The organism is Pseudomonas sp. I3-I5, from assembly GCF_022699445.1.
GTDB classification, from domain to species: Bacteria; Pseudomonadota; Gammaproteobacteria; order Pseudomonadales; family Pseudomonadaceae; genus Aquipseudomonas; species Aquipseudomonas fulva.
The window spans coordinates 1,037,501-1,094,574 of record NZ_CP093940.1 but is presented as its reverse complement, the minus strand read 5'-3'; the positions used below and the strand labels follow the sequence as shown (position 1 = coordinate 1,094,574).

At 60.9% G+C, this 57,074-nt stretch carries 50 protein-coding genes, 3 tRNA genes, 2 rRNA genes and 1 pseudogene (2 of these 56 running past the window's edge); 20 read left to right on the top strand and 36 right to left on the bottom strand.

Annotation, left to right across the window (positions count from 1 at the left end):
* The 14 genes from pal to MOP87_RS04825 form a co-directional block, all read right to left on the bottom strand.
* Positions 1 to 178: the beginning of a peptidoglycan-associated lipoprotein Pal gene (pal, locus tag MOP87_RS04890; protein ID WP_023536326.1), read on the bottom strand. 326 nt of this gene lie to the left of the window's left edge; 178 of the gene's 504 nt are visible here — the first part of the coding sequence; it begins with the start codon at positions 176 to 178; its stop codon lies off the left edge, out of view.
* Positions 179 to 232: 54 nt separating this feature from the next.
* Entirely contained in the window at positions 233 to 1,504 is a 1,272-nt protein-coding gene (gene tolB / locus MOP87_RS04885) for a Tol-Pal system beta propeller repeat protein TolB (RefSeq protein WP_023536327.1), read from the bottom strand.
* Positions 1,505 to 1,530: 26 nt separating this feature from the next.
* Entirely contained in the window at positions 1,531 to 2,652 is a 1,122-nt protein-coding gene (tolA, locus tag MOP87_RS04880) for a cell envelope integrity protein TolA (RefSeq protein ID WP_033694990.1), read from the bottom strand.
* Entirely contained in the window at positions 2,652 to 3,104 is a 453-nt protein-coding gene (tolR, locus tag MOP87_RS04875; protein ID WP_003254760.1) for a protein TolR, read from the bottom strand. Before tolR ends, tolA begins: the two co-directional genes overlap by 1 nt.
* A gap of 14 nt (positions 3,105 to 3,118) precedes the next feature.
* Entirely contained in the window at positions 3,119 to 3,814 is a 696-nt protein-coding gene (tolQ, locus tag MOP87_RS04870) for a protein TolQ (RefSeq protein WP_027914217.1), read from the bottom strand.
* A gap of 2 nt (positions 3,815 to 3,816) precedes the next feature.
* Entirely contained in the window at positions 3,817 to 4,269 is a 453-nt protein-coding gene (gene ybgC / locus MOP87_RS04865; RefSeq protein WP_027914216.1) for a tol-pal system-associated acyl-CoA thioesterase, read from the bottom strand.
* 125 nt (positions 4,270 to 4,394) lie between these two features.
* On the bottom strand, positions 4,395 to 5,441 hold the full coding sequence (gene ruvB / locus MOP87_RS04860) for a Holliday junction branch migration DNA helicase RuvB (protein ID WP_023536242.1): 1,047 nt from the start codon (positions 5,439 to 5,441) through the stop codon (positions 4,395 to 4,397).
* On the bottom strand, positions 5,438 to 6,055 hold the full coding sequence (ruvA, locus tag MOP87_RS04855; protein WP_027914215.1) for a Holliday junction branch migration protein RuvA: 618 nt from the start codon (positions 6,053 to 6,055) through the stop codon (positions 5,438 to 5,440). Before ruvA ends, ruvB begins: the two co-directional genes overlap by 4 nt.
* Positions 6,056 to 6,163: 108 nt before the next feature.
* The gene (ruvC, locus tag MOP87_RS04850) at positions 6,164 to 6,688 is read right to left on the bottom strand and encodes a crossover junction endodeoxyribonuclease RuvC (RefSeq protein ID WP_023536229.1); all 525 of its coding nucleotides are present in this window, start codon (positions 6,686 to 6,688) and stop codon (positions 6,164 to 6,166) included.
* A 160-nt stretch (positions 6,689 to 6,848) separates the two neighbouring features.
* Positions 6,849 to 7,595 carry a YebC/PmpR family DNA-binding transcriptional regulator gene (locus tag MOP87_RS04845; protein WP_242810177.1) on the bottom strand — a complete coding sequence of 249 codons (747 nt, stop codon included), beginning with the start codon at positions 7,593 to 7,595 and terminating at the stop codon, positions 6,849 to 6,851.
* A 107-nt stretch (positions 7,596 to 7,702) separates the two neighbouring features.
* A complete protein-coding gene (aspS, locus tag MOP87_RS04840) occupies positions 7,703 to 9,478 on the bottom strand; it encodes an aspartate--tRNA ligase (protein ID WP_027914214.1) in 1,776 nt (591 codons plus the stop codon).
* A 93-nt stretch (positions 9,479 to 9,571) separates the two neighbouring features.
* Positions 9,572 to 9,793, bottom strand: a complete 222-nt coding sequence (locus MOP87_RS04835; protein ID WP_023536249.1) for a zinc ribbon domain-containing protein — start codon at positions 9,791 to 9,793, stop codon at positions 9,572 to 9,574.
* A 92-nt stretch (positions 9,794 to 9,885) separates the two neighbouring features.
* Positions 9,886 to 10,215, bottom strand: coding sequence for a ribbon-helix-helix domain-containing protein (locus tag MOP87_RS04830; RefSeq protein ID WP_027914213.1), 330 nt, complete (start codon positions 10,213 to 10,215; stop codon positions 9,886 to 9,888).
* Between the two features lie 138 nt (positions 10,216 to 10,353).
* Positions 10,354 to 10,827, bottom strand: a complete 474-nt coding sequence (locus MOP87_RS04825) for a Dps family protein (RefSeq protein WP_023536324.1) — start codon at positions 10,825 to 10,827, stop codon at positions 10,354 to 10,356.
* A gap of 273 nt (positions 10,828 to 11,100) precedes the next feature.
* Between MOP87_RS04825 and MOP87_RS21740 the strand changes: the two genes are divergently transcribed.
* The gene (locus MOP87_RS21740; RefSeq protein WP_027914212.1) at positions 11,101 to 11,694 is read left to right on the top strand and encodes a cold-shock protein; all 594 of its coding nucleotides are present in this window, start codon (positions 11,101 to 11,103) and stop codon (positions 11,692 to 11,694) included.
* A gap of 78 nt (positions 11,695 to 11,772) precedes the next feature.
* Here the strand turns inward: MOP87_RS21740 and MOP87_RS04815 are convergent, their stop codons facing one another.
* Together MOP87_RS04815 and MOP87_RS04810 are read right to left on the bottom strand one after the other, a co-directional pair.
* Positions 11,773 to 11,979 carry a SlyX family protein gene (locus MOP87_RS04815; protein ID WP_027914211.1) on the bottom strand — a complete coding sequence of 69 codons (207 nt, stop codon included), beginning with the start codon at positions 11,977 to 11,979 and terminating at the stop codon, positions 11,773 to 11,775.
* On the bottom strand, positions 11,969 to 12,400 hold the full coding sequence (locus MOP87_RS04810; protein WP_028687382.1) for an HIT domain-containing protein: 432 nt from the start codon (positions 12,398 to 12,400) through the stop codon (positions 11,969 to 11,971). Before MOP87_RS04810 ends, MOP87_RS04815 begins: the two co-directional genes overlap by 11 nt.
* Before the next feature lie 586 nt (positions 12,401 to 12,986).
* Here MOP87_RS04810 and MOP87_RS04805 point away from each other — a divergent pair.
* From MOP87_RS04805 to MOP87_RS04795, 3 genes are all read left to right on the top strand, one after another.
* The gene (locus MOP87_RS04805; protein ID WP_027914209.1) at positions 12,987 to 14,258 is read left to right on the top strand and encodes an OprD family porin; all 1,272 of its coding nucleotides are present in this window, start codon (positions 12,987 to 12,989) and stop codon (positions 14,256 to 14,258) included.
* Between the two features lie 159 nt (positions 14,259 to 14,417).
* Positions 14,418 to 16,133 (top strand): proline--tRNA ligase, encoded by a 1,716-nt coding sequence (locus MOP87_RS04800; protein ID WP_027914208.1) that lies wholly within the window; start codon positions 14,418 to 14,420, stop codon positions 16,131 to 16,133.
* Positions 16,134 to 16,153: 20 nt separating this feature from the next.
* Positions 16,154 to 17,104 (top strand): hypothetical protein, encoded by a 951-nt coding sequence (locus MOP87_RS04795; protein ID WP_027914207.1) that lies wholly within the window; start codon positions 16,154 to 16,156, stop codon positions 17,102 to 17,104.
* Positions 17,105 to 17,282: 178 nt separating this feature from the next.
* Here the strand turns inward: MOP87_RS04795 and dinB are convergent, their stop codons facing one another.
* Positions 17,283 to 18,347, bottom strand: coding sequence for a DNA polymerase IV (gene dinB / locus MOP87_RS04790; RefSeq protein WP_027914206.1), 1,065 nt, complete (start codon positions 18,345 to 18,347; stop codon positions 17,283 to 17,285).
* Positions 18,348 to 18,555: 208 nt separating this feature from the next.
* On the opposite strand from dinB, the gene MOP87_RS04785 reads away from it, so the two are divergent.
* The 5 genes from MOP87_RS04785 (at position 18,556) to MOP87_RS04765 (ending at position 23,274) form a co-directional block, all read left to right on the top strand.
* Positions 18,556 to 18,632: transfer RNA gene (locus tag MOP87_RS04785), tRNA-Met, on the top strand.
* Positions 18,633 to 18,767: 135 nt separating this feature from the next.
* Positions 18,768 to 18,844: transfer RNA gene (locus MOP87_RS04780), tRNA-Met, on the top strand.
* 160 nt (positions 18,845 to 19,004) lie between these two features.
* A tRNA-Met gene (locus MOP87_RS04775) sits at positions 19,005 to 19,081 on the top strand.
* 258 nt (positions 19,082 to 19,339) lie between these two features.
* Positions 19,340 to 21,982 carry a bifunctional lysylphosphatidylglycerol flippase/synthetase MprF gene (mprF, locus tag MOP87_RS04770; protein ID WP_027914205.1) on the top strand — a complete coding sequence of 881 codons (2,643 nt, stop codon included), beginning with the start codon at positions 19,340 to 19,342 and terminating at the stop codon, positions 21,980 to 21,982.
* Positions 21,982 to 23,274, top strand: coding sequence for an AcvB/VirJ family lysyl-phosphatidylglycerol hydrolase (locus MOP87_RS04765; protein WP_028687381.1), 1,293 nt, complete (start codon positions 21,982 to 21,984; stop codon positions 23,272 to 23,274). Before mprF ends, MOP87_RS04765 begins: the two co-directional genes overlap by 1 nt.
* A gap of 409 nt (positions 23,275 to 23,683) precedes the next feature.
* On the opposite strand, the gene MOP87_RS04760 is transcribed toward MOP87_RS04765, so the two are convergent.
* Positions 23,684 to 25,594, bottom strand: coding sequence for a potassium transporter Kup (locus tag MOP87_RS04760; protein WP_027914203.1), 1,911 nt, complete (start codon positions 25,592 to 25,594; stop codon positions 23,684 to 23,686).
* 235 nt (positions 25,595 to 25,829) lie between these two features.
* Between MOP87_RS04760 and rimO the strand changes: the two genes are divergently transcribed.
* From rimO to tsaA, 5 genes are all read left to right on the top strand, one after another.
* Entirely contained in the window at positions 25,830 to 27,161 is a 1,332-nt protein-coding gene (gene rimO / locus MOP87_RS04755) for a 30S ribosomal protein S12 methylthiotransferase RimO (protein ID WP_023536322.1), read from the top strand.
* 104 nt (positions 27,162 to 27,265) lie between these two features.
* Entirely contained in the window at positions 27,266 to 27,721 is a 456-nt protein-coding gene (locus tag MOP87_RS04750; protein ID WP_027914202.1) for a GNAT family N-acetyltransferase, read from the top strand.
* Between the two features lie 75 nt (positions 27,722 to 27,796).
* Positions 27,797 to 28,522, top strand: coding sequence for an rRNA pseudouridine synthase (locus MOP87_RS04745; protein ID WP_242810176.1), 726 nt, complete (start codon positions 27,797 to 27,799; stop codon positions 28,520 to 28,522).
* A 49-nt stretch (positions 28,523 to 28,571) separates the two neighbouring features.
* A complete protein-coding gene (locus tag MOP87_RS04740; RefSeq protein ID WP_242810175.1) occupies positions 28,572 to 29,033 on the top strand; it encodes a DUF1456 family protein in 462 nt (153 codons plus the stop codon).
* A gap of 6 nt (positions 29,034 to 29,039) precedes the next feature.
* Complete coding sequence (gene tsaA, locus MOP87_RS04735) at positions 29,040 to 29,732, top strand: tRNA (N6-threonylcarbamoyladenosine(37)-N6)-methyltransferase TrmO (protein WP_027914200.1); 693 nt, start codon at positions 29,040 to 29,042, stop codon at positions 29,730 to 29,732.
* 119 nt (positions 29,733 to 29,851) lie between these two features.
* On the opposite strand, the gene MOP87_RS04730 is transcribed toward tsaA, so the two are convergent.
* The 4 genes from MOP87_RS04730 to MOP87_RS04715 form a co-directional block, all read right to left on the bottom strand.
* Entirely contained in the window at positions 29,852 to 31,174 is a 1,323-nt protein-coding gene (locus tag MOP87_RS04730; RefSeq protein WP_027914199.1) for a dicarboxylate/amino acid:cation symporter, read from the bottom strand.
* Between the two features lie 284 nt (positions 31,175 to 31,458).
* On the bottom strand, positions 31,459 to 32,805 hold the full coding sequence (locus tag MOP87_RS04725) for an ATP-binding protein (RefSeq protein WP_028687377.1): 1,347 nt from the start codon (positions 32,803 to 32,805) through the stop codon (positions 31,459 to 31,461).
* Positions 32,802 to 33,479, bottom strand: a complete 678-nt coding sequence (locus MOP87_RS04720; protein ID WP_023536231.1) for a response regulator — start codon at positions 33,477 to 33,479, stop codon at positions 32,802 to 32,804. Before MOP87_RS04720 ends, MOP87_RS04725 begins: the two co-directional genes overlap by 4 nt.
* 150 nt (positions 33,480 to 33,629) lie before the next feature.
* Positions 33,630 to 34,235: an outer membrane beta-barrel protein gene (locus MOP87_RS04715; RefSeq protein ID WP_023536250.1), complete on the bottom strand. Its 606-nt coding sequence runs from the start codon at positions 34,233 to 34,235 to the stop codon at positions 33,630 to 33,632.
* A gap of 129 nt (positions 34,236 to 34,364) precedes the next feature.
* On the opposite strand from MOP87_RS04715, the gene MOP87_RS04710 reads away from it, so the two are divergent.
* Positions 34,365 to 35,159: a dienelactone hydrolase family protein gene (locus MOP87_RS04710; protein WP_027914197.1), complete on the top strand. Its 795-nt coding sequence runs from the start codon at positions 34,365 to 34,367 to the stop codon at positions 35,157 to 35,159.
* Positions 35,160 to 35,314: 155 nt separating this feature from the next.
* A complete protein-coding gene (locus MOP87_RS04705) occupies positions 35,315 to 36,016 on the top strand; it encodes a 4'-phosphopantetheinyl transferase superfamily protein (RefSeq protein WP_236165738.1) in 702 nt (233 codons plus the stop codon).
* A 3-nt stretch (positions 36,017 to 36,019) separates the two neighbouring features.
* Here the strand turns inward: MOP87_RS04705 and MOP87_RS04700 are convergent, their stop codons facing one another.
* On the bottom strand, positions 36,020 to 37,630 hold the full coding sequence (locus MOP87_RS04700) for an ATP-binding protein (protein ID WP_088523110.1): 1,611 nt from the start codon (positions 37,628 to 37,630) through the stop codon (positions 36,020 to 36,022).
* On the bottom strand, positions 37,621 to 38,319 hold the full coding sequence (locus MOP87_RS04695; RefSeq protein WP_049696439.1) for a response regulator transcription factor: 699 nt from the start codon (positions 38,317 to 38,319) through the stop codon (positions 37,621 to 37,623). The genes MOP87_RS04700 and MOP87_RS04695 overlap by 10 nt, the downstream gene beginning before the upstream one ends.
* A gap of 675 nt (positions 38,320 to 38,994) precedes the next feature.
* Here MOP87_RS04695 and MOP87_RS04690 point away from each other — a divergent pair.
* The 4 genes and pseudogenes from MOP87_RS04690 to MOP87_RS04675 all read left to right on the top strand — a co-directional run bounded on the left by MOP87_RS04690 (position 38,995) and on the right by MOP87_RS04675 (position 45,230).
* Entirely contained in the window at positions 38,995 to 41,874 is a 2,880-nt protein-coding gene (locus tag MOP87_RS04690) for a ribonucleoside-diphosphate reductase subunit alpha (RefSeq protein ID WP_242810174.1), read from the top strand.
* A gap of 215 nt (positions 41,875 to 42,089) precedes the next feature.
* A complete protein-coding gene (locus MOP87_RS04685; RefSeq protein ID WP_023536270.1) occupies positions 42,090 to 43,343 on the top strand; it encodes a ribonucleotide-diphosphate reductase subunit beta in 1,254 nt (417 codons plus the stop codon).
* 157 nt (positions 43,344 to 43,500) lie between these two features.
* Positions 43,501 to 43,742: pseudogene (locus MOP87_RS04680) on the top strand (IS5/IS1182 family transposase); the annotation flags it as partial.
* A 201-nt stretch (positions 43,743 to 43,943) separates the two neighbouring features.
* The gene (locus MOP87_RS04675; RefSeq protein ID WP_027914192.1) at positions 43,944 to 45,230 is read left to right on the top strand and encodes an MFS transporter; all 1,287 of its coding nucleotides are present in this window, start codon (positions 43,944 to 43,946) and stop codon (positions 45,228 to 45,230) included.
* 55 nt (positions 45,231 to 45,285) lie between these two features.
* On the opposite strand, the gene MOP87_RS04670 is transcribed toward MOP87_RS04675, so the two are convergent.
* The 12 genes from MOP87_RS04670 to MOP87_RS04615 all read right to left on the bottom strand — a co-directional run.
* A complete protein-coding gene (locus MOP87_RS04670; protein WP_028687374.1) occupies positions 45,286 to 45,744 on the bottom strand; it encodes a hypothetical protein in 459 nt (152 codons plus the stop codon).
* Positions 45,745 to 45,856: 112 nt separating this feature from the next.
* The gene (locus MOP87_RS04665; RefSeq protein WP_110607151.1) at positions 45,857 to 46,753 is read right to left on the bottom strand and encodes a LysR family transcriptional regulator; all 897 of its coding nucleotides are present in this window, start codon (positions 46,751 to 46,753) and stop codon (positions 45,857 to 45,859) included.
* A 71-nt stretch (positions 46,754 to 46,824) separates the two neighbouring features.
* Positions 46,825 to 48,849, bottom strand: a complete 2,025-nt coding sequence (locus MOP87_RS04660; protein WP_242810173.1) for a pyridoxamine 5'-phosphate oxidase family protein — start codon at positions 48,847 to 48,849, stop codon at positions 46,825 to 46,827.
* 27 nt (positions 48,850 to 48,876) lie between these two features.
* The gene (locus MOP87_RS04655; protein WP_027914188.1) at positions 48,877 to 49,506 is read right to left on the bottom strand and encodes a glutathione S-transferase; all 630 of its coding nucleotides are present in this window, start codon (positions 49,504 to 49,506) and stop codon (positions 48,877 to 48,879) included.
* A gap of 208 nt (positions 49,507 to 49,714) precedes the next feature.
* On the bottom strand, positions 49,715 to 50,215 hold the full coding sequence (locus MOP87_RS04650; protein ID WP_242810172.1) for a UPF0149 family protein: 501 nt from the start codon (positions 50,213 to 50,215) through the stop codon (positions 49,715 to 49,717).
* Positions 50,216 to 50,229: 14 nt separating this feature from the next.
* Positions 50,230 to 50,781: a UPF0149 family protein gene (locus MOP87_RS04645; protein ID WP_110607148.1), complete on the bottom strand. Its 552-nt coding sequence runs from the start codon at positions 50,779 to 50,781 to the stop codon at positions 50,230 to 50,232.
* A 93-nt stretch (positions 50,782 to 50,874) separates the two neighbouring features.
* Positions 50,875 to 51,861 (bottom strand): asparaginase, encoded by a 987-nt coding sequence (locus MOP87_RS04640; protein WP_111475391.1) that lies wholly within the window; start codon positions 51,859 to 51,861, stop codon positions 50,875 to 50,877.
* A complete protein-coding gene (locus MOP87_RS04635) occupies positions 51,858 to 53,009 on the bottom strand; it encodes a hypothetical protein (protein WP_125922063.1) in 1,152 nt (383 codons plus the stop codon). The genes MOP87_RS04640 and MOP87_RS04635 overlap by 4 nt, the downstream gene beginning before the upstream one ends.
* A 9-nt stretch (positions 53,010 to 53,018) precedes the next feature.
* Entirely contained in the window at positions 53,019 to 53,915 is an 897-nt protein-coding gene (locus MOP87_RS04630; RefSeq protein WP_110607146.1) for a nitrilase family protein, read from the bottom strand.
* 145 nt (positions 53,916 to 54,060) lie between these two features.
* Complete coding sequence (locus MOP87_RS04625) at positions 54,061 to 55,998, bottom strand: FAD-dependent oxidoreductase (protein ID WP_242810171.1); 1,938 nt, start codon at positions 55,996 to 55,998, stop codon at positions 54,061 to 54,063.
* Positions 55,999 to 56,256: 258 nt separating this feature from the next.
* Positions 56,257 to 56,372: ribosomal RNA gene (gene rrf / locus MOP87_RS04620) — 5S ribosomal RNA — on the bottom strand.
* A 134-nt stretch (positions 56,373 to 56,506) separates the two neighbouring features.
* Positions 56,507 to 57,074: ribosomal RNA gene (locus MOP87_RS04615) — 23S ribosomal RNA — on the bottom strand; it runs 2,325 nt beyond the window's last position.

Below are 57,074 nucleotides of genomic sequence, written 5' to 3'. Positions count from 1 at the left end.
GAGCGGCTTCTTCGCTCAGGGAACCGTCGACTGCGCCGGTGTTGGCACCGTAGCCAGCGTTCGGATCAACGGCGCCAGCGCCTTCACCTGCGTTGTCACCGCCCTTGGAGGAGCAACCTACAGCCACAGCCATGGCCAGAGCCAGCGCAGCGAATTTACCAAACTTCAGCATTTCCATCGTGAAACTCCTAATGAAACCCCAGTGTGTTAAGCAAAACGTATTACGCCGCAATCAGTTCAGGTAAGGGGACCAGGACGGTTCTCTGACTTCGCCTTGAGCGGTAGGAAGTGGGAGCCTCACGCGGCCATTAAGCGACACGAGCATCAAGACTCCCCGGCCCTGCTGGCGGGTGGCGTAGATTAGCATGGTGCCGTTGGGCGCAACAGTGGGAGACTCATCAAGACTTGTTTCCGAGAGAATCTTTACACTTCCGCGTTGCAAGTCCTGAGCGGCAACTTTGAAGTTGGTGAAACCCTGTTGGCGGTGAATCATCACCAGGGTCTTTTCGTCTGCCGAGAGTTTCGGGTTGGCGTTGTAGTTACCCACGAACGTTACGCGCTCGGCGCTGCCGCCACTGACCGACTGTTTGTAGATCTGCGGTTTGCCGCCACGGTCGGACGTGAAGTACAGGGTGTTGCCGTCCTTACCCCAGAATGGCTCGGTATTGATGCCAGGGCCGGCAGTCACGCGGCTGATCTGACGCGAGGCCACGTTCATCACATAGATGTCCGGGTTCCCATCCTTGGACAGCACGAAGGCCAGGCGCGAACCATCGGGCGACCAGGCAGGTGCGCCATTGAGGCCCTCGAAGTTGGTGACCTGTTCACGGCGACCGGTGTCGATGTGCTGAACGAAGATACGCGGGCGCTTCTGCTCGAACGATACATAGGCGATGCGTTTGCCATCGGGCGCGAAGCGCGGCGACAGGATCGGCTCGCGGGACTGCAGCAGGGTCACGGCGCGGGCGCCGTCATAGTCCGAACGCTGCAGGGTGTAGCGCGTGTTGTTCGTAGAGAAGCGCTCGGCCGTCACGTACAGCATGCGCGTGGAGAAGGCACCCTTGATACCGGTGAGCTTCTCGAACGACTGGTCGGCGATGTAGTGCGACATGTCGCGCAGCTGGTCGGTGGTGCCGGCAACGCTGCCGGTCAGGACCTGCTGCTCGGTGGCAACGTTGAACAGGGCGTATTGCACCTGCAGGCGACCACCGGAGGGCACGATGCTGCCCACCATCACGTACTGGGCACCCAGCGCCTTCCAGTCGCGGAAGATGACTTCGCTGGCCTGGGAGGGCTGGCTGATCATGTTCTGGCGCGGGATGGGCGAGTAGTAGCCGGAGTTGCGCAGGTCGTTGCCGATGATGTCGGCCATGTCTTCAGGCAGCACACTGCCACCCTGAACAGCGAACGGCACCACTGCAATTGGCGTTGCCCGGTCACTGCCACTGGTGACCAGGATGTTCTTTTCCTCTGCTACGGCCATGCCTGCCACGCAGCACAGCATGACCAGCAGTCCTCTCAGACGTTTAATCACAACGCTAGATCCTCAGGTGTAAATGTCATCTTGAACGAGCGATATTGGTTGAAATCGCTCGGCTTCATGCCCTGCATTTCAGTCAGGCGACCGATGTTCTTCACCGCTGCCACCGCCGAGCTGTCATAGGGGCCGTCACCGCTTGACCGGGCCACGCTGACGCTGGTGATAGTGCCATCGGGCAACATGTTGATCTGCAGTACCACCGTCATGCCTTTACGCGCCGATGGCGGGCGAGCCCAGCCTTCTGCCGCGCGCATACGGATCAGGTCGTCGAAGTCGCCGGCCACCTGGTCACCCTGCTCGTCGGCCAGCGCCTGCTGCCGCTCGGTGGTGTCGGACAAGAGCTCGGCCAGGGCCTGTGCCTTCTTGTCTTCAGCCGCCTTGCGAGCTGCTTCCTGTGCCTTTTTCTTCTGGGCATCCGCTGCGGCCTTCTTCTTGGCGTCCTCGGCTGCCTTCTTCTTCGCTTCTTCGGCCGCTGCCGCCTTCTTCTTGGCGTCTTCGGCCGCTTTTTTCTTCGCATCCTCGGCGGCTTTCTTCTTGGCCTCCTCGGCAGCTTGCTTCTTCGCCTCTTCAGCGGCCTGCTTCTTGGCCTCTTCTTCGGCTTTTTTCTTCGCTTCTTCTTCAGCCTTTTTCTTGGCGATGTCAGCTTGCTGTTTCTCGGCAGCCTTCTTCGCCTCATCGGCCTTCTTGGCTTCGGCCGCTTTCTTGGCTTCAGCAGCTTTGGCCGTTTCGGCAGCCTTGGCCGCGTCCTCGGCCTTTTTGGCCTCGGCAGCCTCGCGTGCCTCCTGGGCCTTTTGAGCAGCGTCGGCTTTCTTTTGTTCCGCGGCTTTCACCGCTTCCTGCTCGACCTTCTTCTGCTCAAGCTGCTCGACCTCGGTCTGACGCGAAGCGGTTTTCTTCGCTTCCCCGGCAATCTTCTGGTTGGTCTGGGTAGTCGCCTGGCTCTTGGACTTGAGCTGATAGAGCGTAGCCTGAACGATCGGCTTGGACGGTGGCAGTTCAGGCGTCATGGCAAAGCTTGCGAACAGCATGCCAAACACCAGCACATGCAGGCCGATGGCCCAGACACTGGGCCAGAAGTAGCTTTCCGAGGCAGAGGGCTCTCGCTGTTGCATCAGGGTGCCTCGGTAATCAGGCCGACGTTACCGACACCGGCTTTCTGCAGCCCGCCCATGGCACCCATGACCGCGCCGTAGTCCACCGCCTTGTCGCCACGGATGAATACCTGGGTCTGTTTGCCCTGGTCGCGACCGGCCGCGATGATCTTGGTAACGGCGTCGGTCATGGCCGGCAAGGTCATAGCCTTGTCCATTTGCTTGTCGGTATCGACTTCGCTGCCAAGGTTCCAGTAGTAGGTCTTGTCGGCCTTGATGGAAATGGTGAGGATCTGGACGTTGTTGTCCTGCGGCAAGGCTTCGCTGGAAACCTTGGGCAGATCGACCTTCACGCCCTGATTGAGCATGGGCGCCGTCACCATGAAGATGACCAGCAGCACCAGCATCACGTCGATGTAGGGCACCACGTTCATCTCGGCGACGGGCTTGCGTTTGTGGCGAACTCGGGCCATGGGCTTGTACCTGATTACTCTTCGCTGGTGTGCACTTTGCGGTGCAGGATCGCCTGGAACTCGTCGGCGAAGGTGTAGTAACGGCTGATCAGCGTTTCACTGCGGGCCGCAAAGCGGTTGTATGCGATGACCGCCGGAATGGCTGCGAACAGGCCGATGGCCGTGGCGATCAGCGCTTCGGCGATGCCGGGGGCAACGGTAGCCAGCGTGGCTTGTTGCGCACTTGCCAGGCCGCGGAAGGAGTTCATGATGCCCCACACGGTACCGAACAGGCCGATATAGGGGCTGGTCGAACCCACGGTCGCCAGGAACGGCAAACTCTGCTCGAGCTTTTCTTCTTCGCGGGAGATGGCGACGCGCATGGCACGGCCAACCCCTTCCATCACGGCGTCCGGATCAACGCCAGGTTGCTGGCGCAGACGGGAAAACTCCTTGAAGCCTGCACGGAAGACCTGCTCCACACCCGAGTCCGGGTCCGGGTTGCTGCCTGCCTGACGGTACAGCTTGGACAGGTCGATACCCGACCAGAAGCGCTCCTCGAAAGCATCGAGCGCACGACGACCGGCGCGCAGCATGGTGCTGCGCTGGAAAATCATGATCCACGAGGTGACCGAGGCGGCCACCAGGGTCAGCATCACCAACTGCACCACAACGCTGGCGTTACTGACCAGACTCCACATGGAGGTATGGTCGACGACGTTAGCTTCCACGCTTATTCTCCTGCATTCGATTGATTACCCGAGCCGTCTGCCGCAAAGGCGTCGCGCAGCTGGGGAGGTATGGCTCGGGGTTTGAAAGTGTCGGCGCGCACGGCGGCGATCAGAAACCGCCCTTCACAAAGCAGTGCGTCGTCCTTTTCCCGCCACACTTGCTGCACGAAGCGCAAGCTGGCGCGATTGAGTTCAAGTACTTGCGCGGTCACCCGCAATTCATCGTCCAGCCGCGCCGGCACGTGGTAACGCGCTTCGCTGGAATGGACCACGAACAGCAGGTTGTCTTCAGCCAGTTGCGACTGGGAAAAGCCCAGGTGCCGCAAGCGTTCGGTGCGCGCGCGCTCCATGAATTTCAGGTAATTGACGTAATACACCACACCACCGGCATCGGTATCTTCGTAATAGACGCGACAACGGTGTGCGAACGGTTCCAGGCCTTTTTGCGCGCGCATACTCTAGTGCTTACTCCTTGGCTTGCCAATCCGCTGTGACAACTGTTTTTTCACTATCGATATCCGGGTGCCATGGCCCCCTGGGCATGCCAGCGGTAGGACCACGAAAAGCGTGTTTCGATCTGTCATTCATCACCCGGCTCGGAAAAATCCGCGCCCTCCCCCAATCGCCCGGGAACATTCAGCCCGAAGTGCAGGTAGGCGTGTCGGGTCACCACACGGCCACGGGGCGTACGCATGATGTAGCCCTGCTGGATGAGGTAAGGCTCGAGCACGTCCTCGATGGTGTGACGCTCTTCGCTGATGGCGGCGGCAAGGTTGTCGACGCCGACCGGGCCACCGTCGAACTTCTCGATCATGGTCAGCAGCAGGCGCCTGTCGGAATGGTCGAAGCCGCGCTCATCGACGTCCAGCAGGTTGAGCGCCATGTCGGCCACGGCCTTGGTAATCTGGCCCTTGCCGCGTACCTCGGCGTAATCGCGCACCCGCCGCAGCAAGCGGTTGGCAATGCGCGGTGTGCCGCGGGCACGGCGCGCGATCTCATAGGCACCGAGGTCCTCGATGACCAGGCCCAGGATGTTGGCCGAACGGCTGACGATGGTCGCCAGGTCCTTGTCGCTGTAGAACTCCAGCCGCTGCACGATGCCGAAACGGTCGCGCAGCGGGTTGGTGAGCATGCCGGCGCGCGTCGTGGCACCGACCAGCGTGAAAGGTGGCAGGTCGAGCTTGATCGAGCGGGCCGCCGGGCCTTCGCCGATCATGATGTCGAGCTGAAAGTCTTCCATGGCTGGATAGAGCACTTCTTCGACGACCGGCGACAGCCGGTGGATCTCGTCGATGAAGAGCACGTCATGAGGCTCAAGGTTGGTCAGCATGGCGGCCAGGTCGCCAGGGCGCTCGAGGATCGGCCCCGAGGTGCTTTTGACCGACACCCCCATTTCGTGGGCGATGATGTTGGCCAGGGTGGTCTTGCCCAGGCCTGGCGGGCCGAAGATCAGCGTGTGGTCGAGCGACTCGCTGCGCCCGCGCGCCGCCTGGATGAACAGTGCCATCTGCTCGCGCACCACAGGCTGGCCAATGTACTCCTCCAGCCGCAAGGGCCGGATGGCGCGATCCTGGACTTCTTCGCGGTCGCGGCCACTGGCAGCGATCAGGCGGTCGGCTTCGATCACTTGGTAATCATCCCCTTGAGGCTGCGGCGAATCAGCTCTTCACTGGAAAGCCCCGACTTGTCCTTGATCGCGCCGATGGCCTTGCTCGCTTCCTGGGGTTTGTAGCCCAGGGACACCAGGGCGCTGACCGCATCCGCCTCGGCGCTGGACTCGCTGGCGGCCGGCAATGGCCCATCGGACACCAGCGCGAACATGGCCGGGGACGTTTCCCAAGCCTTGAAGCGGTCCTTGAGCTCGACCAGCAGGCGCTCTGCCGTTTTTTTGCCTACACCGGGTACGCGTACCAATACCGAGGCGTCCTGGGCCTGCACGCAGCGCACCAGCTCATCGATCTCAAGCCCGGACATCAGTGCCAGGGCCAGCTTGGGGCCCACACCGTTGAGCCGAATGAGCTCGCGGAACAATTCGCGCTCGCGCTTTTCGGCAAAGCCATAGAGCAGGTGGGCGTCTTCACGCACCACAAGGTGCGTGTGCACCGTTACCGGCTCGCCGACCTTGGGCAGGCGATAGAGCGTCGTCATGGGGACTTCCAGTTCGTAGCCCACGCCATTGACGTCGATGATGAGGTGCGGCGGCTGCTTTTCCGCCAGGGTGCCGCGCAAACGTCCGATCACGTTTCGATCCTTTTCACGGGGAGCTGCCCGATGGCCGCTCAACCCTATCAGCAAATACGGCAGGCGGACGCTCCGCCTGCACAAAATGTGTATCAGCGCATGAAGCGCTTACAGACGCAAGCGCCCACCGCGCCGACGCGCCGTAGACAGCCCATGGGGCACCAGACTCGAACGGGTGTGGGCATGGCACAAGGCAATGGCCAGCGCGTCGGAAGCATCGATCTGGGGCTTTTGGGTCAGCTTGAGCAGGTGCATTACCATCATCATCACCTGGTCCTTGTTCGCCCCGCCCGTACCAGCCACCGCCTGCTTGACCTGGGTGGCGCTGTACTCGGCGATTTCCAGCCCTGCTTCAGCCGCTGCGACGATGGCCGCGCCTCGGGCCTGCCCCAGCTTGAGGGCCGAATCGGCGTTGCGGGCCATGAAAACTCGCTCGATGCCCATGGTCACCGGGCCATGCTGGCCGATGACTTCGCTGACCCCACGAAACACGATCTGCAAACGCTCGTGCAGTTCACCACTGCCTGTGCGGATGCAGCCTGAGGCCACGTACTCGCAACCACGTGCGGTCTGGCGAACAACGCCATAACCTGTGATGCGCGAGCCGGGGTCGATACCTAGAATCAGAGTCATAGCGCCTGTCGTTGAAGTGAAGCGGTGTGCAAACAGTACAGGCCCTTTCGCAGGTCAACCCCCTGGCCAGGTCGCCAGTGCTGCCACCTGTGCCACGGGCGCCCTGCGAAAGGGCCTGTACAAACGCCCGAAGGCGTCAGTATGGTGCGCCAGAAAGCCCTCAGCCGAGGTTTTCCATGATCTCGTCGGAAATCTGCGCATTGGAGTAGACGTTCTGTACGTCGTCCAGGTCTTCGAGCATGTCGATCAGCTTGAGTACCTTCTCGGCGCCCTCCTGATCGAGTTCGGCGCTGGTGGTCGGGTGCATCACGATTTCGGCGTCGGCCGCCTTGAAGCCGGCCTCTTCCAAGGCATTGCGCACGGCGTAGAAGCTGTTGAACGAGGTGAACACGTCAAACGAGCCATCCTCGTGGGCCACCACGTCGTCGGCGTCGGCCTCCATCGCCGCCTCCATCAAGGCATCCTCCTCCACGCCCGGAGCAAAACTGATCTGCCCCTTGCGCTCGAACAGGTAGGCGACCGAACCATCGGTGCCCAGGTTGCCCCCGCACTTGGTGAAGGCATGGCGCACTGCCGCAGCGGTGCGGTTGCGGTTATCGGTCATGGCCTCGACCATGATCGCCACACCGCCCGGCCCGTAACCTTCATAGCTGAGCTCTTCGACGTTGTCGCTTTCGTTCGTGCCGGCGCCACGGGCCACCGCGCGATCGATGATATCGCGGCTCATGTTGGCACCCAGTGCCTTGTCCAGCGCCAGGCGCAGGCGCGGGTTGGAGGCAGGGTCCGGGCCGCCTTGCTTGGCGGCGACCGTCAGCTCGCGGATCCACTTGGTGAATACCTTGCCCCTCTTGGCATCCTGGCGCTCTTTGCGGTGCTTGATGTTCGCCCACTTGGAATGACCCGCCATAACGACTCCCGATCCTTGTAACAGAAACAGGTTCCGCCCCGAAGGGCGGAACGTGGAAAGACTGCGCCGAAGCGCGTGGGCGCAACCGCCGGCTGCGCCCGGGCCGATTACTCGACCTTGGTCTGCTCGCGCAGACGGATGTGCAGCTCGCGCAATGCCTTGGCGTCGACCATGCCCGGTGCCTGGGTCATGACACACGCAGCGCTCTGGGTTTTCGGGAAGGCAATCACTTCACGAATCGACTGGGCGCCGGTCATCAGCATGACCAGGCGATCCAGGCCGAAGGCCAGGCCACCGTGAGGCGGCGCACCGAACTTCAGGGCATCGAGCAGGAAGCCGAACTTCTCTTCCTGTTCCGCCGCTTCGATACCCAGCAGGCGGAACACGGCCTGCTGCATTTCCTTGCGGTGGATACGGATCGAACCGCCACCGAGTTCGGTGCCATTGAGCACCATGTCATAGGCACGGGACAGGGCCGTGGCCGGGTTGGCCTCCAGTTCCTCGGGCGTGCACTTGGGCGCGGTGAACGGGTGGTGCAGCGCGGTGAAGCTGCCGTCTTCGTTTTCTTCGAACATGGGGAAGTCAACGACCCACATCGGTGCCCACTCGCAGGTGAACAGTTCGAAGTCGTGACCCAGGCGAATACGCAGGGCGCCCAGCGCTTCGCTGACCACCTTGAACTTGTCGGCACCGAAGAACACGATGTCGCCGTCAACGGCGCCCACGCGGTCGAGGATGGTGTTGAGGTTGGCCTCGGGGATGTTCTTGACGATCGGCGACTGCAGGCCTTCAACGCCCTTGGCACGCTCGTTGACCTTGATGTAGGCAAGGCCGCGGGCACCGTAGATGCCAACGAACTTGGTGTACTCGTCGATCTTGCTGCGCGGCATGCTGGCGCCGCCTGGCAGTCGCAGCGCGGTGACGCGGCATTTAGGATCGTTGGCAGGGCCGGCGAACACCTTGAAGTCCACGTCCTTGAGCTGGTCGGCGACGTCGACCAGTTCCAGCGGGATGCGCAGGTCTGGCTTGTCGGAGCCATAGCGACGCATGGCTTCCTCGAAGGTCATGTGCGGGAATTCGCCGAACTCCAGGTCCAGCACTTCCTTGAACAGCTTGCGGATCATGCTCTCGGTCAGGCCCATGATCTCGGACTCGTCCAGGAAGCTGGTCTCGATGTCGATCTGGGTGAATTCTGGCTGGCGATCGGCACGCAGGTCTTCGTCACGGAAGCACTTGGCAATCTGGTAGTAGCGGTCGAAACCGGCGACCATCAGCAACTGCTTGAACAGCTGTGGCGACTGCGGCAGGGCGAAGAAGCTGCCGGCGTGGGTGCGGCTTGGCACCAGGTAATCGCGCGCGCCTTCAGGCGTGGCGCGGGTCAGAATCGGCGTTTCCACATCGAGGAAGCCGTTTTCGTCGAGAAAGCGTCGAATGCTGCTGGTGATGCGCGAGCGCAGGCGCAGCTTGTCGGCCATCTCAGGACGACGCAGGTCGATGAAACGGTAGCGCAGACGCGTTTCCTCACCAACGTCGGAGTATTCGTTGAGCGGGAACGGCGGGGTTTCGGCTTCGTTCAGCACGTTGAGCTGATAGCCGAGGATTTCGATGGCACCGGAGGCCATGTTGCTGTTCACAGCACCTTCCGGGCGACGGCGGACCTTGCCGGTGATCTGCACGACGTACTCGCTGCGCACACGGTCGGCTGCGGCGAAGGTGTCGGCGCGATCCGGATCGAAAACGACCTGGGCCATGCCCTCGCGGTCACGGATGTCGAGGAAGATCACCCCGCCGTGGTCCCGGCGACGATGGACCCAGCCGCAAAGGGTGACTTCCTGGCCGTCCAGGCTCTCGTTCAGTTGGCCGCAATAATGGCTGCGCATCATGATGGTGGTTTCGCTTCTCGTGATTCGTGTATTCGATGGAGGCCTTGGCCGCCCGGAGGGCTAATACTGCAAGACCCGGTCATAGCATTCAACTCAGTCGGCCTTGTCGCCGCCTGCCAGATTCTTTTTCGCACCGGTCTTGAAGTCGGTTTCGTACCAGCCGTTGCCGCTCAGGCGAAAGCCGGGCACCGACAGCAGTTTCTTCATCGCCGGCGCCTGGCAGGCCGGGCAGTCGGTGAGCGGCGCGGCGCTGATTTTCTGCAGCACTTCCATGCGATGCTCGCAGGATGCACATTGATAGTCGTAAAGGGGCATGGATGTCTCTCGTCAACCATAACGCTGGCTGCCTGGGCAGCAAAAGGCGGGATTATATATGGTTAACCAGCGCTGCGCAGCCCGCCGGGCGATCAGTGCGACGTCGGCGGCTGCTGCAACCAGGCCACGCAGATCACCCGTATGAGGCCGCTGAAGTTGCGCACGCCCCCTTGGCGCAGGTGCACCTCACGGTCTACATAGGACAACACCGCACTGACCGAGCATTGGTTGGCAGCGGCAATGCGCTCGAGGATACCCCAATACACGGCCTCGAGGCGCAGGCAGGTGGAAAAACCGTTGAGCCGCACCGAGCGAGACACAGGCTGGGTCTGCAGCATGTCGAAATCTGCCGTGAATGGGTCGACGCATTGCTTGCCGGGCCAGCGCCCCTGACCTGCCGTCCGTTTCCCAGACTGAGCCATCTGCACACCTCCTGATGATTGAACCAAGGGGTGTATCAAGCGCCGAACGGGCCATTGCAGAGCAGCGGCAAACCCTTCCCGCACAGAAAGCGGCAGGCCCGCCCAGTCACCCTGGAAAGGCCTGCCGGCATGGCCCGGTTATTTCTCGTCGAGCAGTACGCGCAGCATCCATGCGGTCTTTTCGTGCACTTGCATGCGCTGGGTGAGCAGGTCGGCGGTTGGCTCATCGCTGACCTTGTCCACCGCTGGGAAGATACTGCGGGCGGTGCGCACCACCGCTTCCTGCCCTTGCACCAGTTGCCGGATCATCTCGTCGGCTGGGGGGACGCCCTCCTCTTCCTTGATGGAAGAGTGCTTGGCGTAGAACGCGTAGGACCCAGGCGCCGGGAAACCCAGGGCGCGGATGCGCTCGGCAATGGCGTCCACCGCCAGCGCCAGCTCGTTGTACTGCTCCTCGAACATCAGGTGCAGGGTACGGAACGAGGGCCCGGTGACGTTCCAATGGAAATTGTGGGTTTTCAGATACAGCACGTAGGTATCTGAAAGCAGGCGGGAAAGCCCATCGACGATGGACTTGCGATCTTCTTCACTGATGCCGATATCGATTGCCATGATGCTCCCCTTCGGAAAACGTGAAACCCAAGCGGGTGCCGACCACTTTAGCAACACTCTGAGCGCCGTGCCTCTGCCAGGTGGCCGCAGGCAGGGCGCCGGGTGGCAGTTTGAGTACCCTGCAGGTTTACGGTTAAATAGGCAGCGTGCCATTCGTGCGGACTGTAATTGCCGAATGCATAGGCAGAAGGCCACGTGTTCGCGCCAACACTTCATGCGCACCGGGCCGTCAGCTCTTCCCGTGATCAGCTTCAATCAATGTGAGCCAATCCCATGTTCAAGATCGTCCACCTGGTGACAGGCGCGGCAGCCTTGCTGCTAGCGTTCATTCCCAGTCTTAAAACCGAGGCAACGCCTTTCCTGCAACAACCCGACGCGGTCTATCTGGCCCTGTTCGGCTTGCTCAACCTGATCCTGGCCCCTGTCGTACCGCTGTACTACCGAGGTGCCAGGCAGCAACTGCAATATCTCGCCTGTGCCCTGCTGGTGGTGGCTGTGGTACTTCAAACCCTTACCGTGCTCGCTCGACCAGAGCTTGGCAACCTGGCGGCGCTGGTGTGCGCCGCACTGGCTGTGGCCCTGCACCTGGGCGCAGGCTTTGCCCAGGGCGCGCGCAAGGTACGCAGCAGCCAACAGCCACTGACCGAGGCCGGCAACCGAGATACGGGCACGGTCAAGTGGTTCAACACGTCCAAGGGGTTCGGGTTCATTTCCCGGGACTCAGGCGATGACATCTTCGTGCACTTTCGCGCCATCCGCGGCGAAGGCCATCGCATCCTGGTAGAAGGTCAACGCGTCGAGTTCTCGGTGATGCACCGCGACAAGGGCCTGCAGGCCGAGGACGTGGTCGCCGTCACGCGCCGCTGACAGGCGAGCAGGCTTAAACACGTTCAAACCAGGCCTGTCGCTCAGCCCAAGGCTGCGACAGGCCTGACGACCCGATGATCAATAGTGAGGCGGCGGCGCCTCTTCACCCTCGCTGCCATACTGACCCGCCATCTCCTCGTAACGCTTGATCAGCTCGGCCATCTGCAACTGCAGCCGCTCGATCACGCGCCCTTGCTCGACCACCACATCGTTGAGCGCCTGCAGGGTGTCGTCCTGGAATGCCTGGCGCGTTTCCAGCTCGACCATTCTTGGCTCAAGCGACATGGGCGGCCTCCTGGAAACCTTCAAGGTGCAGATTTCGCACGCGGGCGCGTACCGCCTGTACTTGTGCGTCGGTATAGGCCACGGCCGGGCATTTGCCCCAGACCGGTGCAGGCCAGGCCACATCATCGTGCTGGCGAACGATCACATGCATGTGCATCTGGCTGACCACATTGCCCAGCGTCGCCACGTTCATCTTGTCGGCCCCGTAGCTGCGCTTGAGTGCCTCGGCAAGCTGTGTGGTTTCCTGCCAGAGCAGGTGCTGCTCAGCCAGGCTGAGGTCAAACAATTCGCTGACCTCGGCACGCCTGGGCACCAGGATGAACCAGGGGTAGTTGGCATCTCGGCTCAGCAGCAACTGGCACAGGGCGAAATCGCCCAGCACCCAAGTGTCCTGCTGCAAGCGTGGATCAAGAACGAACACGGCGTACCTCCTTCAGGCAAAGCGACCCGCACGGTGGCGGTAGAGACGGCGGCAAGGATACCTTGCGCGATTGCGGTAACACAGCGCTACTTTTCGCACCAATAAGGTGCTTCGCCACGCTGACTGGCGCCTTGGCCCACCACAATTGACACCGCCTTAACATGTTGCGGTAACACATTGACTTTGATAGCAAGCTAGCCAACTGAATGGACGCGATGAGCGGGCCGGACGCCCAGTCCGACCAACCCCCGTATTTACGGCGGTTAAAACGGTTTCCTGAAAATTTCGTGAAAAATTCATCAATGCAAGCCCAGGTTGAGCACGCTTGTTGCATTGCCTTCACGCCAAGTCGGCATGCTCTCTGCAACACCTGCACACCGGGCGTTACCACCCTCGGATGCGACGCTGAAGTGCCCGACAGCGACACGGCCAAAAAGTTCCATTCAGAGTGCTTTGCGCCATATCGCCAACGTCCCTCAGCGTGCTATACATTTTCGCCGACATAACAAGAAAGAGCTGCACCCTATAACTAGAACACCTGGATGCAGCGGTACTCTTCCTAAAAAAACCAAAGGAGCAAGTCACGATGCGCGTGATGAAGTGGAGCATGATCGCCCTGGCCGTTTCGGCGGGGTCCTCGCAGATGGCACTGGCCTCTTCGCAGGATGAGTCCAAAGGTTTCATTGAAGACAGCAAGCTGAGCGTCAAAACTCGCATGCTGTATTTCAGCCGTGATTTCCGCAACAACGAAGGCGGCCAGAGCCGCCGTGAAGAAACCGGTCTCGGCTTCGTGGGCACTTACGAGTCGGGCTACACCCAGGGCACCGTCGGCGTGGGCATCGACGCCATCGGCATGCTCGGGCTGAAACTGGACAGCGGCAAGGGCCGTGCTGGCACCGGCCTGTTCCCGAACGGCTCGGACGGCCGTGCGCAGGATGACTACTCCAAGGGTGGCGGCGCGGTCAAATTCCGTATCTCCGACACCGTGCTGAAAGTCGGCGACCAGTTCACCGCCCTGCCGGTATTCGCCACCGACGACAGCCGCCTGCTGCCGGAAATCGCCCAGGGCGCATTGCTGACCAGCAACGACATCAAGGGCCTGACCCTGCACGCCGGTCGCTTCACCAGCCTGACCGGTCAGGAGCAGACCAACCGCGACAGCCTGCGCCTGAAGGAAGCCGACGTATTCGGCGGCACCTATGCCTTCACCGACAGCCTGTCCACCAGCCTGTACTACTCCAAGGTGGAAGACTACTGGCGCAAATACTACGCCAACGTCAACTGGGCGCTGCCGCTGTCGGACAAGCAAGGCCTGGTGTTCGACTTCAACTTCTATGACACCAAGAGCGACGGCCAAGGCCTGCAGCGCGCCGAAAAAGACGGCGTGACCAAGCTCGACAACCGTGCGTTCAGCCTGTCCGGTGCGTACAACATCGGCGCTCACACCTTCACCCTGGCCTACCAGAAAGTCACCGGCGACGGCGACTATGGCTACGGCGTCGACGGTGGCGGTACCGTGTTCCTGGCCAACTCCGTGGCCCGTTCCGACTTCAACGCCGAGGGCGAGAAGTCCTGGCAGGCTCGCTACGACCTGAACTTCGCCGAGTATGGCATTCCAGGCCTGAGCTTCATGACCCGCTACGTGCGTGGCAGCGGCGCCGACACCGGCACCACCAGCAACGGCAAAGAATGGGAACGCGACATCGACATCAAGTACGTGATGCAAGAAGGCCCGGCCAAGGACCTGAGCTTCCGCGTTCGTCAAGCCACCTACCGTTCCTCCGATGGCGTCTACTACGGCTCCCCATCCCTGGACGAGCTGCGCCTGATCGTGGAGTACCCGCTGAGCATCCTGTAAGCCTGGCTTGCAACGCTTCGCACCTGAAAAGCCCGGCGACCGCGCCGGGCTTTTTCTTGGCTGACAAGCAGGACGCCCTGGGGCATCCTGTACGCCTTGGCTTCACCCCCGTACAATGCGGGGCTATTTCAACGTCTTAGGCAATCGACACGGCTAACCATGCGCACCAGTCAATATTTGCTCGCCACCCAAAAAGAAACCCCTGCCGACGCAGTGGTCATCAGCCATCAGCTCATGCTGCGTGCCGGCATGATCCGCAAACTGGCTTCCGGCCTGTACACCTGGCTGCCAATGGGCCTGCGGGTAATGCGCAAGGTCGAGAACGTGGTGCGCGAGGAAATGAACGCCGCCGGCGCTCTTGAAGTGCTCATGCCCAGCATCCAGCCTGCCGAACTGTGGCAGGAGTCCGGCCGCTGGGAGCAGTACGGCCCCGAGCTGCTGCGGGTCAAGGACCGGCATCAGCGCGATTTCTGCGTGGGTCCGACCCACGAAGAGGTCATCACCGACCTGGCACGCAACGAGCTGTCGAGCTACAAGCAGCTGCCTTTGAACATGTACCAGATCCAGACCAAATTCCGCGATGAAATCCGTCCGCGCTTCGGCCTGATGCGTGGCCGCGAGTTCATCATGAAGGACGCCTACTCCTTCCATGCCGACCAGGCTTCCCTCCAGGAAACCTACGACCGCATGCACCAGGCGTACACCAATGTGTTCACCCGTCTGGGGCTGGATTTCCGCCCAGTGCAGGCCGACACCGGTTCCATTGGTGGTAGCTATTCCCATGAATTCCACGTCCTTGCCCAGTCCGGTGAAGACGATGTGATCTTCAGCGACAGCTCCGACTACGCCGCCAACATCGAAAAGGCCGAGGCCGTGCCGCGCGAAACCGTGCGCCCTGCCCCTACCGAAGAACTGCGCCTGGTCGACACGCCCGATGCCAAGACCATCGCCCAACTGGTCGAAAACTTCGGTCTGCCAATCGAAAAGACCGTCAAGACCCTGATCGTACGCGGCGCCGAGGAAGGCAAGCTGGTCGCCCTGATCGTGCGCGGCGATCACGAGCTCAACGAAATCAAGGCCGCGAAGCTGGAACAAGTGGCTGACCCCCTGGTCATGGCCACCGATGCCGAACTGCGCGAGGCCATTGGTGCTGGCGCAGGCTCGCTGGGCCCGCTGAACCTGCCGCTCGAATGCGTGATCGACCGTTCGGTCGCCTTGATGAGCGACTTCGGTATCGGTGCCAACATCGACGACAAGCACTATTTCGGCGTGAACTGGGAGCGTGACTTGCCAGTGCCACAGGTGGCCGACCTGCGCAATGTGGTCGAGGGCGACCCAAGCCCGGATGGCCAGGGCACGCTGGTGATCAAGCGTGGCATCGAAGTGGGTCACATCTTCCAGCTGGGTACCAAGTACAGCGAGGCACTCAAGTGCCAGGTCCTGGGCGAAAATGGCAAGCCGGTCATGCTGTCCATGGGCTGCTATGGCATCGGCGTGTCCCGCGTGGTGGCCGCTGCCATCGAGCAGAACCACGATGAGAAAGGCATTATCTGGAACGACGCCCTGGCGCCCTTCCAGATTGCCCTGGTACCCCTGCGCTATGAAACCGAAGTGGTTCGCGAAGCCACCGACAAGCTGTATGCCGAGCTGACTGCGGCAGGTTACGAAGTGCTGCTCGACGACCGCGACAAGAAGACCAGCCCCGGCATCAAATTTGCCGACATGGAGCTGATCGGCATTCCGCACCGTATCGTCGTCAGCGATCGCAGCCTGGCCGATGGCAACCTGGAATACAAACACCGTACCGAGCAGGATGCCCAGGTGTTGCCACTCGAAGAAGTGCTGACCTTCCTGCAGGCCCGCGTTCGCCGCTGATAATCAATGCACGAGTGATCATGTCCAAGCGAAGTACCTATAAGCTCAAGGGCGCCGCACTGTGCGGCGTCCTGCTCGTCAGCGGCTGCGCCAACCAGATGCCCCAGCGCAGCGACCACGAGGAGCGCGTCGAGCGCAAACTGCTCGAACACACCCTGCAGATCGACGTTGGCGAGCCGAAGGTGATGGAGCTGCCGCAACGACGTGTACGCGTGCATGAGCAGAAGCGTTTCGAGGTCACCGAGTTCGAGGTGACGCGCCATTACGACCGCTACACCCCTTACCAACCTTGGCGGGAAATCTACGAGATTCCGCTGGGCGCCGTGGCGGTGGTAGCGGGCGTGGGTGCCAACGTGGTCAACGTCTTCGCCCTGGGCAACCTGCCCCAGAGCATTACCCACGATTGGCTCAGTTATGGCGTGGACGGCCTTAATCCGTTCATGAACGTGCCCTCCAATGGCCGCGCCCAGCAGAACCTCGCAGGCATCAGCGAAGTGCAGAAAGCCAAGCGCGAAGAGGCCACGAGCATGCCGTGGAGCGAGCGCCTGGTGGAGGTCAAGGCCGGCAAGAACACCTATGAGCTGACCACTGACCGCGCGGGCATTCTGCGCCTGAACCTGCTCGACAGCCCCTTCTCGGAGCAGAACCTCAACCACGTCGGCACCTTGCACCTGCAAGTGGTCGATGAGGACAATGCCGTGCGCGGTGATGCCAGTTTGTTGATCAGCGCCACGCTGCGCAACAAGCTGCGTGAAGCTCACGAGCTGATTTTCGACGACCTCGAAGATGATGAGGTGAGCCAGTGGGTGCACCGGGTCAAGCGGCTGTCCGAGCTGGGCCTTGAAGAGGAAGCCAGTGAGTTGGAGCAGAGCCTGATCGAGCTGACGCGCAACGATCCTGAGTTGCAACAGGAGTTCTTGCAGTCCTTGACCAAAGCCACTGGCCGACTGGTTGCCGACCCCGGGCATTGATGGCCGCCTGTGGTTGACCTGCGTTGAACCCGTGGTGGGTTCAACGCCGGCAACTGCTTTTAAAAGGCCTTACGCGCTGCCTGGCCCCATAATGGAAGCCTACATGTCGGCGATAAACCTGAAGTACGCCATGACAGCGGCACTTTCGCGTCTCTCAACACCTTCCTTCAACTGCACGCTATGCCGGCGGGAAAAGCTCCAGCTGTTCATGCGCGCTGCGCAAGTCCCGTAATCTCACCCCTACACCGAGCAATCGCACAGGTTTACCACCGCGCGCGAACGCCTGCGTCACCAGCTGCCGGTAACTGTCCAAGTCCCTGCCGGCGCCTGCCTGCTCAAGGGTGGTCTGGGTGAAGTCATGGAACTTGACCTTGACGAAAGGCTTTTCCGGCCGGTAGGTGCTGTCCATTCGCTCGATGCGCTCGTTCAGGCTCTGCAGCAACTCCGGCAACCGTGCCAGGCAACTGGGCAGGTCCGGCAGGTCGGTGTCGTAGGTATTCTCGACGCTGACCGACTGCCGTCTACTGTCGTTTTGAACCACGCGATCATCGATGCCACGCGCCAGCCCCCACAACCGCTCGCCAAAGGTGCCGAACTCACGCACCAGCGCCAGGCGAGACCAGTCGCGCAACTGCGAGCAGGTCTCGATCCCCAGGCGGGTCAGCTTGTCTGCAGTGACCTTGCCCACACCGTGCAGACGGGTGACCGGCAGCGCCGCCACGAACGCTTCTATTTCATCAGGCTTGATCACGAACAGGCCATTGGGCTTGCGCCAGTCGCTGGCGATCTTGGCCAGAAACTTGTTGGGCGCCACCCCGGCCGAGACGGTGATGTGCAGGGTACGAGCCACGCGCCGACGGATGTCTTCGGCGATGCGTGTAGCGCTGCCGGCATACCATTGGCTTTCGCTGACATCCAGGTAGGCCTCGTCCAACGACAGCGGCTCGATCAGGTCGGTGTAGTCACGAAAGATGGCATGTATCTCTCGAGAAGCCTCACGGTAAGCCTCGAAGCGAGGTTTGACGATCAGCAGGTCCGGGCACAACTTGAGGGCGTGACGGGACGACATTGCAGAACGCACCCCGTAGGCACGCGCTTCATAGTTGCACGTGGCGATGACCCCACGCCTTTCGGCCGACCCGCCCACTGCCATGGGACGACCTGCAAGACGAGGGTCGTCGCGCATTTCGATGGCGGCATAAAAGCAGTCGCAGTCGACGTGGATGATCTTGCGCAGGGACATGTATGACCATAAGCACTGTAAATTCATACAGATAATAGCGCATGGTTTCAGGTTCAAACAGCATGGGCATGGTTGGGCAGCGCCGGCATTCACTGCATGAGCGCTACCCAAGCCCGCGCTTTACACACCTAAAGGATTGAACAAAAAGGGCTTTTCACACTATTTGCTTGACACTGCATGATAAATCCGTAGAATTCGATTTCACAGGCGCGGGATGGAGCAGCCTGGTAGCTCGTCGGGCTCATAACCCGAAGGTCGTCGGTTCAAATCCGGCTCCCGCAACCAGATTCGAGAAAAGGCCACTGTTCACGCAGTGGCCTTTTTCTTTGCGCGCGCAAAAAGCAATTTGTAAAAAACCTCGCTAAATCAATGAGTAGCACTTGACACCACCGGCTGAAGCTGTAGAATCCGCCCCACAGACGCGGGATGGAGCAGTCTGGTAGCTCGTCGGGCTCATAACCCGAAGGTCGTCGGTTCAAATCCGGCTCCCGCAACCAAGTTCAAGAAAAGGCCACTGTTAACGCAGTGGCCTTTTTCTTTGCCTGTCAAACGGCAACAGGGTAAGCATGGATGCGCCCTGCTCTGTTCAAGCGTTGGCCTCGCGCTTCATTAAACGCTTGACACCAATGCGCTTCGCTGTAGAATGCGCACCTCTGACGCGGGATGGAGCAGTCTGGTAGCTCGTCGGGCTCATAACCCGAAGGTCGTCGGTTCAAATCCGGCTCCCGCAACCATATTCGTCAGAACAAACCCCGTGCGTAGCGATACGCGCGGGGTTTTTCGTTTCTACCCCCTTACTTGCAAGCGACGCTTGCATGCCTTGGCGCATACCCGATTAGCGGCGGGCGCTACCCTTGCGTGGATGAACTATCTTTAACCCCTGCCGGGCTGTTAAGCGCCCATGGCCGGAGTAATATTGGATACGTTTTCCAAAGGGACTTTCACTTGGCCGCGCCTCTTCTTCACCTCGTGCCTGACGCCCGAGGTAATCCATGACCGCTCAGAACCCTGAACCTTCGGTGCCGCTGGCCACAGCGCTGCCCGGAGCCGTGCAGCGCCTGCCTTTGCTTGAACGGATAAGCCGCTATCGTCAGCCGATTGGGCTGGCGGTGACGCTGGTGCTGTTCACCATGGCCTTGATCGCCTGCCGCCACCTGCTGAGCGAGCTGGACATCTATGCCTTGCACGATGCCATGCTCGAAGTGCCAGTGCAGTCACTGCTTGGCGCGCTGCTGGCGACCGTGATCGGTTTCGTGATCCTGCTGGGCTACGAGTGGTCGGCCAGCCGCTACGCTGGGGTCAAGCTGCCTGCGCGAACGTTGGTACTGGGTGGTTTCAGCGCCTTTGCCATCGGCAATGCCATCGGCCTGTCCATGCTATCCGGCGGTTCGGTGCGCTACCGCCTGTATGCACGCCAAGGCGTGGGCGCGGGCGAAGTCGCACGCATGACGGTCTTCGCCAGCCTTTCACTCGGTTGTGCTTTGCCACCGCTTGCGGCATTGGCCACCCTGAGCAATCTGCCTGCCGCCTCGACTGCCCTGCGGTTGCCGCAGGGCTTGCTGGCTGGCGTTGCGGTTGCCGTCCTGGCCGCCTGCGCCTTATTGGCAGTTGGCCTGTATCGCAAGCGGTTGGCCGAGCAGCCAGTGCCTGACAACCTGTTGGTGCAACTGGGCCGGCGCACGCTGCGATTGCCCGGCGCACGGCTGACTGGCCTGCAACTGCTGATCACGGCCCTGGACGTGGCCGCCGCGGCCACCGTGCTCTACCTGCTGCTGCCCGAAGCGCCCCCCTTCGGCGCCTTCGTACTGGTCTACCTACTGGCGCTGGCCGCGGGTGTGCTCAGCCATGTGCCCGGTGGTGTTGGGGTGTTCGAGGCCATTCTGCTGGCCGCGTTCGCCAACCAATTGGGCGCTGCGCCGCTGGCAGCCGCATTGCTGTTGTACCGCATCATCTATGTGGTGCTGCCGCTTCTGCTGGCGTGCGTCCTGCTATTGGCCAACGAAGCCCGGCGTCTGCTGTTCGCGCGGCAGGCCATGAAGGCTGCCTCTGGGCTGGCAGCGCCTATCCTGGCCATCATGGTCTTCCTCTCGGGGGTGGTATTGCTGTTTTCCGGCGCCACGCCCGAGATCGATACCCGCCTTGAGCACATGGGCTTTCTGATCCCCCATCGGCTGATCGATGCCTCCCACTTCGGCGCCAGCCTGATCGGCGTGCTGTGCCTGTTGCTGGCCCAAGGCCTGCGCCGGCGCCTGTCGGCCGCGTGGCTGCTGACCACGGTGCTGCTGCTGGTGGGGGCATTGCTTTCGCTGCTCAAGGGCTTCGACTGGGAAGAGGCCTGCCTGCTGACGTTCACGGCCGCGCTCCTGGCTTTGTTCCGCCGCTCGTTCTACCGGCCCAGCCGCTTGATGGAACTGCCGTTCTCGCCGGTGTATCTGGTGGCCAGTGCCTGCGCGGTGGGCGCCTCGGTGTGGCTGCTGTTGTTCGCCTACCAGGATGTGCCCTACAGCCATCAGCTGTGGTGGCAGTTCACCCTGGACGCCGATGCCCCCCGTGGCCTGCGTGCGGCGATGGGCAGTGCCTTGCTGCTGGCAGCGCTGGCCTTGACCTGGTTGCTGCGCACCGCACCGCCGGTGATCCACCTGCCCGATGAAGCCGAACTGCAACGGGCTCACCGTATTCTGCAGGCGTCCGACCAGCCTGATGGCGGCCTGGCCCTGACCGGCGACAAGGCGCTGCTGTTCCATCCCCGGGACAACGCGTTTCTGATGTATGCCCGCCGTGGTCGTAGTCTGGTTGCGCTGTACGATCCGATCGGGCCGGCCCAGGAGCGTGCCGAGATGATCTGGCAGTTCCGCGACCTGTGCGACCTGCACCATGCTCGACCAGTGTTTTACCAGGTGCGCGCGGAGAACCTGCCGTTCTACATGGACATCGGCCTGACTGCCCTGAAGCTGGGCGAGGAAGCCCGTGTCGACCTGCGCCGCTTCGACCTCGATGCCAAAGGCAAGGAAATGAAGGACCTGCGCTACACGTGGAACCGGGGCGGCCGTGACGGGCTGAGCCTGGAAATCCATGAGCCAGGCCATGCGCCGCTGGCTGAGCTCAAGGAAATTTCCGATGCATGGCTCAGTGGCAAGAACGTTCGCGAAAAGGGCTTTTCGCTGGGCCGTTTCAGCCCGGATTACCTGCAGCACTTCCGTATCGCCCTGATTCGCTTCCAAGGCCGCCCCGTGGCCTTTGCCAACCTGCTCGAGACCCACAGCAACGAGCTGGCCAGCCTCGACCTGATGCGTGCACACCCGGAGGCCCCCAAGCTGACCATGGAGTTCATGATGATTGGCTTGATCCTGCATTACAAAAGCCATGACTACGGCCGGTTCAGCCTGGGCATGGTGCCGCTGTCGGGGCTGCAACCACGGCGCGGTGCGCCCTTGACCCAGCGTCTGGGCTCGATGGTGTTCCGCCGTGGCGAGCAACTCTACAACTTCCAGGGGCTGCGCCGGTTCAAGGACAAGTTCCAGCCTGACTGGGAACCTCGCTACATGGCCGTGCCTGCCGGGCTCGACCCGCTGGTGGCACTGGCCGACACTGCCGCCCTGATTGCCGGCGGCTTGACTGGATTGGTGAAACGCTGATGACCCGACGCTTTTGGCTTTACCCGTTGATCACCCTGCTGCTGGCCGCCCTGGCCGGCGCCACGGCGTTCTGGTTCTGGACGCGGCCGGCGCCTGAGGCACAGCTTGAGCAACTTCAAATCAACGATGCCAGCATCACCCTCGTTACCCCAGGGGTGCACCCCACCGCCTGGGTGGCGATCGGCGTGCCACAGGACCAGGCCCTGACCCACAAGCAGTTGCTGGACCTTGGCCAGGCGGCCGAAGCGCAATTGGTGCAAGTGGTGCTGCCTGCCGGTGATTGCGCCAAGCAGCAGCAAGCCATGGACACGGCCCTGGCGCAGTTGCCGAGCAAACCGACCCTGGTCGCCGGCATTGGCCCGGGTGCCACCCAAGCCTGGCGCTGGCTGGCGAGCCAGAACGACGACAAGGCCCGGGCAATTTCCGTGGGCTTTACGGTCGAGCAGCCAGGGTGTCAGGTACCGCTGCCAAAGACCGCGCCCCACGGCCACTGGAGCGTGGCGTGGAACGATAATCCGGACGATGCCAGTGCGGCCTTCGTGCGTGACCAGAACAATGCCGAAACCAGCATCAGCGACTATGACATCCACCTGCCGCAAGTGCTCAAGGCACAGCTGACCCAGGCCTTGGTGGGCCAGGATGGCAACGCACTGGCGATTCCCGTGGTCGAGGTCCCTGCCGGTCAAACCACCGATACCGTCACGCTGTTCTTGTCCGGCGACGGCGGCTGGCGCGACCTGGACCGCGATGTGGCCGGGGAGATGGCCAAGCTGGGCTATCCGGTGGTGGGCATCGATACCCTGCGCTACTACTGGCAACACAAGACACCGGAGCAAAGTGCTGCCGACCTGTCCGAACTGATGCACCACTATCGGCAGAAGTGGGGGACCAAGCGTTTCGTCCTGACGGGGTACTCGTTCGGTGCTGACGTACTGCCTGCCATCTACAACCGCCTGCCGGCTGAAGACCAGCAACGGGTGGACGCTGTCATGCTGCTGGCCTTTGCCCGCAGCGGCAGCTTCGAGATCGAAGTCGAAGGCTGGCTGGGCAAGGAAGGTCAAGAGGCGCCCACTGGACCTGAGATGGCCAAGCTGCCGGCTGCGAAAGTGGTGTGCGTATACGGGGTGGAAGAAAGCGACGAAAGCGGTTGCACCGACAAGACCGCCGTGGGCGAGCGTCTGAAACTGCCGGGCGGGCACCACTTCGATGAAAACTACCCGGCCCTGGCCAAGCGGCTGATCGATGAGATCGAGACCCGTCAGGGCAAGTCGAGTGTGGCCGAGCAGAATTGAGGGTTGGGTAAGGACAGCAGGCACTGGGGCCAGGTCGAGCGGGTGGCTCTGATAGCGCGAATCAGGGGTTACCCTGCCCCCCTGCATGACCTCATGCCGCGATAAGCTGCGCAGCAGCCCTTAGATTTCAGCTTCGCAGCGCATATTGCCGGGGCCGCGCTGCGGCCCATCGCGGCACAAGGGCCGCTCCTACCCGGAAATCTGCTAGCTGTCAGGGGCCGTGCCAGACAGTTGCTCCTGCAAAGCCCTGTGAAGCTACTGACTCAGGCGTTACGCGGTCAGTGTCAGAGCGGCCTCGCCGGGGCGCCGGACCGGCCGCGATGGGCTGCGCACCAGCCCCAGTATCTGCGCATCGCCGCAAACATCACTAGGCCCCAGGGGAATGCCCTCAGCGCCTCCCCTGCCCTTTTCAGATCTCGACCTGAGTACCCAGCTCGATTACCCGATTGAGCGGCAGGTTGAAGAACCTCAAATTGCCGTTGGCATTCTTCAGCAAGAACGCGAACAGGTTGCCTCGCCAGCGTGACATGCCTTCGAGCCTGGACGCGATCACGGTTTCGCGGCTCAGGAAATAGGTGGTGCGCATGGGCGTGAAGTCCAGCTCGTCCAGGTGGCAGAGTTTCAGCGCGGCCGGCACGTCCGGCTCATCCATGAAGCCGAAATGCAGGACCACCCTGAAGAAGCCATCGCCATAGGCCTCGACCTCGAATCGCTCCTGCTCTGGCACGCGAGGTCGATCTTCGCTGAGCACCGTCAGCAACACGACCTGGCTGTGCAGCACCTGGTTGTGCAGCATGTTGTGCAGCAACGCATGGGGCACGGCGTCAGAGCGCGCGGTGAGAAACACGGCCGTGCCCTCCACCCGGTGCGGCGGCTGGATGCGGATACTGCTGATGAACAGCGGCAGTGGCAGCGCCCCTTCGTCTATACGTTCGACGAGAATTTGCTTGCCACGTTTCCAGGTGCTCATCAGCAGGAACAGCACACCGCCTGCCAGCACAGGGAAGGCCCCGCCCTGGACGATCTTCGGAACGTTGGCGGCAAAAAACAGCCCGTCAACGAACAGAAAGCCCAGCAAGAGGGGCACGGCCAGGATCGGCGGCCACTTCCACAGCAACAACATCACTGCCGCCACCAGAATGGTCGTCATCAACATGGTCCCGGTGACGGCCACGCCATAGGCTGCGGCCAAAGCGCCCGAGGACTCGAAGCCAATTACCAGCAGCACCACGCCCACCATCAACGTCCAGTTGACTGCCGCCACGTAGATTTGCCCTTGCTCGTCACTGGAGGTGTGCTGGATGTGCATGCGCGGGATGTAGCCCAGCTGGATGGCCTGTCGGGTGAGCGAGAAGGCGCCGGATATCACTGCTTGCGACGCAATCACGGTGGCCAGGGTGGCAAGGCCGACCAGCGGCAGCAGGGCCCAGCTGGGGGCCAGCAGGTAGAACGGGTTGCGCGCAGCCTCGGGGTTTTGCAGCAGCATGGCGCCCTGGCCAAAGTAGTTGAGCACCAGTGCCGGCAGCACCAGGGCGAACCAGGCCCGTGCGATCGGCTTGCGGCCAAAGTGCCCCATGTCGGCATAGAGCGCCTCGGCACCGGTCAGCGCCAGCACCACCGCGCCGAGAATAGCCACGCCCATGCCGGGATGGACGATGAAGAAGTTGACCGCCCAACCGGGGTTGAAGGCGCGGAGCACTTCGGGCGTCTGTGCGATGCCATGGACCCCCAGCGCGGCCAGCACCACGAACCATAGAACCATGACCGGGCCGAACAGCTTGCCGATTTTCTCGGTGCCGTGGCGCTGCACCAGAAACAGTGCCACCAACACCACCAGCGACACCGGCACCACCCAATGGTCGATACCATCGAAGGCCAGGCCCAGGCCCTCGACGGCCGAGAGCACCGAGACTGCCGGGGTGATCATGCTGTCGCCATAGAACAGCGAGGCGCCGATCAAACCGCAGATCACCATCAGGGTGCGCAGGCGCGGATACGCAGCCGTGGCACGCCGCGCCAGCGCGGTCAGGGCCATGGTACCGCCCTCCCCCTGGTTGTCGGCACGCAGGATGAACACCACGTACTTGAATGACACCACCCACAGCAGCGACCAGAGGATCAACGACAGGATTCCCAGCACACCGTCGTGGTTGACCTGCACCCCATAACCGCCCGTGAACACTTCCTTCAGGGTATACAGCGGGCTGGTGCCGATATCGCCATAAACCACCCCGACCGCCGCCACCAGCAGGCCCAGCGACCGGGTCGCCCCCTGCTTCGCTGCGTGCCCGCCCTCGGCGTGACTGCTTGCCTGAACCATCGACCACTCCCGCAAAAGGCCCTCAGGGCCACTGTTGTCAGCGTGCATGCCAGTTCGCCCATCCGGGCCTGGCGTAACGGCGCGAAGCATAGCGCAGCGTTCGTCGTATTTCTGCTGGTCAATCGATCCATCGCTCGCTAGAATTGCGCACTTTTTGATCAGAGGCGCCAAAAGCGCCCGTCAAGGTCGCCCCCGATCAACGCTGGGCGACCTGTATTCAACGCCGAGGTTAGTCATGTCCACCACGCCCGCCACCCCCAAGGTCGGTTTCGTCAGCCTGGGTTGTCCCAAAGCCCTGGTCGATTCCGAGCGCATCCTCACCCAGTTGCGCATGGAAGGCTATGAAGTCGTGCCAACGTACGAGGATGCCGACGTGGTGGTGGTCAACACCTGCGGTTTCATTGACAGCGCCAAGGCCGAATCGCTTGAAGTGATCGGTGAAGCCATCAAGGAAAACGGCAAGGTGATCGTCACCGGCTGCATGGGTGTCGAGGAAGGCAGCATTCGCGATGTGCACCCAAGCGTGCTTTCGGTGACCGGCCCGCAGCAGTACGAGCAGGTGGTCAACGCCGTGCACGAAGTGGTGCCGCCGCGTCAGGACCACAACCCGCTGATCGACCTGGTGCCGCCGCAAGGGGTCAAGCTGACGCCGCGCCACTATGCCTACCTGAAGATTTCCGAAGGCTGTAACCACAGCTGCAGCTTCTGCATCATTCCGTCGATGCGTGGCAAGCTGGTCAGCCGCCCGGTGGGCGACGTGCTGAGCGAGGCCGAGCGCCTGGTCAAGGCCGGGGTCAAGGAAATCCTGGTGATTTCCCAGGACACCAGCGCCTACGGCGTAGACGTCAAGTACAAGACCGACTTCTGGAACGGCCGCCCGGTCAAGACCCGCATGCTCGAGTTGTGTGAGGCCCTGAGCAGCCTGGGTGCGTGGGTGCGCCTGCACTATGTGTATCCGTACCCCAATGTCGACGATGTGATCCCATTGATGGCTGCCGGCAAGATCCTGCCGTACCTGGACATTCCGTTCCAGCACGCCAGCCCCAAGGTGCTCAAGTCGATGAAGCGCCCGGCCTTCGAAGACCGGACCCTGGCCCGCATCAAGCAGTGGCGCGAGCAGTGCCCGGAGCTGGTCATTCGTTCGACCTTCATCGTCGGCTTCCCAGGCGAAACCGAGGAAGACTTCCAGTACCTGCTGGACTGGCTGACCGAGGCCCAACTCGACCGCGTGGGCTGCTTCCAGTACTCGCCTGTCGAAGGTGCCCCGGCCAACGACCTGGGCTTGGCCGACGTCCCGGACGACGTCAAACAGGATCGCTGGGACCGCTTCATGGCGCACCAGCAGGCCATCAGCGCCGCCCGCCTGCAGATGCGCATCGGCAAGGAAATCGACGTGCTCATCGACGAGGTCGAAGAGCAAGGCTCGGTGGGCCGCAGTTTCTTCGACGCGCCAGAAATCGACGGCAGTGTCTTCATCGATGGCAACCACGGCTTCAAGCCTGGCGACAAGGTACGTTGCCGCGTGGTGGACGCCGACGAATACGACATGTGGGCAGAGCCCATCTGACAGGGCGCCCTGCCTGCCTCCTGTCGCAGTGGCGCGGCCCGCCCCGGGTCGCGCCCTCCTCCAGCATCTATCCTTGTTTTGACGGCCACTGGAGCAAGGACCCGATGCGCACCTTCTCGACCCTGGAAACGCCTCACCTGAGCGACTACCCCAGGCTGGTCAGCGTATGGGAAGACGCGGTACGTGCGACGCACGCCTTTATGCCCGAACCCTACATCGTGCTGCTGCGCGACAAGGTGCTGCGGCGGTATCTGGACGCGGTGATGCTGGTCTGTGCCCGTGGGCCTGATCGCAGCATCCAGGGTTTCGTCGGCGTGGCAGGCGGGCGCATCGACATGTTGTTCGTGGACCCGCAGTGGCATGGCCGAGGTATCGGCAAACAATTGCTGCAGCATGCGGTGCAGGCGTTGGACGCCCTGACCCTCGACGTCAACGAGCAGAACACCCAGGCGCTGGGCTTTTATCTGCACCAGGGCTTTGAGATCGTGGGCCGTTCGCCCAAGGACGGTCTGGGCCAACCGTATCCCTTGCTGCACATGCGCAGGCACAGCGCGGCCTGATTGACACAGATTCCCGCCCCTCGCCCGGCGGGAAGGGTACAATGCAGCCTTTCTTTGCCTTTGCGAATCGTCGTCATGTCCGAACCCGTCCGTCTGTCCAAACGCCTTGTCGAGCAGCTTGGCTGTTCCCGCCGCGAGGCTGAGTTGTATATCGAAGGAGGCTGGGTGACGGTCGACGGCGTGGTGGTCGAGCAACCGCAGTTCAAGGTCGAGCAGCAGCACGTCGAGCAGCAGCACGTCGAGCTGCTGCCCGGCGCGCGCGCCGAGAGCCTGGAGCCGGTCACGCTGCTGCTCCACCAAGGCGCGGGCATGGACAACGAAACTGCCCGGCTTGGCCTGAACATGACCAGCCTCAGCGAGGCCCATCGCGAAGGCGTGCGCCCCTTGCACGGGCATTTCACCCGCCAGGCCTGTGTAGCACCGTTGGAACCGGGTGCCAGCGGCTTGCAGGTGTTTACCCAGGACTGGCGGGTAACCCGTAAGATCAACGCCGACCTGCGCAAGCTTGAACAGGAGTTCGTCGTCCAGGTGCGCGGTGAAGCCAGTGCCCAGATGCTCGAGCGCCTGGCACGCGGTGTGACCCGCAATGACCGCGAATTGCCCAAGGCCAAGGCCAGCTGGCAGAACGAAACCCATTTGCGCCTGGTGCTGAAAAACCCGCAACCCGGCCAGATTTCAGAACTGTGCGCCTACCTGCGCCTGGAGTTGCTAGGCATGCGCCGCATACGCCTGGGCGGTGTTTCGATGGGCAAGCTGGCGCTGGGCCAATGGCGCTACCTGATGGGCACTGAACGTTTCTAAGTGAGAGGCCGTGTGATGACGCGCGGCACAAGAACAGGATTTTGCAGCAATGAACCACAATGACGTCCTGCGCAGCCTGCGCTACATGTTGAAAGTCAATGACGCCAAGATGGCCGAGATCATCGGTTTGACCGGCCTGGACGTGAACCCTGTCGTCCTGGCGACCTATGTGAAGAAAGAAGAAGAGGAAGGCTTTGTGCGCTGCCCGGACCGGGTCATGGCGCACTTTCTCGACGGCCTGGTCATCTACCGTCGCGGCAAGGATGAAAGCCGTCCGGCACAACCTGTCGAGCTGCCGGTTACCAACAACCAGATCCTGAAGAAGCTGCGAGTGGCTTTCGAACTGAAAGAAAACGACCTGCACGCCATCTTGAAGTCAGTCGATTTTCCCGTCAGCAAACCTGAGCTCAGCGCACTGTTTCGCAAGGCCGGTCATGACAACTACCGCCCGTGCGGCGACCAGTTGCTGCGCAACTTCCTGAAGGGCCTGACCCAGCGCGTGCACGGCTGAATGGTCATGCAGCATACGGTGGCGCCGGTGGGGATCGTGCGCTCCTGTTTCAAGGAGAAGTTCGCCATTCCGCGCCAGCCGCAACTGGCGCCGGCCGCACGCGGTGTGCTGGAGCTACTGCCCCCGTTCGACCAAGCCGAGGCAGTCGAAGGGCTGGAACAGGTCAGCCACGTCTGGCTGCTGTTTCTGTTCCACCAGGCCCTGGAAGAAAAACCCAGGCTCAAAGTGCGCCCACCGCGCCTGGGGGGCAACAAGAGCATGGGTGTGTTCGCCACTCGCGCCACCCACCGGCCCAACGGCATCGGCCAGTCGGTGGTGCGGCTGGAGGGGGTTGAACCTGGCCGCTTGCTGTTGTCAGGCATCGACCTGCTCGACGGCACGCCGGTGCTGGACATCAAGCCCTACGTACCCTATGCCGACAGTGTCGAGGGTGCCCATAACCACATGGCCAGCGGTGCGCCAGTGGCCATTACCGTGCAGTGGGCCGACAGCGCCCTGCCCCAGGCCCGCGAGCATGCGTTGCGCCTGGGCGAGCCCCTGGTGGCATTGATCGAGCAATGCTTGGCGCAAGACCCACGGCCAGCCTATCAGGTGCCTGTGGCCGAACGGGTGTATGGGGTCAAGTTCTGGGATGTGCAGGTCAGGTGGCATTATCCGCAGACGGATGTGATCCGCGTGCTGGAGGTGGTGCTGGCTTGAAGGTGCAATAGCGCTGCATCTGGGGGGGTTGTGCTGTCGCCATCTGCCTCAAGTACCAACAGCCGCCCATGAAAAAGGCGACCCGCCGGGTCGCCTTTTTTCGTACCGTTACGCTGTAATCAACGTGCTGGCCCTTCGGCAACGCCCAAGTCGTCGGTCGGACGGGTGTCGATCAGCGGACCGCCACCCGAAGCCAACTCCGACGCCAGCTTGTCGTTGTCCATCTCGTTGACCCACTTGGCTACGACCACGGTGGCAACGGCGTTGCCCACCAGGTTGGTCAAGGCACGCGCTTCGGACATGAAGCGGTCGATGCCCAGGATCAGTGCCAGGCCGGCAACCGGCAAGTGGCCCACGGCAGACAGCGTGGCCGCCAGCACGATGAAGCCCGAACCGGTAACGCCAGCGGCACCTTTGGAGGCGACCAGCAGCACCAGCAGCAGGGTGATCTGGTGGGTGATGTCCATCGGGGTGTCGGTAGCCTGGGCGATGAACACCGCAGCCATGGTCAGGTAGATCGAGGTGCCGTCCAGGTTGAACGAGTAACCGGTCGGAATGACCAGGCCTACCACGGACTTCTTGGCACCCAGGCGCTCCATCTTGGCCAGCATGCGTGGCAGCGCGGACTCGGACGAGGACGTGCCCAGCACGATCAGCAGCTCTTCACGGATGTAGCGGATCAGCTTGAGTACGCTGAAACCGTGGGCGCGGCAGATGCCACCAAGCACCACCAGCACGAACAGCAGGCAGGTGATGTAGAAGCACGCCATCAGGTAACCCAGCTGCACCAGCGAGCCCACGCCGTACTGGCCGATGGTGAAGGCCATGGCGCCGAAGGCACCGATCGGGGCCAGCTTCATGATCATGTTGATGATGTTGAACATGACATGGGCGAAGCGATCGATCATGTCCAGGAACGGCTTGCCGTAGCTGCCCAGGCGGTGCAGTGCGAAGCCGAACAGCACCGAGAACATCAGTACTTGCAGGATGTCGCCGTTGGCGAAAGCACCGACCACGGTGTTGGGGATGACGTTGAGCAGGAAGCCTACGGTGGTCTGCTGCGCGCCAGCGGCGGCATAGGCAGCCACGCTGCTGGCATTGAGGGTGCTGACGTCGATGTGCATGCCCGCGCCGGGCTTGACCACGTTGACGACCACCAGGCCGATGATCAGCGCGATGGTGGAGACGATTTCAAAATACAGCAACGCATAGCCGCCTGTCTTGCCGACAGATTTCATGCTCTGCATGCCGGCGATACCGCTGACCACGGTGCAGAAGATGATCGGGGCGATGACCATCTTGATCAGTTTGACGAAGCCATCACCCAAGGGTTTGAGGGCAACGCCCGTTTCCGGGTAGTAATGGCCGAGCAGAATACCGATGGTGATGGCAACCAACACCTGGACATACAGGGATTTGTAAAGCGGCTGACGTGTCGTCATGGCTGTTTTTCCTCAAGTGTGCCGCGCCACCCTGTTCCAGGGGTGCAGCACCTGAATCGCTAACCCTCCTGCACTTGGAGGGATTTGTCGTTGTGGTAGAGCTGCCTTCGCAGGCCTCTGCTAATAGCGATAGCAAGGGTGATGCCAAAATGCCCAAACCGGGTGCAGGCAGGGCTATTGCTGGCTTTCCATGCCCAACGTCGGGGCGAAACGTGAGGAAGGGTGGCGGGTTTCCGCCCGCTGGCGGGATTGGAGCGGCCCAGATGGCGGAAAACCGCCTGGGCTCATTCCAGATTGAAGGTGATACGGAAGGCGGCGCCGCCAAGCGCCGAGTCATCCAGGCTCAGTTCGGCATCGTAGCTGTCGATGATGTCCTTCACCACAGCCAAGCCGATGCCTTGCCCCGGGTGCTGACTGTCCAACCGCTCACCACGCTCCAGAATGCGCTGGCGCTGGTTGGCGGGCACGCCTGGACCGTCATCTTCGATACAGAGCGTGAGCCGTCCAGCTTCTCTGAACAGGCTGACCCTTATCTGGCCCAGGCTCAGGCGGTAGGCGTTTTCCAGGAGGTTACCCAGCAGTTCGAGCAATGCGCCCTGCTCCATGGGTACCCGCGCCTGGTCCGGCACCTGCAAGGTCACGTCCACGTGTTTATCGCGGTAGACCTTGGCCAGCGTGCTACACAGGCTGTCGAGCAAGGGGCGTAGCACCACGCTATGACGCACCAGGCCGCTCTTGCGCAGGCTGGCCCGTTGCAGTTGATAGTCGATCTGCTGGCTCATGCGTTCGATCTGGCTCTGCAAGACCCTGGCCTGCTCCCGTTCACCGTTGTGCTGCTGCAGGCTTTCGCCCACCCCCTGCAACACGGCCAAGGGCGTCTTCAGGCTGTGCGCCAGGTCGTCCAGCGAATCCCGGTAGCGCTGGCGTTGCTCGCGCTCGCTTTGCAGCAGGCGGTTCAGCGAACCGGTCAGGCGCAGCAGTTCGCGGGGGTGGTGTGTGCTCAGGCCGTCCCGCGCGCCGGATTCCAGATCGTCGAGCTCGCGGCTAAGGCGGCGTAGCGAGCGCAACCCCCAGGTCAACCCGGCCCAGAGCAGCGCCAGCAGTGCTAGCAAGGCAGCCCCGAAGCCCAGGTAGAGTTTTTCACGCAGGCCATCGAGGGTGCGCTGATAGTCGCGCACCGGCTGCAGGGCCACGATGCTGAAGGCGGCACTCTTGCCGCCCAGCAGCTTAATCTCGACGTCATAAACGAAGAACTCCTCGCCATTGGCCTGGTGGATGCGTGCGAACTCGTTTCCGCGGCCATCGTAGCGAGGCTGATAGTTGATGTTCTGCGCTGCCGTGGCCCGGGACTGCCAGACCAGTTGGCCAGCGCGGTCGAAGATGTACCCCAGCAGACCGGTATAGGGCAGGTTGAAACGTTCGTCCGGCAACAACGCCGGCATCTGCAACTGCCCGTTTTCGATACGCGCCGCCGAAATCAGCGTGGTCACGTCCGAAGCCAGGCGTTGTTCGATCGACTCCTGCAAGGCAAGGCTGAAGGCTTTCTGCAAAGCTGGCAGCAGCGCCAGCATGAACAGCACCGCCAACACGGCAGCGGCCAGCATCAGGCGCACACGCAGGGATCGAATCATCGGCAGCGCTCGGTGAACAGGTAGCCAAGCCCGCGCACGGTATCGATGGGCTTGAAGCCGCACTCGCCTTCGAGCTTGCGCCGCAAGCGCCCGATGAGCACTTCGATGACGTTTGGATCACGTTCTTCATCGCCAGGGTAGAGTTGCTCCATCAGGCGATCCTTGGCCACCACCTGCTGGTGATGACGCATCAGGTACTCGAGGATGCGGTATTCGTAGGCAGTCAGGCCCAGTGGCTGCTCGTCGAGCGTCGCCTGCTTGCGATTGAGGTCAAGGACCAACGGGCCGGCGGCGATGGTTGACTGGGTGAAGCCGCTGGAGCGGCGCAGCAGCGCATTGAGGCGCGCCTCGAGTTCTTCGAACTGGAACGGCTTGACCAGGTAGTCGTCGGCGCCAGCGGCCAGCCCTTCGACCTTGTCCTGCCAGTTGCCGCGGGCCGTGAGGATGAGGATGGGGAAGGTCTTGGCCTGGTTGCGCAGGCGCGTGATCAGCTCCAGGCCACTGATGCCCGGCAGCCCCAGGTCGACCACCGCCAGGTCGAAGTGGTACTGCTCGGCCTGGTACAACGCCTCCTCGGCATTGGCGACCGCCTCGACCACGTGGCCACTTTCCCCCAGGCGGGTATAGAGGTGATGGCGAAGCAAGGCTTCGTCCTCGACCACCAGCAGTTTCATGTGCAGCTCCTTGATGGATGTGCCTGTACGGTGCCCAATGCTGAAAAGCCAGCCCCACCGCGTGCGCCCACCGGCCTGATGGCCCAGCATGGCACTGGTTGGAGCTGGCTTGCCAGACCCGGGTCGCTACAGGATAACGCGACGGGCAGGTCAGAACTTGTAGGAAGCCGCCAGATAGGTCTGCGCGCTGCTGCTCAGGCGCAATGTGCCGGCCTTCGGCGCGCCGTGGGGGCTGACCTCGGTGGCGGCATTGGTGCGCAGGTAGCGGTAGCCCAGTTCGACCGAGGCCTTGTCGGTGATGTCCTGGATGACGCCTGCCTGCAGGCCGTAGGCATAACCGTAGTCGGTGTCGCGGCTCAGGCCTGGCGATTCCTGGGACAGCTTGGTCATGCCGAGGGTGCCGCCGCCGAACAGCTTGGTGGTATCGCCTACGGGCAGGAACAGGTCATAGCTGCCCAGCAAGTTTTCCTGGCGAAGTTTCAAGCCGCTGTGGTCACCGGAAACGTTGTCGTAGGTCATGTAGTAGCGACCCTGGTCATTGATGCGCCCCAGGCGCACGCCCCAGGTACCGTCCTTGGCGATGACGCCGTCGGTGTTGAGGTGGTCGGTGTTGCGTTGCAGCAGGCCTGACTTGCGAACCTTGTCGCTGGTCTGGCCGTAGGTGAGGCTGGCGAAGTTTTCGTCGGCCGCCTGGGCGCTGGTCATGCCAGCGGCGCAGACGGCTACGGCGGCAAGCAGGGTATTGAATGTTTTCATGGTGAGGTTACTCCAGTCGAGTGCGCTGTTGAGGTCTGGAAGCTAGAGTAAGCAGGGCACACTGAACCTCGACTGAACCCTTGCTGAACATTGACTGAACGAACCGATTGCAATCCAGGAGTAGTCACCATGCGCGCCTTGCTGGCCTTGACCTTGATGTGTACTGCCGCCTTTGCCCAGGCGGCGGTACAGACCCGCGAGATCCCCTACCAGGATGCCGACGGCAACCGGCTGGTCGGCTATTACGCCTATGACGACGCCGTCACCGGCAAGCGGCCAGGCATCGTCGTGGTGCATGAGTGGTGGGGGCTCAATGACTACGCCAAACGACGCGCCCGGGACTTGGCAGCGCTGGGTTACAACGCCCTGGCCATCGACATGTACGGTGACGGCAAGCACACCGAGCACCCTCAGGACGCCCAGGCGTTCATGGCGGCAGCACTCAAGGACCCCAAGGCTGCTGCCAGGCGCTTCGACGCCGGGCTGGAATTGCTCAAGTTGCAGCCCAACACCAACAAGCATGACCTGGGCGCTGTGGGGTACTGCTTTGGCGGCAAGGTGGTACTCGATGCCGCCAGGCGCGGCGAGAAGCTCGACGGTGTGGTGAGTTTCCATGGCGCCCTGGCTACCACTACACCCGCAAAGCCTGGGGTGGTGAGGGCGGCAATTCTGGTGGAGCACGGCGCAGCGGACAGCATGGTGACCGCCGAACAGGTGCAGGCCTTCAAGGCGGAGATGGACGCGGCGAAGGTGAATTACCGTTTCGTCAGCCTCGACGGGGCCAAGCACGGGTTCACCAACCCTGATGCCGACCGCCTGAGCCATGGCGCTCACGGCGGGCCGGACATTGGTTATGACAAGGCGGCCGACGAACGCTCCTGGGCAGACATGCAGGCGTTTTTCAAGCAGGTGTTCAATGAGTGATCACGCGGGCCAGCCATGCTGGGACGCCAGCGATCACGTAATAGGTAGGCAACAGTGGGCGCTTTTTCATGCTTGCGTTGAAAACTGCGCCCCTGTGCCGGGCTGCATCGCCCTGCCCCTCCCGCAACCCCTGCTCAGCTGGCACAATAGCGCGCATGACGACCCTTCCTGCCTGCTGTACCTCGCTTCGGCAACACTGGCCCTTGCCCCGTCCCTTGCCTGGCGCGGTACTGGTCAGTTGCGCCTTCGACCCCACAAGCGTGACCCCGGACGACTTCGCGCGTGCTGGCATCGTGCCCAGTGCGGGCCTGCAACGTTCAGTTGCCAAGCGCCAGGCTGAATACATCGCCGGGCGGGTATGCGCGCGCGCGGCGTTGCTGCAGTTGGACGGCCGGCACTACGTGCCCACCACCCACGAAGACCGCTCCCCCATCTGGCCTGCTGGCATTCGGGGCTCGATTACCCACGGTAAAGGCTGGGCGGCGGCGGTGGTTGCCGCCCAAGGCAGCTGCCGCGGGCTAGGGTTGGACCAGGAAGCGCTGCTCGATGACGAGCGCGCCGAGCGTTTGATGGGCGAGATCCTGACACCGATGGAGCTGGAGCGTCTGGACCACCGGCAGTTGGGCCTGGCCGTGACCCTGACCTTCTCGCTCAAGGAAAGCCTGTTCAAGACGCTCTACCCCCTGACTGGCCAGCGCTTTTACTTCGAACATGCCGAGCTGCTCGAATGGTCCGCTGACGGGCTGGCCACGCTGCGCCTGCTCACCGACCTGTCCGCCCAATGGCGCAAGGGCGTCCAATTGCAGGCGCAATTCTGCCTGCAGGATGGCCACTTGCTGAGCCTGGTTAGCGCCTGAGGCCTACAACGGCGCCTGTTGTCGTGGCCAGGCAAGGCTGAAACAGGCGCCACCCAGGGCCGTGCCATGGCCTACCGTGGCGCGGCCTGCGTGCCAATAGATGATACGGCGCACGATCGACAAACCCAGGCCATGGCCACCGGAGGCACGGGTACGGCTGTCGTCCAGGCGCATGAACGGCGTGAAGATGCGGTCCCAGACCCCTTCCGGAATGCCTGGCCCGTCATCTTCCACATCGATACGGCACACGTGCGGGCCTAGCTGATAACTCACGCGCACCTCGTGCTCGGCGTGGCGCAGGGCATTGCTCACCAGGTTCTGCACGGCGCGGTGCAGGTAGCGGGGCTCTGCCTCGACCCAGGCGGTCTCGCCTTCGACGCCCTGGCAATCGCCCCGCAACAAGCGTATGTCGCGACGCAACGGGGCCAGTTCGGCAATGACCTGATCGAGCAAGGCATCCAGGTCAATACGCTGGAACGTCAGGGCCGGGGCGCCTTGCTCGAGGCGCGCGTAGGTGAGCATTTCGTCGACTAGCTTGTCCAGGTCCTGGATGTCGCCGTCCATGCCGGCAAGGTGCTTGGCGCGTGCCTGCTCGGTGGCGGCGCTTTCGACCATTTCCAGGCCAAAACGCAAGCGGGCCACGGGGGTGCGCAGCTCGTGCGACACGGCACGTACCAGCTCGCGCTGCATGGACAGCGAGCGCTGCAAGTGCTCGGCCATGCCATTGAATGCCGCTGCCAGGCGCCCGATCGAATCGGCATCGCCTGCCGGTACACGCGTGTCCAGGCTGCCTTGGGCGATGCCCGCCGCGGCCCGCGCCAGGCCGGAAACGCGCCGCTCCAATTGGCGCACCAGCAGGTAGACCACCAGGCCAATGAGGCTCAAACCAACCAGGGTGATCAACACCAGCAACTGGGGTGGGTAGGGGTTGAGCTGGTGCAAGGGGCCGATCTCCAGCACCCACGGCGAGCCGGAGAGCCCAGCGAACACGCGTATGGAATCGCCATCCATGCCCAGCGCCATCACCGTGTCACCCTCCTCCACCCGGCGCCGCTGATCATCATCCAGGCTGGCCCGCTCGATACGCTGCAAGGCAACCCCAAACCCGAAGCCCTTGTCGTGCTTGATCTGCTCCAGGCGCTGCTGCTGTTCGGTCACCGGATAACGCACCAGCTCGTCGGCCAGTAGATACAGGGTAGCGCGCGCCAGCTGCTCGCTGATCTGCCTGACCTGGGCGACCAGCAGCAGGTCCTGCTGCCCTACCCTGCGCAACACCCGAGCTGCATGCGGGCCGGTCTTCTCGACCACGACGAGGCTGCGGTACAGACGTGCGCGTTGTGCGCCATCGAGGGCGAAGGCCGACATGGGCTGCAACTGCAGCGGCACCCCCAGCAGCCGCCCCCACAGCAGCAGGGAGCGCTTGCGCTCGGTGTCGCTCTGCACGGCCAGGTTATCGGCCATGAGGCTGAACGTGCCTTGCGCCAGGCCCTCGCGGTGCTGGGCGGCGCGTACTTCGTTGACCAGGTGCAGGCTGAGCACCCCCAGCAGCGCCACCAGTACCAGGACCGCCAGCATGCCGCCATAGATGCGCAGGAAAATGGAATTCACGGGCATTGGCCCACGAACAGATAGCCTTTGCTGCGCAGGGTCTTGATCAGCCGTGGCTGGATAGGGTCGTCGCCGATGCGAGGGCGGATACGGGAAATGCGTATGTCGATGGAGCGGTCCTGGCCGTCATAGCCCACACCGCGCAGCGCCGTAGAGATCTGCTCGCGGGTCAGCACCTTGCCAGCGTTGCTGGCCAGCAGCCAAAGCAGGTCGAATTCGGCGCCGGTAAGCTCGATCTGCCGATCGCCAAGCCACGCCTCACGCACCCGGCTGTCGATGCGCAGCGCACCGAAGGTCAGGTCCTGGCGTTTGCCCGCAGGCGCCTCGCTGCGACGCAACAAGGCCTGGATGCGCGCCAGCAACAGCCGGGGGCGTACGGGCTTGCACACGTAGTCGTCTGCGCCAATGTCCAGTCCTTGCACCTGATCCAGCTCGTCGGTGCGCGCCGTGAGCATCAGGATGGGCCCAGGGTACTGGCTGCGCACGCGCCGACAGATGCTCATGCCATCTTCGCCCGGCAACATCACATCCAGCATGACCAGGTCCGGCTGGGTGTCGATGATGCGTCGCGCTGCGCGAGCGCCATCGCCCTCGACACTGACCGCATACCCTTGGGCGCTCAGGTACTCGGCAGTCAGTTCGGCCAGACGCTGGTCGTCTTCGACGATGAGGATGCGCGGTAGCGTTGGATCCATGGCGTAGGGCCTGTTGGTGTTGTTTTTCCCTGGATAGTACGACCAGGACCCTGCCGAGCCAACCCACTTGGGTGGTTCTGTGGACAATGATCCGGGTGCGTCGGCGGCCCCTGAAAAAAACTGCCCAGCGGCAAGCAGACGCAGAAAAACACTTCAAACCAGTGGGCACAAGGCCTACAGCGAATACTCACGTTTCACTCACAAAGTACCCACAAGATATCCACAGCCGCTCGCCTTGCAAACACCCCCATACCGCATTATCTTGTATCGCGATCGCGACGAACCACTAGATATAGGGGTTCGCGCAAAATCACTTACAAAAGTCAACCCGCAAAATCATCGGATTTTTCGGCTGAACTTACGGTGGTTTCAGCAGCCAAACCGCTCCTGCGGAGGCGACCGAGGCAAGCCCTGTCAGGGCCTTGTTCGGGCATGGGTGAACCAGGCGAGCCTGGCACTCATCAGCAACGGATTCCGGCAACCCGGAACTTTTGACTTCGGCCAGGGAGCGGCAAGCCATTGCCCTTATTCCTGAGTCTGTCCCGAAGTCGGTACGCCCGCGCGGACGGATGCGCTTGCGTTGCGCATCCCCGCCAGGCAATCGAGCAAGTGGACGGAACGGTGGGCGCCCAATTGGGCGCCTGATCAATATAGAAACTGTGGAGACACCCACCCATGCAAACCGACACGACTCGCGAGAACCCGCAGGCCAAGGCCCCGCAGGTTGCCGAATCCAATCAGGATCTGGCCGCCACTGCCCCTGGCCAACTGCGCGTGATCAAGCGTAACGGTACTGTCGTCCCCTACACCGACGACAAGATCACCGTGGCCATCACCAAGGCGTTCCTTGCAGTTGAAGGCGGTACCGCCGCCGCTTCGTCGCGCATTCACGACACCGTCGCGCGCCTGACCGAGCAGGTCTCGGCCACGTTCAAGCGTCGCATGCCATCGGGTGGCACCATCCACATCGAAGAAATCCAGGACCAGGTCGAACTGGCCCTGATGCGCGCCGGCGAGCAGAAAGTCGCCCGTGACTACGTCATCTACCGTGAGCAGCGCGCCAAGGAGCGCGCCACCCGCGTCAGCACCGACGCCGTGGTCGAGCCGCATCCAAGCATTCGCATCACCCTGGCCGACGGTAGCCTGGCGCCGCTGGACATGGCGCGCCTGAACACCATCATCAGCGAAGCCTGCGAAGGCCTGGCCGAAGTCGATGGCGTCCTGATCCAGCGCGAAACCCTGAAGAACCTATACGACGGCGTGGCCATCAAGGACGTCAACACCGCCCTGGTGATGACCGCCCGTACCCTGGTCGAGCGTGAACCGAACTATTCGTTCGTCACCGCTCGCCTGCTGATGGACACCCTGCGCGCCGAAGGCCTGGCCTTCCTGAACGTCGCTGACAGCGCCACGCACCACGAAATGGCCGACCTGTATGCCAAGGCCCTGCCGGCCTACGTCGCCAAGGGCGTGGAGTTCGAGCTGCTCAACCCGGCCCTGGCAGCCTATGACCTGGAGCGCCTGGGCAAGGCCATCGATCACGAGCGTGACCAGCAGTTCACCTACCTGGGCCTGCAAACCCTGTACGACCGCTACTTCATCCACAAGGATGGCGTGCGCTTCGAGCTGCCGCAGGTCTTCTTCATGCGTGTGGCCATGGGCCTGGCACTGGAAGAAAAGGACAAGGAAGCGCGCGCGATCGAGTTCTACAACCTGTTGTCGTCCTTCGACTACATGGCCTCGACCCCGACCCTGTTCAACGCCGGCACCCTGCGCCCGCAGCTGTCGAGCTGCTACCTGACCACCGTCCCGGACGACCTGTCGGGCATCTACCACGCGATCCACGACAACGCCATGCTGTCCAAATTCGCAGGTGGCCTGGGCAACGACTGGACGCCGGTGCGTGCACTGGGCTCCTACATCAAGGGCACCAATGGCAAGTCCCAGGGCGTCGTGCCGTTCCTCAAAGTCGTGAACGACACCGCTGTTGCGGTCAACCAGGGTGGCAAGCGCAAGGGCGCTGTGTGTGCCTACCTGGAAACCTGGCACCTGGACATCGAAGAATTCATCGAGCTGCGCAAGAACACCGGTGATGATCGCCGTCGTACCCACGACATGAACACCGCCAACTGGATCCCTGACCTGTTCATGAAGCGCGTCTTCGACGACGGCAAGTGGACCCTGTTCTCGCCCTCGGAAGTGCCGGACCTGCACGACCTGACCGGCAAGGCCTTCGAAGAGCGCTACGAGTACTACGAAGCCCTGACCGAGTACAACAAGATCAAGGTGTTCAAGACCATCCAGGCCAAGGACCTGTGGCGCAAGATGCTCTCGATGCTGTTCGAGACCGGCCACCCATGGCTGACCTTCAAGGACCCGTGCAACCTGCGCTCGCCTCAGCAGCACGTGGGCGTGGTGCACAGCTCGAACCTGTGCACCGAGATTACCTTGAACACCAACAAGGACGAGATCGCGGTCTGCAACCTGGGCTCGATCAACCTGCCGAACCACATCGTCGATGGCAAGCTGGACACCGCCAAGCTGCAACGCACCGTCAACACGGCCGTGCGCATGCTCGACAACGTGATAGACATCAACTACTACTCGGTACCGCAGGCGCGTAACTCGAACCTCAAGCACCGGCCGGTAGGCCTGGGCATCATGGGCTTCCAGGATGCGCTGTACCTGCAGCACATCGCCTACGGTTCCGACGCTGCCGTCGAATTCGCCGACAAGTCGATGGAAGCGGTCAGCTACTTCGCCATCCAGGCCTCCTGCGACCTGGCCGACGAGCGCGGCGCCTACGAGACGTTCCAAGGCTCGCTGTGGTCCAAAGGCATCCTGCCGCTGGACTCGCAACAGATCCTGATCGAGGCCCGTGGCCAGAAGTACATCGACGTCGACCTGAACGAAACCCTGGATTGGGCGCCAGTCCGTGCCCGGGTACAGAAAGGTATTCGTAACTCGAACATCATGGCCATTGCGCCAACTGCGACCATCGCCAACATCACCGGCGTGTCGCAGTCGATCGAGCCGACCTACCAGAACCTGTACGTGAAATCGAACCTGTCGGGCGAGTTCACCGTGATCAACCCGTACCTGGTTCGCGACCTCAAGGCCCGTGGCCTGTGGGACTCGGTCATGATCAACGACCTGAAGTACTACGACGGTTCGGTGCAGCAGATCGAGCGTATTCCTCAAGAACTCAAGGACCTGTACGCCACGGCCTTCGAAGTGGAAACCAAGTGGATCGTCGACGCCGCTTCCCGTCGCCAGAAGTGGATCGACCAGGCGCAGTCGCTGAACCTGTACATCGCCGGTGCCTCGGGCAAGAAGCTGGACGTGACCTACCGCATGGCCTGGTACCGTGGTCTGAAAACCACCTACTACCTCCGTGCCCTGGCCGCCACCAGCACCGAGAAGTCGACCATCAACACCGGCAAGCTCAACGCCGTGTCCAGCGGTGGCGACAGCGCCCCGGTCCAGGCAGCCGGCCCTGCACCAGTGCCCAAGGCCTGCGCGATCGACGAGCCGGACTGCGAAGCCTGCCAGTAAGGCCAGGCCGAGGCTTCCTGCGGGAAGCCTCTTTTTTGTAGAGCCGTATGCAAGCCTGCGGGTGTGGCGCTGCCGCCCCGCTACCCGATACAAAAGCCGCAGCCACGCCGCTGGGGCCAGCCCGCCATGGGCACCGCTGATTTGCGTGCACCGCACCGCAACCAAGATCTACCGGCCATACTTCACAGATGGCCCTCGAGCAGGAGACTCTCACCATGCTGAGCTGGGACGAATTCGATAAAGAAGATGACGGCGAAGTCGCCGCCAAAGGCAACACCCCTGCGCAGGCTCACGCCGCCGCCACCCTCGACAAACTCGACAGCGCCGGCGGTGCCGCGGCCCTGGAAGCCCGCGCTGCCACGGCGTCGGACTCCGAGGCCGTCAAGCGCGCCAAGGCGGCCCTGGACGCCCTGGACGTTGCCGAAGGCCTGGCTGAGCTGGAAGGTTCCTCGGCCCGTGTGGCGGTGGATGAAAAGCGCATGATCAACTGCCGCGCCGACCTTAACCAGCTGGTGCCGTTCAAGTACGACTGGGCCTGGCAGAAGTACCTCGACGGCTGCGCCAACCACTGGATGCCGCAGGAGGTCAACATGACCGCCGACATCGCCCTGTGGAAGAGCCAGGACGGCTTGACCGAGGACGAACGCCGCATCGTCATGCGCAACCTGGGCTTCTTCTCCACGGCCGACTCGCTGGTTGCCAACAACCTGGCCCTGGCTGTGTACCGCCTGATCACCAACCCCGAGTGCCGCCAGTACATCCTGCGCCAGGCCTTCGAAGAGGCGATCCACACCCACGCCTATCAGTACTGCATCGAGTCGCTGGGCATGGATGAAGGCGAGATCTTCAACATGTACCACGAGATCCCGTCGGTCGCTAAGAAAGCGGCTTGGGGCCTTAAGTACACCCGCGCCATCTCCGACCCCGAGTTCAACACCGGCACCGTCGAGACCGACAAGGAACTGCTGCGCAACCTGATCGCCTACTACTGCGTTCTGGAAGGCATCTTCTTCTACTGCGGCTTCACCCAGATCCTGTCCATGGGCCGTCGCAACAAGATGACTGGCGTTGCCGAGCAGTTCCAGTACATCCTGCGTGACGAGTCGATGCACCTGAACTTCGGTATCGACGTGATCAACCAGATCAAGATCGAAAACCCGCACCTGTGGGATGCGGCGATGAAGGAAGAAGCCACCCAGATGATCCTGCAGGGGACTCAGCTGGAGATCGAATACGCCCGTGACACCATGCCACGCGGCGTACTGGGCATGAACGCGGCAATGATGGAGGACTACCTCAAGTTCATCGCCAACCGTCGCCTGACGCAGATCGGCCTGAAGGAAGAGTACCCAGGCACGACCAACCCGTTCCCGTGGATGAGCGAGATCATGGACTTGAAGAAGGAGAAGAACTTCTTTGAGACGCGAGTGATCGAGTACCAGACCGGTGGGGCGTTGAGCTGGGATTGATCTTCAAGGCGTAGGTGTTCACCTCCGGCTGAATTTTTTCACCAATACTAAACGTAGTCCTGATACTACAAGCGATGCTGATTAAGTGCACAATGCCCGGATGAGCTCATTGTGCACTTAATCCCTCTGAAATTTTTCTGATTCATCATCCACGCACCCCAGTTCGACCAGGAACAAGGAACGTAAGCGCGGTCCCGACATGCACCAGGCGAAGAAAGGTAACTCATATTTCTTCGGCATGAAGGCGCCTGTTAGTGCCGATGCCGAATCGGGCCTTGTGCACCCTGTACACGGTATAGCGGCGAATGTAGCCGCTGTAGCGTCATCTGTAGCGACGCGGGTTGTACCGGCTTGGAGAAGCAGCCGAAGCCTGGAAGAAGGCCGGTGATCTGGCAGATCTGCGGCTGAAATCGTTTCTTTCGTCAAACGATGAGCTTTGCGAATGGATCAAGAGCTTGTCACCTCTCCTGTCGCGTAAGGCCCCTGTGCGCCCTGCGCCGCAGTGATCAGAATGTTTCATTAAGCATTTCAGGATGTGTCCAGCATAATCGAGGCGATTGATCGTTCAACAACGAACAGATTCATGCTGGAGAACCGTCTATGCCTGCTTCACCTCCCGCCCGGTCCAAGGCCGCGGCGGTTCTACGTGTCACATCTGGTAACTTCCTCGAACAATTCGACTTCTTCCTGTTCGGTTTCTACGCCACCCAAATCGCCTCAGCTTTCTTCCCAGCCTCCAGCGAATTCGCCTCGCTGATGATGACCTTCGCTGTGTTCGGCGCCGGTTTCCTCATGCGGCCATTGGGAGCGGTAATTCTAGGCGCTTACATCGACGATGTTGGCCGCCGCAAAGGCCTCATCGTCACGCTGTCGATAATGGCCAGCGGCACGTTGCTCATCGTCCTAGTCCCCGGCTTCGCCACGATCGGCTATTGGGCACCCGCGCTCGTCCTGCTTGGCCGCTTGCTGCAAGGCTTTTCCGCCGGTGCTGAATTGGGCGGGGTGTCGGTCTATCTAGCCGAAATGGCTACACCGGGTCGCAAAGGGTTCTATACCAGCTGGCAATCCGGCAGCCAACAGGTCGCCATCGTGGTCGCCGCTGCGTTGGGTTACGGACTGAATCAAAGCCTAGCGCCGGCCGAGATCAGCGAGTGGGGCTGGCGAATTCCGTTCGCCGCTGCCTGCATGATCATCCCGTTCATCTTCTTCCTGCGCCGTAACCTGCAAGAAACCGAAGCGTTCGAGAAGCGTCAGCATCGCCCGACCATGAAGCAAGTGATCGCCACCCTAGGCCGCAACTCATCGGTAGTCATCGCGGGCATGCTGATGGTCGCCATGACCACCAGTGCCTTCTACCTGATCACTGTGTACGCTCCTACCTTTGGTAAGACTGTACTCAACCTGAGCACAAATGACGCGTTGCTGGTGACGCTTCTGGTAGGCGTGTCCAACTTTATCTGGCTACCCATCGGCGGCACGCTCAGCGACCGTTTCGGTCGTAAACCAATCCTGATCGCCATGACCGTACTCACCCTGTTCACCGCTTACCCAGCACTGTCTTACCTGGCCCATGCGGCAAGCTTCGCGCACATGCTTGAGGTACTGCTGTGGTTCTCGTTCCTCTATGCGATGTACAACGGTGCGATGATCCCGGCGCTCACGGAAATCATGCCAGTCGAAGTGAAGGTAGCGGGCTTTTCCCTAGCCTACAGCTTGGCTACGGCCCTGTTCGGCGGTTTCACACCGGTCATGTCGACCTGGTTGATCCATGAAACCGGTGACAAAGCAGCGCCTGCTTACTGGGTCGCATTCGCTGCACTGTGTGCGCTGTGCGCGACGCTTGTGTTGTATCGTCGAATAGCAAGGAAGGACCGGGTTCCAGTTTGAACCCTCCTGAGTCCGCTGTTCACCTTATAGTTGCAGCGCAAGTCATTATCCACTTTTAGTGATCACCACCCGGCTCCACCCGCTGCACGGCAACCTGCTGGCGGGTGGTCATGTCGGCCAGTATCACTTCCCCTTCCTGGTGCGTCGGGGTGATCATCAGCGAGCGGACAAAGTGCTCGTTGCCGCCCTTGCGCGCCTGTACATTCTCGAACGCCACGATGATCGTATCGTTGCGCCAGTTGTTGGTATCGAAGCCGCCTGCGGCGACGAACTCGCGGATGTCGCGCACGTCGTTGAAGGTGTTGGCCGGCAATATCAGTAAGCGGCCTTTGAGGAACACCTCGTAGTACTGGTGCGGGCCGGCCGGCCAGTTGTGGGCCACCACGTGTTCGATGCGCCAGTCGTAGACCGTGTTCTGATAAACCAGCACGCGCTCGACTTTTTGGCCGTTGCATGCGGCAAGCCATGGCAACAGCAGTGCGGCGAGCCAGGGGCGTATGAAGCGTTTGTTCATCCAGCGGCTTCCTTGCGTAATCCTTTGTGAGCATTGCGCGCTGGCGGGCTGCCAGCGAACAGTTCGGTACTTTACCAGACACACCCACCCCGCCCATGGGCTGGGTAGCAGGTCAATCCAACTGTTGGGCCCTCAGGCTTTGTGCCAGCAGGTCGATGAAGGTCCGGACCTTGGTTGAACCGTATTTGCTCTCCCGATGCAGCACATGAATCGGCCACGGGGCTTCTTCGTATTCAGCCAGGATCACTCGCAGTTGCCCGCTGGCCAGCTCGTCAGCCACCTGGTAGGACAGCAGGCGGGCGATTCCCAGCCCGCCACTGGCGGCGGCAATCGCCCCGTCGTTGCTGGTGACGGTCAACCGTGGCTTGACCCGCACCAAGGTCGATTCGTCGGTCACCCCGAAGCGCCAACCAGCGCGCGGTGACAGGTCGGTGGTGCCAATCACCGCATGGCTTGCCAAGTCGGAAGGATGTTCGGGTGTGCCATAGCAGGCCAGGTAATCAGGCGAGGCGCACAACATGCGGCGTACCTTGCCCACGCGCAATGCCTTGAGGCCCGAATCGGGCAAGGGGCCGATACGCACGGCCACGTCCATGCCCTCCTCGACCATATTCACGATGCGGTCCAGGAAGTAGGCGCTAATGTCGACCTCCGGAAACCGTTGCAAGTACTGCACGATGCACGGCATGACGAACTTCTTGCCGAACAGGCTCGGGGCGGTGATGGCCAGATCGCCCTTGGGGGTGGCGTTGATGCCGGCAGCGGCTTCGTTGGCCTCGTGAATGCTGGCGAGGATGTGCCGGGTGTCCTCCAGGTAGCGGCCGCCGGCTTCAGTCAGGCGCACACTGCGGGTGGTGCGCAGCGCCAGCTTGACCCCGAGTTGTTCCTCCAGGGCGACGACAGCACGGGTGACGGCCGCTGGGGAGATATCCAGGCGACGCGCAGCCGCGGCGAAGCTTTCCAGTTCGCCTACGGCGATAAACACCTTCATCAGGTGGATCTGGTCCATGCGGGCTCCTGGGGGTGGGAATGCAGGCATTATGTTTGATTCAAGGCGCTTGTGCTGCCTGTTCTGGCCGATCAGATATCAAGCACCAGCGCCTGCCCTGGCTCATCCACCTTCGCGGGCACCGCACAACAGATCAGCGCGCTCCCGCTCTGCGGCATTTCGACTGGGAGGTTAGGGTAATGCACCTGGCCACTGAGCAACCGCGTTTTGCAGGTGCCGCAGGTTCCACCCCGGCAACTGAACTCCGGCGACAGGCCATGTGCCTCGGCCAACTCCAGCAGTGTGCCGCTGGAGGGTGACCACTGCGCCTGTTTGGCTGATGCCGCAAAATGGACCGCGACTGACTCGCTGGCAGCAGGCGGTTGCTGCAGGGTCGGCTGGCCGGCGTCGAAGTGGCGGCGAAGGCTAGACGGGCCGAACGCCTCGGCATGAATCCGCGTGTCCGGCACATGCAGGCCGCGCAGACCCTGGTAGAGGTCCTGGGTGAAGCTGCCTGGGCCGCACAGGTAGAAATCGTAGTCATCCAGTGTCAGTGTGGCTTTGACGTGCTCGATACTCAGCCGGCCGGCAAACTGATAATCACGGCCTGGCCGGGCGTGATCTTCGGGTTGGCTCAGGGTGCGGTGCACGTGCAGCAGCCCTGCGGCGTGATGTTGCAAGTGGGCCAATTCCTTGTGGAATGCCAGATCAGCCAAGCTACGGGCGCCCTGGAAAAGATGAATGACCCGCGCCGGCCCTTGCTTCAACTGCTCGCGCAACATGGCCAGCAAAGGGGTGATGCCTACGCCAGCGCCAATCAGCACCAGCGGCCGAGTGCTGTTCAGATCCAGCGTGAAGCCGCCTACCGGCGGTCGCACCTGCAGCACATCGCCTGCCACGACGCGCTCATGCAGGTAGCGCGAAGCGGGCCCCTGTGCCTTGACGCTGATGCGCACATGGCCGTCGGAAGGCGCGCTGGACAGGCTGTAGGTGCGGATCAGCGGCTTATGCGGGTCCAGCGGGATTTGCACCGGCACATGTTGCCCTGGCGCGAACGTCACTGCGCTAGCGCCAGGCGGCTCGAGGTAGAACGAGCGGATATCACGGCTTTCTTGCTCCACCCGCACCACGCGCCAGGGTTGCCATTGCGCCTGTTGCGAGCGTTGCGACAGATGGCTCCAGGTGCCAGTCGCCAACGTGGTAGGCGCGTAGTCCTTGAATGCCCAACGCAGGCCAACTGCGCCCGGACGCCATACCACATGCTCGACCTCCAGCGTCCAGAGGCGCTCGGCGCCCTCGAACAATGGGATGTCGGGGCTGTCCAGCAGCAGCTTGGCACGCCCATACAGTTGCAGCACGTTGCCATTGCTGAAGTCGATGAACAGCAGCCCAGCACGGGGGTTTGCCAGCAGGTTGCCCAGAGTATTGAAGTGCAGGTTCCCGGCGTAGTCGGGGATGGTCAGGAGACTGCCTTCAACCCTGACGAACCCAGGTCGTCCGCCGCGGTGGGAGACGTCCACCGCTCGCTGGCCGTCGGCGTGCTCGACATAACTGGCGACGAAGAAGGTATCGGCTGCCTGAATCAGACTGACGGCATCGGCATCCAGCGCTGTGGAATCGATACGCCCTTGGGGCATTTGCGCGACCCGGGTGTAGTCGCGCCGTTGGATGTATTGCGGGCAGTTGCCGAATGACTGAGCCACAGTCACCTGCAACTGCTCATGGGTGGCCTGGTGGATGCGGCCGTTGAGACGGTTGCGCCGACGGGTGTGCAGTTCGATGCCCAACAGGCCGACTGCCTGCCCGGCGGCCAGCCCTGGCGTCGCCGGATCGTCGGCTGGCGGTTGGATATCGATTGTCAGCTCACGAGGATGGGGCGAGCGGATGAAACCTTCCGGCCCCTCCAGCAAGGTCGCCCACGGACGGCCCTGCGCGTCCATGCTGGCGGCAACAATGAACGGCAGCTGGTGGTAGAAGGCGCGGTGCTGATCGGGCATGTAGTCGCGAATGACCTTATGCCCCACCGCCTCCATGCGCGCTGCTACACCCACCTTTTCCTGCAGGGTTTTCTCGCCTGGGTGCCAGGGCGATGGGCGATGGTCGTGTATGTGCTGCATGGCGACGTCCTCGGGGGCGGTACGGTGTCAGGCGTTGGTCTGCAGCCCGATCTGGGTACGTGGCATGGCCACGAAGCCGGGCAACGCTTCGATTCGCATCAGCCAGTCGCGCACATTGGCATAGGGCTCCAGCGACACATTGCCTTCAGGTGCGTGGGCGATGTACGAGTAGTTGGCGATATCGGCGATGGTTGGCGTATGGCCTACCAGGAACGGTCTTTTGGCCAGTTCGGTATCGATCACCTTGAGCAGCCCATGGGCGCGTGCAATGACCTCGTCGGTATCGAATGCCGCACCAAACACGGTCACCAGGCGCGCGGCGGCCGGACCGAAGGCCAGCGGGCCGGCAGCCACCGACAACCAGCGTTGCACGGCAGCGGCTGCCACCGGATCTTCGGGCAGCCATGCGCCGCTGTCATATTTCTTGGCCAGGTACACCAGGATGGCGTTGGAATCAGCGATCACCGTGCCGTTGTCATCGATCACCGGCACCTGGCCGAAAGGGTTGAGTGCCAGGAACTCGGGTTGCTTGTGAGCGCCTGCTGCCAGGTCAACGAAAACCAGTTGGGTTGGCAACCCAAGCAGGGAAAGCATGAGCTCGATGCGGTGCGCGTGACCGGACTTGGGGAAGTTGTAGAGCTTTATTGGGGTGGACATCGGCATGGCTCCTGATCAGCGCCGGCATAGCGCTGGTAGAGCCATACTGCATGTATCGGTGCAGGAGCAGAATCAGCGCCTGGAGCAAGCCTCAATTTCGCTGGTCGAAACAATTGGCCTGTGTAGCGCTGGCTATAAAGGGTGATGCAGTGACCGGACACACGTATGTACCAAGCTCTGTGCGGCAGTGACTGCAAGGGCTTGTGTTTCAGGAATGACGGTTGTGGAGATAGAGCCGGTGCACAGCCTCTACGACGCGGGGAACTGTGGCTTGATGTTCCTCAGAGCTCATCTTATCGAGCAATGGAAAACTCTTCTCCTCGCCATGGAGCGCGATTGCATCGAAGTGATGTCGAAGCCCAGCAGGCAAAGGCGGCCACTGACCTACTTCTACCCCTTTCATGTAGCCAAAGCACCATTCCTCGAGAACCACGACATCGCCGTCTGGAAGTTCTCGTACTTCGAATAGCAGTTCAAGTTCATCGGTTGCCTGCGCAAGCATCTGCAACACACGGTTGTGGAACTTGATGAGTAGATCAAAATAACGCTGGCTCTGCGCCTTGCTTTTGAAATGAGGCAGCTTTCCCCCACCTACCACGGGTAGCCATTCGCTTGGGGGTACAACGCGCGGTGTGCTGCACAGCGCGTTCATGAAGCCGTCCAGCTCGGACAGGGTAAGTATGGCGTTGTCGTTACCGTGCTTGAACAACAACTCTCATTGCCTTACCGCTGCTGTGAATGAAATCGGTAAAGCTGGCGAACGGCATCGATGACGTGGGGCACGCACTGCTGGATATCCTGTTCGGACATCTGGTCCAACAGTTCGACGTTATCTTCCAGCCCATGCAGCGAGATGGTCTTGAGCAGCGCATCCTGTTCTGGAGGCAGAGCAGCCCAACCCGCGACTTGGGTGCCACGCATGTAGCCAAAGCACCACTCCTCCATGACGACTTCGGTCCCCTGGTCGCCCTCGCCTTGCTCGAAAAGCGGCTGGAAACCATCGACATTGTCTTCCAGGTCTTCGGCCACCTGACTGGCGTAGCGCAGCATCAATGCCGTATAGGCCTCTTCGTCAGCCGGCTTCTTGAACTTGGGAACATGACCGCCGGCTACTGCTGGCAGCCATTCCATAGGCTGGACGGTATTGGGTGAGCTGGCCAGGGCGGTGAAGAACCCGTTGAGCTCTGCCAAATTGATGACCGAGTAATCATTGCCGTAGACGATCAACATGTCTTCGAGGCGATTGAGCTCTTTTTCGGTAAGCGTGGGGAGCATCTACAGATATCCTGGCAAGTGAGACGTAGGGGTACACTAACATAGCCCTTCGTTAGAGAGGCCCACGCAATCCTCGTGTGGGCGACTCAGGATTCACGTTAACCAGCTTTCAATACGATGCTGGTTGTTACTTGCGCACAATAGCCATAAAAGAATCCGACATTTGCGCGGACAAAGCCGGCCTGCCATGTGGATGCCTTTTGCTTGCAGGTCGATCTCACCCCCGACAAATCCATAAGACGCCCGCGCCGTTGAACCACTTCCGGTACGGGTGGCGACAATTACCGGCAGCATGGGTGCAATGCGTCCCAAGGCTGTTGACCAGCTCTCGGATACATGACCTGCGCCAAAGCCGGCGATGACCAATCCCTCGTATCCAAGCTCCTTAACGGCCAGCAGAAGGTCTACATCGGCACTCAGGCATGATTCAAGCAACGCAACCCTGTGATCAGTACGAAAAGGTAACGGCAATGCTTCGGTTCGCTTGATTGCATGATGGTAAAGGACTGAACCCTCAATCAACATCCCCAGCGGGCCGTATCCAGGGGATTCGAAGGCCGACGCGGATAAGCTGGCTGTCTTACGGACTTGAGACGCGGCATGGACCTGATCCCCCATTACCACCAACACACCGCGGCCGCGACTGTCTCCAGCCAGGGCAACCTGTACTGCAGCAAGAAGATTGGCAGGCCCATCATGACCGGGCTGGCTGGCAGAGCGCATAGCCCCTGTCATGACCACTGGCGCATCGAATGGCCAAATCAGGTCAAGAAAATATGCCGTCTCTTCCAGGCTATCGGTGCCTTGGGTCATTACAATCGCTACAGCGCCGGCTTCTATCTGAGTTTTAGCCCACGCAAAAACATCGAGCAAGGATAAAAAACTCAGCGATGCACTCGGCAAGAGCGCCAATGTCTCTAACACAAGCAAAGCCATGTTTCGCAACTCAGGCACTTGCGCCACCTGCATACCGCAACCAAGCGCTGGTTTGACACCACCTGCCAGTGCGTCATTTTTCATGCTGACAGTGCCGCCCAGGCTGGCAATTGCGAGCGTGGGTAATTTTTTCTGCGCAGTCATAGTCTACCTCCAGCAATGAACCCGACGATTGGCACAATCGTTAGAACACCAATGGCCATGGACGCAACGTTGCCGACGTAGCCATGCACGTAGGCTGGCAGTCGCTGTGTAATTGCGACAGCCAAAGGCGGTGTGGTGAGGGCTCCCAAGACTGAACTGGCGACTACCACCTGCCAACTACCACCGTATACGAGCACGGCCGCCGGAACGATCGAGACGATGGGAATGTAGGTGGGGTACCAGCCTCGCACCCGCCACTGTCCTCGCCAGAATAAAACTCCAATGAGCGAGGCCAACGCTTGACCGGCAATGATAGGAATCAGAAGCATCGACCCGTACACAGGCGCACCAGGCGCAAGCACGTAAGCTGCACCGACGCCCAGCAGTAGCCCAAGGCTGGCCAGTTCGTTACCGAAAAACGGGGCTTCTGTAAAATCTGCAAGTACACGGCGCATCACCCATAGTATTCCGTAGTCAGGTTGGCGGGCTTGTGCACGGGGAGCTGAGAAGTGCACAGACCGTACGAGTGAAGGAAACCGCTTGCACAGTATGAATGCCAGGATACTCGCCACGGCCATACCACTCACATTGCCCACTACGGCCGGCAATCCCAGTGGATAGCAGATGTAATTGACCATCAACAGGCTCGCCGGCGTTACAAGCACGGCACCAAGAACGGCTCCACTGATTGCGACCTGCCAGCCGCCCCCATACAGAAGCACCATTGCTGCCGGCAGGGATACAAAAGCAACGAAGGTTGGTTGCCAGATACCGGCGGTGAGCGTCCATCCCCACAGTAGATGGCTTAACAACAATCCAAACAACGAGCTGACGAACACCCAAGGCCACAGTCCACTTCCATAGCAAATGGCAAAGCCCTGCCAGCGATAACCACGCAGACCTGCCCAGTGCGCGAGGCATGCGCCAATCAGCAAGCCAAGCGCCGGGAGCTCGTGCTTGTAAAATACGACTTCGCTGATATCACCCGCTATCCATCGCAGTCGACTCAGTGGTTGTTCGAGGGTTGCAGTCAGCTGGCCGTAATCAAGCCAGTGGTTGGCTACGAGTGCTGTAGCCAACAGTATGAAAAGGCCGGCAAGTACGCAGAGCGCCGTGCGCTGAGAATCCATGAGTTGAACAGGGTTCATGACTCCTCCTCACCGGGGCATAGCTGCATGTAAACGATAACCAAGCGTTGCGTCATACATGTCGGTCCGGCGGTCACGCGGAAGATCGTTCAAACTGTTCCAAATTGGCGCGGAGCGTGCGCTGCTCAGGTCAATGTCAGCGTACAGAATCGTCTGCTCTTCCGGGCTTGCTACCTCACCAATCGGCCAGCCATGGGTTCCGACAATCATCGAGCAACCGAGGAATCGTCCGCCGCGTTCGCTTCCTACACGATTGGCCGCCGCGATATAGACATTATTCACGTGCGCAGCTGTCATGGTCAGATAATTGGCCATACAGCGGTCTGATGCATCGAAGAGAGGTGGCGGTGTCCAGACCCAATTATTGAGGCTGCAGATAAGGTCTACCCCCTGCGCAGCCATGATGCGCGGCACTTCCGGAAACCAGATATCCCAGCAAATCAGCAAACCTATCCGTCCAAGCGGCGTCTCGAATACTGGAAACCCGAGGTCACCGGGGGTGAACCACAATTTCTCCTGATTCCACAAATGCGTTTTTCGATAATGTCCAAGTAACCCGTCAGGTCCCAATAGAACCGCGCTGTTATAGAGTTTCATTCCCTCCTGTTCAACGAAACCGGCTACCACGTACACGTTGTAGTCCCTGGCCACCTCTGCCCATGCAGCAACACTTGACCCGTCTCGCAGCGTCTCCGCATGGGCGTAGGCCTCAGCGCGGGAGTTGAAGGTGTATCCGGTATTTGCCAGCTCCGGCAGCACGATTATGTTTGCTCCGGCTCTGATCGCTTTACGAGCAAACGCTAGCGTCTTAGTCAGGTTAGCGCTGCGCTGTTCAAGACCCACCTGAGGGTCGGACTGAACCACTGCAATGCGTACAGGGCTGATGGACGTGGGGATATCTGGCATGACAGCCTCCTTCTTGTGATTATTTTTGAAGGAGGCCAGTAGAGCGGGGTTTGATCTCGAGTTTAAAGCCAGGCAGTTCCTACACGCCCGTAGGATCAAGAGGACGATCGTGTGGGATTTTTCGCGGCAATATTTGCCTCCAGCGTCAGCCCTCTGCTTGATAGTGAGGGTAGTGATCGAGGGTAAATCCACCATTGAACACGGCTGATGTGCGGTCGCAAATATTGATCACTGTGTCTAGGGCTGTACGCAGACAGGGCTCTGTCCAGCCAGCATCTACAGAAAATGATTCACCCGCCAAATATAATCCAGAATGAACACTAATATCGCGATTGTATTTCATCAACCCCATCGCCTCATAGTACGTGCCGGCCCGATAGAGTTTGGCACAACCCAACGCATTGCTGTCTGTTATCCAACGCTGAACTCGAACGTTTTGATGATCAACGTAGGGCGAAATAGGCTGGGCCACATTAGAGCAGCGGAGAAGGATACGATCTAATTCGGATAAACATTTACCAACCAATTCACCGTCGGAAAACGATGCCAACTTCGTGGCATCGTCCTCCCATGTGTAGCTAAGCAGAATACAATCATCAGGATAGGATTCATTATAGCGATAGGCGTACACATCATGCACAAAACTGTCGGTGATTAGAATCTGAGGAATAGATGATTGGCTACTTAGAAAGCTTTTTTTCAAAGGGGCATAAACCTTGCAGCTCGTTTCCCAATGAGCATGTTTCCAGGCGTCTATAATCCTTTGAGGTAACATCTCCTGGGTGAAGCCGCTTAGGTTCATATTGGTTTCGATGAGCCAGGAAGGCGTAGTCAAGATGACAGTATCGAAGTCCTCGTACGCCAATGTGCTCGTTTCAGGGTCGCTGTGTAGCCACTTGTATCCAACTTGAATACGACCATTTTCTAGCTTCCGTAATGAGAAAACGGAGCTGTCGGTCAGTAATCCATCCGGCCGCTGAACGAGGTGTTCATATAGAGATATGCCCCGTTCAGCGATGCTCATGAACATCAGACTCTCATCTAATGCAGCCAAACCGATGTAGCAGGGAGCTTGAAAACCTACCCCCTTGCTATCCAACACCTTCTCAACCCCAAGATACGGTGCGGCATAGGGTTCACCTTCCCCATCGACGCGGCCGTGTACTAACTGTAGATGGCTGCTGAACCCAAATAGTGCTGTACGCAGCGGGTACAAACAGCATACATCATAGAAGGCGCCCCAGCTGCCATCGCCTATACCAATGGAATAGAAAATGGCGGACTCATCTGGACCCATGCCCAACCCGCCGAAGTCACCTGGAGTCGCGGGATCCCATGTGTCTCGCTCAGGCAGCCTAACAAGATCCCTGAAAGACATCTGATGGTAGTGCTCAACGATTGCAGACCATGCCTTAGGCCACTCGTGTGTTCCGTAGATCGAAGCGATATGAGCGGCAAAGCGCTGAGCAAATCGTTGCCATTTATCGAAGACCTGCTGAAACATGGCGCCCGGTGGAGGCGATGCGCCTTCGGAATTTTTCCAAATTAAAAGCTTAGGATCATCTTCTGCATCGAGCTGGCCATTTCGTAAGTAAATTCCGGTTGCTTTAACCCAGGGTGTCCCAGGGTTTGGAAAAGGAGAGAGACGTAACTCAAACAGACTGGCGTAGTAGGCCATAAGAGAGCGTCCTTGCTGAGGTGTCTCGCCCGTTCTATTGAAAAATGGCATGCGCATAGCGCCCATTTCAAATGGCGTATTCTGTGCCTTATGATCGTTGGCGCGATTGGCAATTGTCAGATGGCGTCCACCTATACGATTGGACTGCTCAATCAAAGTCACGCGTTCAAAACCACATCGAAGTAACTCGCGTGCTGCAGTGAGCCCGGTAACACCGCCACCAACGATACAAATACGATGGGAGGGTTGAGTGGCTTGAGCCACACCACCCTGCTGCTCAACTACGCGACGGTAGTCAAAGCAGAGGTCAGGCGGATTAGGAAAACGGACCGCCCATGGTTCAAGACTGAGCGACGGGTCTATATCCAGATCTGCAGGGTGATTATGTGTTGAGCCGATGGTCATTATTGACGCTCTCCTTGTTGGAGAGCGAAGGATGATTGTTCTGCTCAACCGGGCGGTGTTAACTAAATACAGCATCCTGCTCATAGCGTTGCCAAGGGCGGCGTGATGCATCTATATAGTTCACAACGGCGTCTATATTCAACTGCGGTAGTCGGGTCGTCCAGATTGAGAGAGCGTTAGTCAGAGCATCGAAAATATATTAATGCAAAAAGACAAAACCCCTACCTGCATACGCAGATAGGGGTTTTGCGAAATGAATCTTGACGATGACCTACTCTCACATGGGGAAACCCCACACTACCATCGGCGATGCATCGTTTCACTGCTGAGTTCGGGATGGGATCAGGTGGTTCCAATGCTCTATGGTCGTCAAGAAATTCTGTAGCCAGAATGTCCTGTTGGACAGCCCAGCAAATCCGGATATGTGATGTTTGTGATGCGTTGCGAACTTTCGGTTCATGTCATCTTCACCACCGCAATCTGCAGAAGCAAATTGCTTGGGTGTTATATGGTCAAGCCTCACGGGCAATTAGTATTGGTTAGCTCAACGCCTCACAGCGCTTACACACCCAACCTATCAACGTCGTAGTCTTCGACGGCCCTTTAGGGGATTCAAGATCCCAGTGAGATCTCATCTTGAGGCAAGTTTCCCGCTTAGATGCTTTCAGCGGTTATCTCTTCCGAACATAGCTACCCGGCAATGCCACTGGCGTGACAACCGGAACACCAGAGGTTCGTCCACTCCGGTCCTCTCGTACTAGGAGCAGCCCCTCTCAAATCTCAAACGTCCACGGCAGATAGGGACCGAACTGTCTCACGACGTTCTAAACCCAGCTCGCGTACCACTTTAAATGGCGAACAGCCATACCCTTGGGACCGGCTTCAGCCCCAGGATGTGATGAGCCGACATCGAGGTGCCAAACACCGCCGTCGATATGAACTCTTGGGCGGTATCAGCCTGTTATCCCCGGAGTACCTTTTATCCGTTGAGCGATGGCCCTTCCATACAGAACCACCGGATCACTAAGACCTACTTTCGTACCTGCTCGACGTGTGTGTCTCGCAGTCAAGCGCGC

What these genes read in the sequence shown, in the direction of transcription:
- tolB (WP_023536327.1), bottom strand. Translation starts at nt 1,504, where the DNA reads ATGCTGTGCTGCGTGGCAGGCATGGCCGTAGCAGAGGAAAAGAACATC.
- tolA (WP_033694990.1), bottom strand. Translation starts at nt 2,652, where the DNA reads ATGCAACAGCGAGAGCCCTCTGCCTCGGAAAGCTACTTCTGGCCCAGT.
- tolR (WP_003254760.1), bottom strand. Translation starts at nt 3,104, where the DNA reads ATGGCCCGAGTTCGCCACAAACGCAAGCCCGTCGCCGAGATGAACGTG.
- ybgC (WP_027914216.1), bottom strand. Translation starts at nt 4,269, where the DNA reads ATGCGCGCGCAAAAAGGCCTGGAACCGTTCGCACACCGTTGTCGCGTC.
- ruvC (WP_023536229.1), bottom strand. Translation starts at nt 6,688, where the DNA reads ATGACTCTGATTCTAGGTATCGACCCCGGCTCGCGCATCACAGGTTAT.
- MOP87_RS04845 (WP_242810177.1), bottom strand. Translation starts at nt 7,595, where the DNA reads ATGGCGGGTCATTCCAAGTGGGCGAACATCAAGCACCGCAAAGAGCGC.
- aspS (WP_027914214.1), bottom strand. Translation starts at nt 9,478, where the DNA reads ATGATGCGCAGCCATTATTGCGGCCAACTGAACGAGAGCCTGGACGGC.
- MOP87_RS04835 (WP_023536249.1), bottom strand. Translation starts at nt 9,793, where the DNA reads ATGCCCCTTTACGACTATCAATGTGCATCCTGCGAGCATCGCATGGAA.
- MOP87_RS04830 (WP_027914213.1), bottom strand. Translation starts at nt 10,215, where the DNA reads ATGGCTCAGTCTGGGAAACGGACGGCAGGTCAGGGGCGCTGGCCCGGC.
- MOP87_RS04825 (WP_023536324.1), bottom strand. Translation starts at nt 10,827, where the DNA reads ATGGCAATCGATATCGGCATCAGTGAAGAAGATCGCAAGTCCATCGTC.
- MOP87_RS21740 (WP_027914212.1), top strand. Translation starts at nt 11,101, where the DNA reads ATGTTCAAGATCGTCCACCTGGTGACAGGCGCGGCAGCCTTGCTGCTA.
- MOP87_RS04815 (WP_027914211.1), bottom strand. Translation starts at nt 11,979, where the DNA reads ATGTCGCTTGAGCCAAGAATGGTCGAGCTGGAAACGCGCCAGGCATTC.
- MOP87_RS04805 (WP_027914209.1), top strand. Translation starts at nt 12,987, where the DNA reads ATGCGCGTGATGAAGTGGAGCATGATCGCCCTGGCCGTTTCGGCGGGG.
- MOP87_RS04800 (WP_027914208.1), top strand. Translation starts at nt 14,418, where the DNA reads ATGCGCACCAGTCAATATTTGCTCGCCACCCAAAAAGAAACCCCTGCC.
- MOP87_RS04795 (WP_027914207.1), top strand. Translation starts at nt 16,154, where the DNA reads ATGTCCAAGCGAAGTACCTATAAGCTCAAGGGCGCCGCACTGTGCGGC.
- dinB (WP_027914206.1), bottom strand. Translation starts at nt 18,347, where the DNA reads ATGTCCCTGCGCAAGATCATCCACGTCGACTGCGACTGCTTTTATGCC.
- mprF (WP_027914205.1), top strand. Translation starts at nt 19,340, where the DNA reads ATGACCGCTCAGAACCCTGAACCTTCGGTGCCGCTGGCCACAGCGCTG.
- MOP87_RS04765 (WP_028687381.1), top strand. Translation starts at nt 21,982, where the DNA reads ATGACCCGACGCTTTTGGCTTTACCCGTTGATCACCCTGCTGCTGGCC.
- MOP87_RS04760 (WP_027914203.1), bottom strand. Translation starts at nt 25,594, where the DNA reads ATGGTTCAGGCAAGCAGTCACGCCGAGGGCGGGCACGCAGCGAAGCAG.
- rimO (WP_023536322.1), top strand. Translation starts at nt 25,830, where the DNA reads ATGTCCACCACGCCCGCCACCCCCAAGGTCGGTTTCGTCAGCCTGGGT.
- MOP87_RS04750 (WP_027914202.1), top strand. Translation starts at nt 27,266, where the DNA reads ATGCGCACCTTCTCGACCCTGGAAACGCCTCACCTGAGCGACTACCCC.
- MOP87_RS04745 (WP_242810176.1), top strand. Translation starts at nt 27,797, where the DNA reads ATGTCCGAACCCGTCCGTCTGTCCAAACGCCTTGTCGAGCAGCTTGGC.
- MOP87_RS04740 (WP_242810175.1), top strand. Translation starts at nt 28,572, where the DNA reads ATGAACCACAATGACGTCCTGCGCAGCCTGCGCTACATGTTGAAAGTC.
- tsaA (WP_027914200.1), top strand. Translation starts at nt 29,040, where the DNA reads ATGCAGCATACGGTGGCGCCGGTGGGGATCGTGCGCTCCTGTTTCAAG.
- MOP87_RS04730 (WP_027914199.1), bottom strand. Translation starts at nt 31,174, where the DNA reads ATGACGACACGTCAGCCGCTTTACAAATCCCTGTATGTCCAGGTGTTG.
- MOP87_RS04725 (WP_028687377.1), bottom strand. Translation starts at nt 32,805, where the DNA reads ATGATTCGATCCCTGCGTGTGCGCCTGATGCTGGCCGCTGCCGTGTTG.
- MOP87_RS04720 (WP_023536231.1), bottom strand. Translation starts at nt 33,479, where the DNA reads ATGAAACTGCTGGTGGTCGAGGACGAAGCCTTGCTTCGCCATCACCTC.
- MOP87_RS04715 (WP_023536250.1), bottom strand. Translation starts at nt 34,235, where the DNA reads ATGAAAACATTCAATACCCTGCTTGCCGCCGTAGCCGTCTGCGCCGCT.
- MOP87_RS04710 (WP_027914197.1), top strand. Translation starts at nt 34,365, where the DNA reads ATGCGCGCCTTGCTGGCCTTGACCTTGATGTGTACTGCCGCCTTTGCC.
- MOP87_RS04705 (WP_236165738.1), top strand. Translation starts at nt 35,315, where the DNA reads ATGACGACCCTTCCTGCCTGCTGTACCTCGCTTCGGCAACACTGGCCC.
- MOP87_RS04700 (WP_088523110.1), bottom strand. Translation starts at nt 37,630, where the DNA reads ATGCCCGTGAATTCCATTTTCCTGCGCATCTATGGCGGCATGCTGGCG.
- MOP87_RS04695 (WP_049696439.1), bottom strand. Translation starts at nt 38,319, where the DNA reads ATGGATCCAACGCTACCGCGCATCCTCATCGTCGAAGACGACCAGCGT.
- MOP87_RS04690 (WP_242810174.1), top strand. Translation starts at nt 38,995, where the DNA reads ATGCAAACCGACACGACTCGCGAGAACCCGCAGGCCAAGGCCCCGCAG.
- MOP87_RS04685 (WP_023536270.1), top strand. Translation starts at nt 42,090, where the DNA reads ATGCTGAGCTGGGACGAATTCGATAAAGAAGATGACGGCGAAGTCGCC.
- MOP87_RS04675 (WP_027914192.1), top strand. Translation starts at nt 43,944, where the DNA reads ATGCCTGCTTCACCTCCCGCCCGGTCCAAGGCCGCGGCGGTTCTACGT.
- MOP87_RS04670 (WP_028687374.1), bottom strand. Translation starts at nt 45,744, where the DNA reads ATGAACAAACGCTTCATACGCCCCTGGCTCGCCGCACTGCTGTTGCCA.
- MOP87_RS04665 (WP_110607151.1), bottom strand. Translation starts at nt 46,753, where the DNA reads ATGGACCAGATCCACCTGATGAAGGTGTTTATCGCCGTAGGCGAACTG.
- MOP87_RS04660 (WP_242810173.1), bottom strand. Translation starts at nt 48,849, where the DNA reads ATGCAGCACATACACGACCATCGCCCATCGCCCTGGCACCCAGGCGAG.
- MOP87_RS04655 (WP_027914188.1), bottom strand. Translation starts at nt 49,506, where the DNA reads ATGTCCACCCCAATAAAGCTCTACAACTTCCCCAAGTCCGGTCACGCG.
- MOP87_RS04645 (WP_110607148.1), bottom strand. Translation starts at nt 50,781, where the DNA reads ATGCTCCCCACGCTTACCGAAAAAGAGCTCAATCGCCTCGAAGACATG.
- MOP87_RS04640 (WP_111475391.1), bottom strand. Translation starts at nt 51,861, where the DNA reads ATGACTGCGCAGAAAAAATTACCCACGCTCGCAATTGCCAGCCTGGGC.
- MOP87_RS04635 (WP_125922063.1), bottom strand. Translation starts at nt 53,009, where the DNA reads ATGAACCCTGTTCAACTCATGGATTCTCAGCGCACGGCGCTCTGCGTA.
- MOP87_RS04630 (WP_110607146.1), bottom strand. Translation starts at nt 53,915, where the DNA reads ATGCCAGATATCCCCACGTCCATCAGCCCTGTACGCATTGCAGTGGTT.
- MOP87_RS04625 (WP_242810171.1), bottom strand. Translation starts at nt 55,998, where the DNA reads ATGACCATCGGCTCAACACATAATCACCCTGCAGATCTGGATATAGAC.